Here is a 57,671-nt window from a genome sequence, read left to right as displayed (position 1 = left end):
TGCTGCTGGGTGTAACCCACAAAGTCATCCACCTTATTTTCGGTGTACTGATAACGTACCCCGCCGCTTAAGGTGATCGCCTCAATGTCATAACTTGCCTGCAGGAACGGCGCCAGGTTGGTAATGCTGTAATCCGGATAGCGCCCTACGTTATAAGCATTGTCCAGCTTCATGCCGCCGCTGGCAGCCGCTTTGTTCAGATCAAAAAACTGCTGGTTGGCATTAAAGGTTTCATGCTCGGCATCAACGCCATACGTGAGTGATAGTGCATCGAGCGGTTTGCTGTTTACGGTCAGTTTGCCGCCCCAAAAATCCGTTTTCTGCTGCGAGGCGCCAATACTGGTCACCCGCGTTTTATCACCGTTAAGCGTCGGGAACGGATAGTAGGTGAGGCTTTCATCACGGTAATAAATTTGTGCGACCAGGTCCTGTCCCCATGCATCAGTATTGGAGTACTGAAGGTTAATCAGGTGACGTTCGGTGCCCGGCAGGCGATCGGAATCGAGATTGCCTTTGTTACGAGCAGTGCCGTTGCCTGTAACAGCCGAGAAATTCTCGCCCAGAAACAGGCCGTGCTTACCATCGGCCTGACTCTTGTAGTATTGCGTCGTGAGTTGCAACTGCTGGTGGTCATCAATATTCAGCGTGCCGGTGCCCATAACGTCCAGTCGATCCGAGTACTGCAGACCGGTCTGGGTATTATCAATAATGGCTTCATCGCCGTTACCGTCATACCAGCCGCCATAGCGCTGATACGCAACCGAGAGACGACCAGACGCATTATCGTTACCGCCGCTGACAGCGGCCGCCACATTTTCATCATGATCGTTATGACTGTTGAAGCCACTTTTGGCACCGGTCTGGAATTCTAACTGCGTTTCTGGCTGCCCTTTTTTGGTCACGATATTGATCAAGCCGCCAGTACTGCCGCCGCCGTAAAGCGACGTCGCGCCGGAAATCACTTCGATGCGCTCAATGTTAAACGGATCGATGGAGTCCAGCTGGCGGCTGTCGCTGCGTGAGGAGTTCATTCTCACACCGTCGACCATCACCATCATGGAGCGGCCGCGCATATTCATGCCGTAATTGGTACGGCCCTGGCTGCTGACGTCCATGCCAGGAATGAGCTGCGCCAGGACTTCTTTTAACTCTTTACCGCCCTGAACCTGCTGTTCAATCTCAGCCTGTTCGATAACCCATGTGGTCTGTGCCATATCCGCAGCACTGTGTCCGGTACGGCTGGCGGCAACCACCAGCGTCTCTTCTTTCTGCGGCGCCCCCCAGGCAGAGGCGGAAAGCATGGCAAGCAAACAAGGATTCAATACCCAAAGATAAGGACGCTTCATTGTTATGGTATTCCTGAGAGTGTGTTAGTAGTCAGTGCTTTTTACGGGTTGATAAACCTGACGCGGTTCCTTGTCTGACCGGGAACGCCAGTGGATCACGCCGGGTGTGGTGCCCAGGTCAAACGGCTCATCCGGGTGCGCGACATTAAGAATACGCGCCGCCCGCCAGGCCATCAGGCTGAGCTGAGGTTCCGCAATACCAAGGCTTCGCATCCCGGCATTGACGGCAAAAAGATGGTTCGTGGCTGGGCCATTCCACTCCAGCGTGAAATCGGTATTGACCCTGAAGCCTTCGTGCTCGTCCAGCGTCAGGCGCTGCGCCAGCGGCGCGAGAAACGCCGGCTGGGCAGGGCGGTAGCCGGTGGCGAAAATCACCACATCGGTCTCCAGAGTTTCTTCACCGTTATCGAGGTGATGACGTAACGTCAGACGCTGGCCCTGCGGCTGAGTGGCCACGCGAGTCACCGAGCGCGAGGGCAGCAGGTGTGCCCACGGTTTTTCACGCAGGACTTCAAAGCGGTGATACATCGCGCGGTAAATCGCGAGCAGCGATTCGGCCGTGACGCCGTCAGAGGTCATCTTCTGCTCGGCGAGTAGTGCACAGCGTGTTTGTTCATCAAGCTGCGCGAAGCTTTCCAGATATTCCGGCGTGAAATACTCGTTCGCGAACGCGGCTTCATCGAGTGCGTTGTAGTTGTTACGGCGCGAAACCCAGTTCAGCGCAGCAGGCTGGCCCCACTCCCCGCGGAAAATATTCAGGAACAGATCGGCCCCGCTCTGACCACCGCCCACGACAGCGACGCGCTTGCCGGCAAGCGTCGGCGTGCGGAGCATCATTTCGCTGGCGTGGAAGCAATTGTCGTTTTGCGCAGGCACGCAGTCGGGCAGGTTGACTTGCTTACCGATGCCCATGCAGACATGACGCGCCTGGAAGCGATCGCGCGGGGTCTCAATTTCAAACAGGCCGCTGGTCTCGTCGAATCGCACCTGCTGCACGTGCTGACTGAACGCCAGGTTGCTCAGGTTGTCCGCCGCCCAGCACAGGTAATCGGCGAACTCTTCGCGGGATACGGTGCGCTGCTCAGTCGTCAGGAAGCGGTAGAATTTTTTCCGCTGCACCAGATAATTCAGGAAGCTGTAGCGATTGGTCGGCTCCACGGCGCTGACCAGATCTTTCAGGAAACTGGTCTGCATATGGCAGTCCGGCACCATCATGCCCGGATGCCAGGAGAAGTGCGGTTTTCGTTCAAGGAACAGCGAGCTGAAGCCGTCAAGCCCTTCGGCGAGCGCGGCGATGCTGAGATTAAACGGGCCGATGCCAATGCCGATGAAATCATACGTTTTCATGATGCGGTCCCTCTGGTGACCAGATACAGCGGGTTATCAAGATCGGTGAGATAGTGGGGCAACATGCGGCTGCCGCCGTCATGCTCAGAGAACGTCAGTTTGACGGGGTTTAGCACCACGCGGATGATTTGCGGTTTAAACAAATCAAATTGCGCGAATCGCGCCGCCATCGCCGGATGCGCGGCCATATAGTTTTGCAGTACATCCGCCAGCAGCTGATAGAACCGGGTTTCACTGACGCCGCACTGTACCGTCAGGCGCGAGACGAAACGCAGCACCGTTACAAAATGCCCCGTCTGTAAATCATGAATAATGTAGTCGGCGCCAAGACGCGCGGTCACCGCTTTCACCGGCTCCGGCAGGCTCTCCATCTCCGGGAATGCCTCGTCTACGAGACGCATGTCGCCCTGGAAATCCTTCAGTAAAATGCGCTGCGGCACATGGTCTTTCATGACCAGCGTGACGTTCTGGCCATGGGCGATAAGCGCTACGCCGTAACGGCACAGCAGGTGATAGAACGGGATGACGACAGCGCTGAACATTTGCGTCAGCCAGGCCTCGGCGCTTAAGCCTGAGCGTGAGATCCAGGCATCAATGAGCGGGCGACCCGCGTTATCGGTTTCCATCAGTGCTGCCATCAGCACAGCCTGTTCACCTTGCTGCAACCAGCAGGACGGATTTTCACGCCAGATGACGCCAAACATCTCCTGGTAGCGGTAGGGCGCGGTTTTCAGCGCCGCGTAACCGGTGTGCGAGACATAACCCGCGGCTGGCTCGCCGAGGATCTGCGCGCCAGAGGCAATCAGGGTTTCATCGCGCGCAAACTGTTGCTGCAACCAGCGGGAGGCCAGCGGCCCGGCGGCGATGTATTTCCCCGGAATGCCGCGATAACAGGACGTGTTATAAATCGTCAGCGGCAGTTTGATATCAAACGGCGAGCGGCGGCTCACGTTGGTGAGCGTTCGCAGCGACTGCTGCGCAATATACGCATCGCCGAATTCGCCGAGATCGAGAATGTCGCCGCGTGCCAGCTGCGGCAGAAAATGCAGCGCTATCTTCTGCTGCCACTGCCACGGATGCAGCGGCACCGGAAGCCAGTTTTCATCAAGATGCAGCGCCTGCCAGTAGCGGGTGAAGCGCAGACGTTCCGTCTCGTCCATGGCGCTTGCCAGCAGATTGTTAATATCGCAGTCCGCGTCACTGCTCCAGACCATCAGGTCGCGACGCACGGCGACCCAGTGCAGCTGAAAACGGCCACGATATTCCGGCGCGTAAGCTTTCAGCGCAGTGAGGCCCCAGCCGCGGCGGCCTTTATTGAAAATAAACTTCGGATGGCCGGACATCAGGCACTGCAACTCATCCGGGTCCATATCGATAAGTGCGTCGGCGCTTAAATCCTCACGCGCTTCCAGCAATTGCAGATCGCCGCGCAGCGTGGCGTAGAGATCTTCAAGATGTTCTGCCGTTTGCGCATCCGTCATCTTCAGCACCGCTGCCAGTTGACGCAGGGCGCTTTCCGCTTCCACCGCGCCGCTGTGCTGGTTTTCAAGCGTCGCCGGGTCGATATGCAGCCAGCCCCAGATGCCGCGCGTCGCACTGAATGTCCAGGTGTCCTCGCCAAGCATGAGAGTCCAGCGGCCTGCGCCAGTTTCGTTTGCCGCAAGCGTGCGTTCATACTCCAGTTCGGCGAGTATTTTCGCCACCATCTCGCGATTGACGCGCTCCCACCATTGCAGCGTCATAACCCCACCTCGCGGAAAAAGTGGTCGCGCTGGCTCATCACCAGACGCGAGCGTTTATGCGGGAAATCAAACTCCTTTACTGTCCCGAAGCCCGCTACCGGCAGATGACGGAACAGGCGTTGATTGTCAAAGCGCGGTTCGGCGACGAGGCGCTGCGTCCGCGGTTCATCCAGCCACAGATAGTGGCTCAGGCCGCGCAGCCAGCTGCGGATATAAGGCGCGCCCCGCCACTGCTCTTCGCCCACCAGCATATGCAGGCCGCGGTCGAAGGGTTGCCAGCGGTAGTGACGGCCGATGCGGTCTTCCGCCGCCCAGTAGATTTCGAAATAGCCGAACGGCGCATCATCAAAGCAGCCAATAAGCGGGTAGCAGTACGAGGAATCGAGCTGTTTACGCAAATAGGCTTCCTGTTCCGCCTGCGGGCCAGCCATTTCCCAGAAGGCGTTGACGCGCGGCGCGTTCATCCAGCGGGTGAAGTGCTCCGCATCCTGCGCCACGTCTGCTACCCGGAAACTGAGCGTACGTTTGATTTGGGGATCATAGCGGCGATAAACCTCACCGTGAGGACGTGGCGCACGCACCGGAAACGCGAGCTGTCGCGTCTCGTCATACTGCATAACGCCGCGGGCAGGCGTACGCTCGCCGCGCAGCCACAGCGGCAGTTGCCAGAACGTGTCACGGGCAAGATAGTCGCACTGCACGCGTTCAAACAGCGCCTGCGCCTGCGGCTCATCGCGCCACTGCGCCCATGGCAGCGTAATGCCAGTCAGCGCCGGCGCGGCGATAAACAACTGATCGAGTGCGCTAACCAGCCAGCCTTGCGGCAAAGCACCCGGATAATTCAGCACGCCGCTGCCATCCAGGCCGAGCGCCAGCGGCAGGGTGAGGTTGAGCTGCGCGCAGCGAAAACCATACCCGTCATGAATAATGCTGGCTTCAGGCATCATGCGCGCTCCCTGTAAACGGATTATCGAAGTCGAAGTAAATGACCGCCGGATCGGCAATGGTGTTTTCGTTGTGGTCGTGCAGATAGCAGAAGAAGTTACCTTTGCAGTTCCAGTGGCGGCTCTCCAGCACGTAATCGAGACAGCGGGTATCACGCGCCGTGGCGCGCAGCCCGACGAGGGCTTCGCGCACGATGGCCATCAGGTTTTCTTCGCTGTCGAACCCGGCGGCGCCGAGCGCGGCGGTGACGGCAAGCGTTGAATTCACCAGCAGGTAATACGGGAAGTAGCGCAGGAGCTGGGCTTCGCTGAAGCGGTTTTCCGCCTGTGGCTCGCCGGCTTCTGCAAGCCACAGCAGCGCGCCGTCGGTAAACCCGCTGCCCTGGCAGTCACGGTAAATCAGGCCCACCGGCAGATCCTGCTGCATCTCCACCAGAATATTTTGCTGATGCGCAAGCAGCACCAGGCCGTAGTCGGCTTCGGCGCTAAAGAGCGGCAGCAGAACGCGATCGCAATACGCTTTCACCCAGCAGCGTGCGGCCTGCGGCGGCGGAAGCGCCAGGCGTTCGCCAAGACGACGTACCGCTGAGGCGAGCAGGCTGTCGCCGCCGTCCGGAGCGGCCTGCGTCAGGCTCACCAGCACGTTAGTCTGCGTCTGCGGCGTGGCGAACAACAGATTAACGCGCAGCGCCATCAGGCTCTCTTCCTGAATTTCTCCGGCCACGTCGCGCAGCCCTACCCAGCCATCTTCCTGCATCACGCGCATGGTCGGGTAACGTGCCTGCAGCGCCTGCCAGCGGCTGGTCTGTGCCATGCGTGCCAGACGCATACCGCGTTTAACTTCCTTGACCGACAGCGTGCGTACAGAGTTCGTGAGCCGCACGCTGAGGGAGAATTTGATCATGTCATTATTGGTTTCGCTGTAGAGCGAGCGTGATGAACTGGTCGGCAGCCATGGCGCGCCCGCCTCGCCCAGATCGATGAGCTCGCCCTTTTCCACCAGCGCCTGACACCACGGCTGCGCCAGCAGATAGGCTGCCTGCCACGGATGCATCGGCACCAGCCAGCGCGTGTCAGTAAAGTGCGAGAGCAACCCTGGCACACTCTGAGCCGCAAAACGCAGCAAACGCGTGCGCAAATTAAGCCCCAGACTTTCCCCAGCTACGTGCGATTTATCTACCGCAAACCAACGCAGCGGAAACCGGGGCGCGAAATCCGGCAGATAGCGGCGTGCTTCGGTTTCGTTAAAAGGCTCATGTGATTTCGGGGCCGGGTGAAACGCATGTCCGACCAGCAGCGCCTGTTCGGCCTGTGCAAAATTAAGCGGCTGCGCGCGCAGCGTATTCCAGTCATGGCGCAGTTCAATCGCCTGCCAGGTGTGACGATGGCTCTCCTGCACGCGGCGTGCAAAGCGCACCAGGACATCGTCGGCAAGCTCGCCTTTCACGGAGGGTTTGGTCAGAATGAGATCAACAAGTGTTGCAAAATCAATCGGTTCGCCGCGGTCTTCATCGTTCATGATCCGCAGCGCCGGGAACCTGTACTGATGGTGTTGCGTGGGAGAGAAATAACGCAGCGGAATGCGAATGGCCTGCGTGTCAGAAAGGGGGACGTGGATCTGCGCCGGTGCCTGCGGCGATGGGCCGGGAAGATGTTGCCAGTCCCGGGTTTCACGCAGCAGAGCGTTGAGAAAACACTGAGCCGCAACGTCGGTAGCGGCGGGGCGGGGCAGAGAAACCATAACAAACACATCCTTTGTTGATAATGATTATCGTTATGATAGGGATTCTATTTACACTGGCAACTATTTTTGCAATATTTGTTTTCAATAATTTCATAAATATCTCACATTTGTTGACATTACATTTACCCGCTTATGGATGCTTCTTCTCATGCCGTACCCGCCCGCCGCACAGGTAAGTCACTCTGGCCGCTGGCGCTGTGCGCGGGACTGCTCGGGATCGGGCAAAATGGTTTGCTGGTGGTGCTGCCCCAGCTGGTGCAGATGACGGGGTTATCGCTCTCTGTCTGGGCCGGTTTGTTGATGTTCGGTTCAATGCTGTTTTTACCAGGCTCCCCCTGGTGGGGACGGCAAACAGAAATCCGGGGCTGTAAATTTGTGGTGGTGGCCGCGCTCGGCGGTTATCTCGCAAGTTTCGGCGTCATGGCGCTGGTCGTCTGGGGAATGGCGCGCGGTATCGTTGGCGTTTCATGGGGGCTTACGGGGCTTATCGTCTCACGCGCGCTTTATGGCATGACGGTTTCCGGCATGGTGCCCGCCGCCCAGACCTGGGCGATGCAGCGCGCCGGTATGGAAAACCGGCTCATGGCGCTGGCCTCTGTCAGTTCCGGCCTGAGCTGCGGGCGTCTTATCGGTCCACCGCTTGCGGCCGCCGCGCTCAGTCTTCATCCGCAAATGCCGCTCTGGCTGATGGCGCTCGCACCGTTTATCGCGCTGCTGCTGGTGGCGCGCCAGCATAACGATCCGCCGCTTGCGCCGGTCGCGCACCAGTCGGCGCGGCTGCGCCTTAATATGCTGCCGTATCTGGCACTGGCGCTGCTGCTGGCTGCCTGTATCAGCCTGATGCAGCTCGGTCTGTCGCCGCATCTGCGCCCGTTGTTTCAGGGCGATCTCGCAACAGTCAGTCATCACGTCGCGCTGCTGTTAAGTCTGGCGGCGGCAAGCACGCTGCTGGCGCAATTTCTGGTGGTAAGGCCACAGCGCCTTGCGCCGCGCGCGCTGTTGTTAAGTGCGGCGGGGCTGATGACCGCCGGCCTGCTTTTGATGATCCTGCCGGGGTTAATATCCTTTTATGCGGGGATTGCGGTGACCTCGTTTGGCGCCGCGATGGCCACGCCGGGCTATCAGGTGCTACTGAATGACAGGCTCACCACCGGCAAAGGCGCAGGCGTTATCGCGACCAGCCACACGCTTGGCTACGGTGCCAGCGCGCTGCTGGTGCCCGTCATTTCGCTCTGGTTTGGCGAACATGCCCTTATTGTCGCTGCCTTTATTATTGCTGCGCTGTTTTTACTCTTCAGCATCGGCGTATGGCGTACCGCCGCGCCGCAGGAGCCCCGCTTATGACCGCCAGTTACCGTATTTTTAATGTGACGCTGCGCCGCCGCGTTGCCGTGACGCCCTCACTGTTGCGCTGCGTGTTTACCGGCCCGGAAATTGCGCATATGAAGCATGAAGCGCCCGATCAGCGGATCAAACTGCTGTTTGCGCGCCCGGATGGCGACACGGCGCAGTTACCGGTGAGCGACAGCTGGTATCAGGATTATCTGGCGCTGCCCCGTGAGCAGCGGCCACTGATGCGCACCTACACCTTGCGCGCGCTGCGCGCAGCCGAATGCGAACTGGATGTGGAGTTTGTTCTGCATGGTGATACCGGCCCCGCTTCGCGCTGGGCCAGCCACGCGAAACCTGGCGATGCGCTGCAAATCGTTGCACCGGATGGCGAGTTCCCGGGCGACAGCGGCGGTTACGAATGGATGGCCGATGATGCGCTCCGCCAGGCCTTGCTGATAGCCGATGAAACGGCGCTGCCCGCCGCGCTCGGCATCCTTGAACAGCTCGCCCGTAAGCCTTCTCCGCCCCGCGTACAGGCCTTTCTGGAAGTGCCGCTGGCGCAGGATGTTCAGCCTCTGCGCTACCCGTTTGCCGATATCCACTGGCTTGCGCGTGAAGACCGCGCCTTACACGGCGAGCGGCTGCTGGAGGCCGTGAAAACGGCTGCCACGCTGCCGGCCTCTGCACTCTCCGCAGTGGATATTACCCAGCCAGAAACCACTGACGACGCGCTTATCTGGCAACGCGCCGGTGGGGCAGGGGCATTTCGCGCCTGGGTCGCGGCTGAGTCTGGTGCCGTGAAACGCCTGCGACATTACCTGACGCGCGAGCGTCAGCTTGATCCGTCCCGCGCCTGTTTTATGGCGTACTGGGCGCGCGGTAAAAGCCACGCGGAATAGGTTTCCTTCAACGCAGAGCGACTCTTTTAACACCTTTTACGCTGTATTTGCCAGTTACAGCCTGGAAGGTGTAAAATAGGGAATACAGCTTATCGTTTGTAACTGAAGATGCGGGTAATAACATGACTACCGTCTATCCACTGAAAACGCTCAGCCAGCTGCGCCCGCTGCTGGTGGGCTTTCGCAAAAACCAGGGACTGACGCAACGCGAAGTGTCCGAACGACTTGGGGTTACGCAGCAAACGTATGCCCGGCTTGAGGCCAACCCTGCCTCGGCAAGCATTGAACGTTTGTTCCGCGTATTTAACGTGCTCGGTATTGAGATGACGCTTAGCGAAATGCAGAAGGATCCCTCCTCTGATATCGCTGCAAGTGACACCTCGCCCGCCCGTCGTGAGGCGTGGTGACGATGCGCCGCACGCCGCGTTTAGCTATCTGGATGAACGGGATCCCGGTCGGCTACTGGGATAAACACCTCGGGGACGATCGGCTGGAATACCTGCCGGAATGGACTGAGGACGCGCAGGGCCGACCGCTGTCTTTGTCGCTGCCGTTCACCCCGGGCAACCAGCCGTATCGCGGCACGCGGGTGCGGGATTACTTCGATAACCTGTTGCCGGACAGCGAAGGCATCCGTCGCCGCCTGGCGATGCGTTACCAGGCGCACAGCCTCGACCCGTTCGATTTGCTGGCGGAACTGGGACGCGACTGCGTTGGCGCCATCCAGCTGCTGCGCGCTGATGAACAGCCGGAAAGCCTGTTTGCCATTCGCGCTCGCCCGCTCTCCACAGTGGATATTGCCGCGATGCTGCGCCATACCGCCCAGGCGTTTCCCGGCCAGCAGGGTGAAGAGGAGACGCTGCGGCTCTCTATCGCAGGCGCACAGGAGAAAACCGCGCTGCTGTGGCACAACGGTCAGTGGTGTCTGCCGGAGGGCAACACGCCCACAACGCATATCTTCAAACTTCCGCTGGGACTGGTGGGCAATATGCAGGCGGATATGCGCACGTCGATTGAAAACGAATGGCTCTGTTCGCAGTTACTGGCCGCGTATGACATTCCCGTCGCACGTACGCAGATGGCGCAGTTTGAAGAGCAAAAAGTGTTGATCGTCGAGCGCTTCGACCGCCGGTTATCGCGTGATAAACAGTGGTGGCTGCGCTTGCCGCAGGAGGATATGTGCCAGGCGCTCGGCGTGTCGCCGCTGCGAAAATACCAGTCTGATGGCGGGCCGGGTATCGGCGATATCATGACTATCCTGAGTCGTTCAGAGCAGGCGCGGGCCGATCGTGCCACTTTCTTCCGCGCGCAGATCGTTTTCTGGATCCTCGCCGCAACAGACGGCCACGCCAAGAACTTCAGCATCGCGCATCTGCCCGGCAATCGTTATCACCTGACGCCGCTTTATGATGTGTTGTCCGCCTGGCCGGTGATTGGGCCGGGGAATAACCAGATTGCATGGCAGAAATGTAAGCTCGCGATGGCGGTGCGGGGCAGCAGCAATTATTACCATCTGAGCCAGATCCGCCGACGCCACTGGCTGCGCCAGGGCGAGCTTGCGGGGCTGTCGCACGCGCAGGTCACCGCGATGGTAGACGCGCTTATCGCCGCGACACCCGATGTTATCGACCGCGTGGCCGCTGCGCTTCCGGCTGGCTTCCCCTTAGCGCTGGCGGAGCAGATTTTTGAGGGCATGCGCCAGCAGTGCGCGCGTCTGGCGAACGCCTGACCTTTCATTCTGTGCCGCGCTGCCCGCGGCATCGTCTCTTCTTTCCCTTCGCGCCTCACCCAGCCTTCCCGGCACTTCTCCGGTAATGGTCTATGATTGTTCACGTATGCCGCCAGGGCCGGGACACTCAGACCATCGTGACATCCCCAGGCAGGAAACCGCCATTCACCGTGGCGGCCTGCACGCGACCGACCCGCTGCGGCACCCGGATCATGCTTACACGTTAACGCTCCTGAGGCGCGCCGCAGGAGCGGAAATTGCGCGATCGCGCCACTGCTCACTTCTGGATTAGACGAGGTAACAGAATGGAATCAACATTCCTGAAAAGTTGGGGTAGCGAATATCTGGCGAACGGCGCCGTTCGCTTTCGTCTCTGGGCGACCGGGCAGCAGAGCGTGACGCTCCGGCTTGCGGGCCAGGAGACTGCAATGACGCCGACAGCCGATGGCTGGTTTGAACTGGAAATGCCAGGCGTTACGCCCGGAACAGAATACAGCTTTGTACTGGCCGACGGGATGACGGTGCCGGATCCGGCATCGCGCGCCCAGAAGGCGGACGTCAACGGCCCGTCGCTGGTCGTTGATCCCACCGCCTATGACTGGAAGAACACGGACTGGCAGGGCCGCCCGTGGGAAGAGACCGTCGTGTATGAGATGCACATTGGCACTTTCACACCGGAAGGCACCTTCCGCGCGGCTATCGACAAGCTGCCGTACCTGGCGCAGCTTGGCGTTACGATGCTGGAAGTGCTGCCGGTGTCGCAGTTTGGCGGCAATCGCGGCTGGGGATACGACGGCGTGTTGCTTTACGCACCGCACTCCGCCTACGGCACGCCGGATGATTTCAAAGCATTTATCGATGCCGCCCACGGGCATGGGCTTTCTGTCGTGCTGGATATTGTGCTCAACCATTTTGGCCCGGAGGGCAACTATCTGCCGCTGCTGGCCCCGGATTTCTTCCACAAAGAACGGATGACACCGTGGGGCAACGGCATCGCCTATGATATCGACGCCGCGCGCCGCTATATCGTGGAAGCGCCGCTCTACTGGCTGAAAGAGTACCGCCTCGACGGGCTGCGCTTTGACGCAATCGATCAGATTGAAGACACGTCGCCAAAACATGCGCTGATTGAGATTGCCGAGCGCATCCGCGCGGAAATCACCGACCGACCGGCACATCTCACCACGGAGGACAGCCGCAACGTTATCTTCCTGCATCCGCGTAACCCGGACGGCAGCGCACCGCTGTTCACCGGCGAGTGGAACGACGATTTTCATAATGCGGTACATGTGTTTGCTACTGGCGAAACGCAGGCGTATTACCAGGATTTTGCCGACGCGCCGGAAAAACGCGTCGCTCGCGTGCTGGCGGAAGGCTTCGCCTATCAGGGCGAAGTGTCGCCCCAGAGCGGCAAGCCGCGCGGGGTGGACAGCACCTGTCAGCCGCCCGTCGCCTTCGTCGATTTTATCCAGAATCACGATCAGGTTGGTAACCGCGCCTGGGGCGAGCGGCTGATCGAGCTTGCAGGCGGCAATCGCACAAAGGCATTGCTGGCGACGCTCTTGCTTTCGCCGCATATCCCGCTGCTTTTTATGGGCGAGGAGTACGGCGAAACCAACCCGTTCCTGTTCTTTACCGACTTCCACGGTGATCTTGCCAAAGCCGTGCGGGAAGGGCGTGCGCGTGAATTTGAAGGCCACGGCGACTATGAAGGCGAGGGCGTACCGGACCCGAATTCGCAACAGACCTTCGAGATGTCGAAGCTCGACTGGCAGAAGCCTGAAAGCGAAGAGGGGAGGGTGTGGCTGAGCCTCACCCGCGAACTACTGACGCTGCGCCGTGAACATCTCGTCCCGCTGCTCGCGACCGCGGGCGGCCATAGCGGCCGGGTGGTGGAAACCGCGCCGGGTTTTGTGGCAGTAAGCTGGACATTCCCGAAAGGCACGCTGTCGCTCGCGCTAAATATTAGCGCGCGCGCGCATGCGCTGCCTGAACTGCCGGGTGAAACTCTGTTCGCGTGGCCGCAGGCCAGCGCCGATGTGCCGCCAGACGGCATTCACGTTCGCCTGGCAAAAGGAGACGCGTCATGAGCATTCCAGCCTCCACCTACCGTATTCAGTTTCGCAACGGCATGACCTTCGACCGCGCGGCTGGTCTGGTGCCTTATCTGAAACGGCTCGGCATCAGCCATCTTTACGCCTCGCCGGTGTTTACCGCGACCACTGGCTCGACCCATGGCTATGACGTGACCGACGCTAATGAGATTGAACCCACGATTGGCGGGCGCGAGGGCTTTGACCGTATGGTGAAAGCCCTCAAAGACGCCGGGCTGGGGCTGATTCTCGATATTGTGCCGAACCACATGGCGGCGTCGCTGGAAAACCCGTGGTGGCGCGATGTCATTGAACACGGCGCAAACAGCCGCTACGCGCGCCATTTCGATATCGACTGGACGCGCCGCCTGACGCTGCCGTTCCTCGGCGACACGTTCGAAACGGTACTGGAAAACGGCGAGATAACCGTTAAGCCGGACCCGGGCACCGGCAAACCGGCGCTGGCGTATTACGACAGTTATTACCCGCTTAACCCGGAAACCTGGCAGGGGCGCGAGGCGCAGGTGCTGGCCGTTACCGATAAACAGGCCATCGCTGCGCTGCATGACCGCCAGCCGTACCAGTTGATTTCCTGGCGCGACGCGCCGCGCTCGCTCTCGTATCGCCGCTTTTTTGAAATCACCGGCCTTGCGGGCGTGCGCGTCGAAGATGACGCCGTGTTTGATGACAGCCACCGGCTGATCCTCGACCTGGTGCATTCCGGCGCGGTGGACGGGCTGCGGGTGGATCACGTGGACGGGCTCGCCGATCCGAAAGCGTATCTGGAGCGGCTGCGCGAAAAAGCCGGGCCGGATTGCTATATCACCGTCGAGAAAATCCTCGGCAAAGGCGAGCAGATCCCGCAGGACTGGCCGATTTCCGGCACGACCGGCTATGAGTTTATCGCCGCGCTTTCGGATGTGCTGGTGGATGACGCGAAGCTCGACGATCTCAGCAAGGCGTATCACGACGTGGTTGGCCAGGAAGTGGATATGCGCGCCGAGTTGCGCGACGCCAAGCTGCTGATGGCTGACCGTAATTTTGAAGGCGAATTCACCACGCTGCTGCGGCTCGCCACGGGCATCGCGCAGGCCGAAGGCGTCACGCTGGAGGAGCCGCTGCTGCGCGGCGCGCTGCGCGAGTTGCTGGTGGCTTTCCCGGTTTATCGCACCTACGGCACCGCGCAGGGACTGACGCCTGCCGACAGCGCGCTGCTGCAGAAAATCGTGGCGAAAGTGCAGGCAAGCGATCACGCGCCGGATCCGGCCGCGCTCGGGTTCCTCGCCGATGTGCTCGCGGGCACGCTTTCGTCGGCCTCGCAGGATGATGCCGCCACCTTCCGCACCCGTTTTCAGCAGCTGACTGGCCCGCTGATGGCAAAATCGGTGGAAGACACGCTGTTTTTCCGCCAGAACATGCAGCTCGCGCTGAACGAAGTGGGCGCCGAGCCGCTGCCGCGCACCTACTCGGCGGATCGCTTTCATAAAGAGATGAAACTGCGCCTGCAACATCAGCCGGACGCGCTTACCAGCACGTCAACCCATGACACCAAACGTGGCGAAGACGCCCGCGCGCGGCTCTATGCGCTGACCGAAGCGCCGCTGTTTTATGCAGAATGCGTCGCCCGCTGGCGTCAGCTCAACCAGACCAAAGTGGTGTTCCTGAACGACGGCACTGCGCCGAAGGGCGTCGATACCTGGATGCTCTATCAGGCGCTGGCGGGCGTCTGGCCCGCGACGCTGAAGCCGGATGATGAAGCCGGGCTGAAAGCGCTGGAAACGCGCTTCCTGGGGTTCGTGGAAAAAGCGCTGCGCGAAGCGAAACTGCGCACCGACTGGGCAGACACCAACGACGCCTATGAAAAAGCGGTGCTGGATTACGCCAGCCATATGCTGTCGCCCGACAATCACGATTTCCTGCACGATTTCCACGACGCGCTGCAACCGTTTATCCGCGCGGGCCTGGTCAACAGCCTCACCCAGACGGCGCTCAAGCTGACCGCGCCGGGCGTGCCGGACATCTACCAGGGTAGCGAAGCGCTCAACTTCAGCCTGGTCGACCCGGATAACCGCCGCGAGCCGGATTTTATCGCGCTCGACAGCATGCTGGCTCCGCAGGCGAATCTCGCTGCCACGTCGCAGGACTGGCTCAGCGGACGGCTGAAACAGCATCTTATCGCCCGCGTGCTGCGCCTGCGCCAGCAGAACCCGGCGCTGTTCCGCCACGGCGACTATCTGCCGCTGCACGCCGAAGGCGAGTTCGACAGTAATGTGATTGCCTATGCCCGTACCCACGGCGGCGACGCGCTCATCGTCATCGCTCCGCGCCTGATGTTCACGGCGCTGTATGAAAGCGCGTCGCTGCCGGCCAGCGCTCGCTGGCACGACACGCATATCGCACTGCCGCCGGCGCTGGCTCAGCGTCGCTGGCGTAACGTACTGACCGGCGAGACGATAGCGCTGACCGATCAGATAAACCTGGAGACCGCCGACGGCTGTTCGTCCGTGATCCTGATAACCGACTGATTCCATGCAAATAAACATCATGAATCGTGGTAGTCCTGAAAATTTACTGCCTGGATGGAGAGGGAAATATGTCAAACGGTAAGGCTTTTGAAATCACGGCGGGATGCAGTTATCCCCTCGGCGCAAACTATGACGGCGAGGGGGTGAACTTCGCGATTTTCTCGGCGCATGCGGAGCGCGTCGAACTCTGCCTTTACGATCCGAGCGGCAAAAATGAAATCGCCCGCCTGACGCTGCCGGAGTATACGCATGAAGTCTGGCACGGCTACGTGCCGGGCCTGCAACCGGGGGCGCTGTACGGCTATCGCGTACACGGGCCTTACGATCCGCAGAACGGTCATCGTTTTAACCCGAACAAGCTGCTGGTGGACCCGTATGCACGCGAGCTTGCCGGAAATATCGAATGGAACGAGGCGCATTTTGCCTACGACCTGCTGCATGAAGATAAAGACCTGACGTTTGACGAGCGCGACAGCGCGCCCTATATGCCAAAGTGCCGCGTTATCGATCCGAATGAATTCGACTGGCATGATCAGAACCGGCCTTCCATCGTCTGGCCGCACGCGGTGGTCTATGAGACGCATGTGAAAGGCTTCACCCAGCTTAACCCGGCCGTACCGCCGGAGATGCGCGGCACCTATGACGGCATGGCGCACAAGGCGTCGGTGGATTACATAAAGAGCCTCGGCATCACCTCCGTCGAACTGCTGCCGGTACACTGGTTCCCGGACGATCAGCATCTGCTCGACAAGGGCCTGAAAAATTTCTGGGGCTATAACTCGCTGGGTTTCTTCGCGCCCGCGTCGCGCTATTTCGGCCCGCGCGGCATTCAGGGGTTCCGCGATATGGTGCGCGCCTACCATGACGCTGGCATCGAGGTGATTCTGGATGTGGTCTATAACCACACCGCCGAAGGGAACGAGCTTGGCCCGACGCTCTCGTTTAAAGGCATCGACAACTTCTCTTACTACCGCACCATGCCGGATCAGCACCGTTACTACATCAACGATACCGGTACCGGCAACACGGTAAATACCTCGCATCCGCGCGTGTTGCAGATGGTAATGGATTCTCTGCGTTACTGGGCAGAATCGATGCATATAGACGGTTTTCGCTTCGATCTCGGCACTATCCTCGGGCGCGAGCCGGAGGGCTTCGACCAGCGCGGCGGCTTCTTTGACGCCATCATGCAGGATCCGGTGCTCTCGAAGGTGAAGCTTATCGGCGAGCCGTGGGACATCGGCCCCGGCGGCTATCAGGTGGGCGGCTTCCCGCCGGGCTGGGCGGAGTGGAACGACAAATACCGCGATACGGTGCGCGAATACTGGAAGGGCGATAACGTCTCGACCGATTTCGCCGCGCGCCTGCTCGGCTCCGGCGACCTCTACGATCAACGCGGGCGCAGGCCGTGGGCGAGCGTGAACTTTATCACCGCGCACGACGGCTTCACGCTGAACGATCTGGTTTCTTACAACGACAAACACAACGAGGACAACGGCGAGGACAACAACGACGGCCATAACGATAACCGTTCGTACAATTACGGCGCGGAAGGGCCGACCGACGATGAAGGCATCAACGCGGTGCGCGAACGTCAGAAGCGCAACTTCCTCGCCACGCTCCTGTTCTCTCACGGTACGCCGATGCTGCTGGCGGGCGACGAGTTTGGCCGCAGCCAGATGGGCAATAATAACGGCTACTGTCAGGACAGCGAGATCTCCTGGGTACACTGGGAAAATCTGCCGGAAAGCGCCGAAGCGCTGCGCGAATTTACCCGCCGGGTGATTGCGCTGCGCGCGCAACAGCCGCTGCTGCGCCGGGAAAACTGGCGCGACGGCATGGTTATCGAGTGGTTCAACGCAGGCGGCGGCTATCAGCAGCCGGAGCAGTGGGACGAGGGCTCGACGCTCGGCGTCTATATCGGCAGGCCGGATCTGGAAACCGAAGAGGGGATCTGGCACGACGTGCTGATGCTGTTCAACCCGTTTGAAGGCAACGTGCCGTTCCGCATTCCGCAATTTGGCGAAGGCGGCTGGGTGCTGGAGCTGACGACCTCTGAGACCGCGAACGAAGGGATTGTTATCACCAAAGAGAAGGATTTCGAACTGGAAGGGCGCAGCATCGCGCTGTTCCGCCGTCCGTAACGCGTGCCATCACACGCATCAGCGGCGCAGGGCTCGGGCTCTGCGCCGTTTTTTATGGCGCGTTAAAACGCGACGTTCATACGCGCCATGATGGTCTGGGCGCGTGAGCCCCGGTCATCCAGCCCCAGCGTGCCCTGATAGGCGATGCCCGGCGTGACGCCGTTCGGCAGTTGCACATCAAGCCCGGCGCCCAGCGACAGCGACTGACGGTTTTGTTCATACAGCGACATACGCCAGGTGTCGTTGCCGACATCCGCGTAACCGACCCGCGCGCTGCCGGTGTCATTCATCAGACGCGAATACTCCACGCGGCTTTGCAGGCGTACCGCGCCCCAGGTCACCGGTACGCGGCGTTCAGCGCGCAGGCCCGCGCTGCCTGTGACTTGCGAAAAGCGCTGCGGCGCGAAGGCGAGGTTATACATGCCCGCGTCCGATTCGGTGTAGCCCTCAAGGCGGGTCTGCGACACCTGCACACGGCCATACGGCGAGACGAGACTCTGCGGCGAGCGGAATTCGTAGCCGGAGGCCAGCGCGCCGAAGAACTGGCGTCCGCCGCGGCTGCCGCGCGCGACGGCATCCGTTTCGCTCACGTCGCGTTTGCTGTCGAAATCAAGACGACTGTAGCCCAGCAACCCGTCGACGAACACGGCGTTCGGATGATAGCTCGCGTACAGCGCCGTGCTCATCGACTGACCATTGCTGCGGGTGCCGGTATCGCCGATATCGCTGACGTCGCGCCCGAAACCGAGGCCGACGCCAGCGGTAAAGCCCGGCGTGAAACGGTAATCCACGCCGGTGCTGACGCCCACCAGCGTATGGCTTAAGCGCATCGTGCTGTCTTTATCACGTCCGAAATCGACATAGCCGCCGGTCCACCAGGAGAGGCGCTGGCCCGGCGTCGGTGTGCCGAACGGCAGTGCGGGCGGCAGTCTGTCCTGCGCGTCCTGCTGCGCCTGCTGTTGCAGCGCCGCGTTCCAGAGATCGGTATCCAGCCCGCGTTCCGCGCGCGATGTCGGCAGCGCGAAGTGGACGCCGTTAAGGCTTGCGGGCACATCCTCGCTGCTGTGCAGCTGCTCCAGACGATCGCTGAAGTTGCGGATCTGCGCGCGGGCGAAGTTTTGCGCGGCCTGGTACTGCGCGCTGACGGTGCCCGCGACGTTAACGTCTTTCGAGGGATCGGGACGGGAGGCGATGGTAAGCGTAATGGTGGCAGGCGACGTGACGCCTGCGGCGCTTAACAGCACATAGCGCAGCGCGACCGTTCCGCTCGCCTGCGGCGCGGCGTTAAAGGTGAGCTGGTAATCTTCGCCGACCGCGTCAATGGCGGCGGTGCCCTGGCGTTTATCCGGCTGCGCCAGCAGACGCGCGCCGGTGAACGGGCCGCCGGAAGCGCCGCGCGTGAGCGAGACGCGGGTCACGCGCCCGGCAGAGAGCGACGCGCTCTGATCCGCCGCCTGCGCGGCGGCGGCCTTGACCTGTAACGTGTAGGCGGCCTGTACCGCGACGCCGTTCGCGTCGGTGGCGGTTAACGTGAACGCGCTGCTGCCCGCCGTCGTCGGCGTACCCTTCAGGCTGCCGTCTGAGAAGGTCAGCCCGGCCGGAAGCGCGCCGCTCAGCTGCCAGCGGTACGGCGCCGTGCCGCCGCTCACCGCGAACGTCTGCGACCAGGCGCTGCCGGTGGTGCCAGCCGGGAGCGCGCCCGCGGCAGGGGTGACGGTGAGCGTCACGCCCGGCGTCACGGCTCCCACCACCAGCGTATAGCTGGCGGTCGCGGAAACGTTGCCTGCCTCCTTCACGGTGACGGAAAACGTAAAGCTGCCCGCGGTAGTCGGCGTGCCGGAAAGCGCGCCGGTGGCGGCGTTAAGCGAAATGCCCGCAGGCAGGCCGTGCGCGGTCCAGGTGTAAGGGGCGCTGCCGCCCGTGGCTGACAGCGTCTGCGACCAGGCACTGCCCATTGTGGCGGGCGGGAGCGCGCCGCTGGCGGGTGCGATAGTCAGCGTCGTCGGTGCGAGGATGGAGAGCGAGACCGTGGCATCCGCCGAGTCGCCCGCGCTGTTGCTGGCGTGGTAAACAAAGGTGTCGCTGCCGGTATATCCCGAGAGCGGCGTATAGGTGACGGACAGGCCGGAGACCGCAACGACGCCATGCGAGGGCGGGGTGACAAGACTGACTGAGGTCGCGGCTCCGCCGGAGAGCGCAAGCGTCACCGGGTTCGCGTTGCTGTTGGCCGCCACCTGCGCGGTGACATTGCCAGCCACCGGACGCTGTTCGTTGCGCTGGACGATGACATTATAGGTTTTCGGCGTGCCATCTTCGGCGGTGACGATGATCCCGATGTTATTGGCCCCCACGCTCAGGGTAATCGCCTGCGAGGCGGAGCCTGACGCGACCGGGCTGCCGTTGACGGTCACGGTGGCGGCGGCGTGGGCGGTGACGGGCGTCAGCGTGACGGAGGAAACCGCATAATCGACCGTGGCGTGGTAACTGGTGGCCGCCGCGCTAAAGGTCGGGGAGAGCGCGCCGCCGGAAAAAGAGAGCCCGCTGAGGGTGGCATCGGAAGAGCGCGTGACGGCGGCGCTACAGGAGACAGTGACCGGGCTGATAAAGCCGTTTGCGGTCTTCACCGACATATAAAGCCCGCTGGCGGTGAGCTGCGCGCCCGTAAGCGAGGTGCTGAAGCTGCCGGCGTTGCCGTCTGAGCTGTAATGCACAAGATAATGCTGTGAAAAGTCGCGGGAGTGCAGAAGGACCACATCGGCGGTCATCGGCGTGCCGCCCGCGCCCGCGCCGCTGTCGGTAAACGAAACGGTCACGCTCTCATCGGCGTTAAACGCGCTGGCGTTGTAACTGCTGGTGCCCGCGCTCACCGGGCTTGCGGCATTCAGCGCCGTACAGGCGGTGGAGAGCGCGCGGGCGGGAGAAACCGTCATCATGAACAGCACGACGAGAACAAAGCAAAAACATACGGCCTTAAGCAGCCCTGAAACGCGACGCGCCATCATTCACCCGGTCTAAAATTAGGACAGTATCTGGATTGTTACGCAGCGTAACATTCTGCGGGTAACGCTGATGGGCCGATATAAGCGGGTTTTCGGGGATAATTAGCGGCGTAGCGGCGACGCGATTACTCCGCCGGGGTGTCTTTGGTCTTCTTCATGCGCGGATCGTCCGAGGGCACCGTAAACAGCGGCTGGTATTTCAGCCCGGTGATCGTGTTCTTTTCCTGAGTGGGGGTGCGGCTGAACGGCCAGTAGATCAGCAGATCGGAAATCAGCTCGAGCAGATAATGCATACACCCTCCGGCGGTGAATGTTTGCTTCATCATACCGCAATATGGCGTTCACAGGTAATGCGCCACCGCGCTTGACCCATGACAAGGCGGCACGGCGGCGAGCTTTCTTATAATCACGCCCTCAATCCTTCACTGGTGTGATGACATGGCGTACCAACTTAATCTGAACTGGCCGGCGTTCTTAGAAACATACTGGCAGAAAAAACCTGTGGTGCTGAAGCAGGCGTTTGCGAATTTTATCGACCCGATAACGCCGGACGAACTGGCGGGGATCGCGATGGAGCCGGAAGTGGACAGCCGCCTCGTGAGCCACAGCAACGGCAAGTGGCACGCCAGCAATGGCCCGTTTGAACATTTCGACGGGCTCGGCGAGACCGGCTGGTCGCTGCTGGCGCAGGCGGTGAACCACTGGCATATGCCGTCCGCTGAGCTGGTGCGTCCCTTCCGCGTGCTGCCGGACTGGCGGCTGGACGATTTAATGATTTCGTTTTCCGTGCCGGGCGGCGGCGTGGGGCCGCATATCGATCAGTATGACGTGTTTATTATTCAGGGGATGGGCCGACGCCGCTGGCGCGTGGGCAATAAGCTGCCGATGCGTCAGTTCTGCCCGCATCCGGCGTTGCTGCATGTCGATCCGTTCGAGCCGATTATCGATGAAGACCTGGCGCCGGGCGATATTCTCTACATCCCGCCCGGTTTCCCGCACGACGGTTTTACCCATGAGACGGCGCTGAACTACTCCGTCGGCTTTCGCGGGCCGAATGGCCGCGATTTGATCAGCAGCTTTGCGGATTATGCGCTGGAAAACGATCTGGGCGGCGAGCACTACAGCGACCCGGATCTCACCTGTCGCGAGCATCCGGGCCGCGTGGAGACGCACGAGCTCGACCGCCTGCGCGACATGATGCTGTCCATGATTAATCAGCCGGAGGATTTCAGGCAGTGGTTCGGTTCGTTTGTCACCACGCCGCGCCACGAGCTGGACATCGCAGCCGCCGAGCCGCCCTATACCGCGCAGGAAGTGCGCGACGCCCTGAAAGGCGGCGAAACGCTGTCGCGCCTGAGCGGGCTGCGGGCGCTGAACGTCGGCGGAAGTTTCTTCATTAACAGCGAACGGCTGGAAACTGTCGATCCGCGCGCGGCGGATGCGCTGTGCCGTTTTACCGAACTCGGCCAGCGTGAGCTTGGCGATGCGCTGGATAACCCGGCGTTTGTTGAAGAACTCACCGGGCTTGTGAATCAGGGCTACTGGTATTTCGACGAGTAATAACAATGACGGCTTTCGCCGCTGACGAAAGCCGTTTTTAGCTATTAACGTCGCGTTGATTAATGACATTATCCCGCCAGCGATTACCGCGCCCGGGCTTATTCTGGCGCGTCTTAAGCACCGTTTTTTAATGCGGGTGGCCGAGGCTAAACGCACTGTCAACCGCCGGGCGTAAAGCGTTTACTTTGCCATGCCCGGCATTATACTGCGGGAAAATTCCAGAGGAGATCTCACCCTGAACAGCGACACGCGATTTTATTAACCGGCAAACCCGCGACGACGCTCTCGCTGTTTGCCTGTCACGGCGGGCAGCAACGCACTTTTCTTCTGATTGCACCCCGAGCTTTTATTCCTGTTGTTATTAAGGAGTGCTTACCCATGTTTTTCTTTCACACCGCCCTGTTCCCTCCGCCTTTACAGTAATTCCTTTTTTTAATTAACACCGTTTAAGTACGCCTTTTTCTTTTTAAAGGTGAAATGGCGTGCGCCTTTGAAATTATGGTGGTGAGATGCGCCCGCGTTTCGTCACGCCTGAAATACAGGTGCCGGTATGGCAAAGCTCAATCAAAAAAAACGTAACCAGGCCGCGAAAAATAAAGCGGACGTTTTCTGCATCGAAACGGCGTCAGCAGAATGTGCGGAACAGACATTAGCGCGGCTGCAGAGCGACGCGAGAGGATTAACTGCGCAGGAGGCCTGCGCGCGTCTTAAAACCTGCGGCCCCAACGAGGTGGCGCATGACAACGCGCCGCCCGCGCTGGTGCAGTTGCTCCAGGCGTTTAACAATCCGTTTATTTATGTACTGATGGCGCTGGCGCTCATCAGTTTTGTCACCGACTACGTGTATCCGCTGCGGGCCGGGCAGGAAACCGACCTGACCGGCGTGACTATCATCGTGACGATGGTGCTCCTGAGCGGCCTGCTGCGTTTCTGGCAGGAGTTTCGCACCAACAAGGCGGCGCAGACGCTGAAAGCGATGGTGCGTACCACCGCGACCGTGTTACGCCGTCCAGGCCATGATGAGGAGAGCGAAAAACAGGTGATTGCGGTCGAGGCGCTGGTGCCGGGCGATATCGTACTGCTCTCGGCAGGGGATCGGGTTCCGGCGGATCTGCGGCTGCTGGCATCGCGCGATCTCTTTATCAGTCAGGCGATACTGAGCGGCGAATCCCTGCCGGTGGAGAAATATGACATCACCGCTGACGTACAGGGCAAAGGCGCGTCGTCTGCGCAGCGCCCGGCGGCGGACGTGAATCTTCCCGACCGTAGCAATATCTGCCTCATGGGCACCAGCGTGGCGAGCGGCACTGCGCGCGGCGTCGTGGTGGCGACCGGCCCGCAAACCTGGCTGGGCTCCCTTGCCCGATCCCTTGAGGGCCGCCCGCAGACGGCGTTTGATAAAGGCGTAAATAGCGTCAGCGGGCTGCTGATCCGCTTTATGCTGGTGATGGTGCCGGTGGTACTGCTGATTAATGGCTTCACCAAAGGCGACTGGACAGACGCGACGTTTTTCGCGCTGGCGGTCGCCGTCGGGCTGACGCCGGAAATGCTGCCGATGATTGTCAGCTCGAACCTGGCGAAAGGCGCGATTGTGATGGCGCGTCGCAAGGTCATTGTGAAGCGCATTAACGCCATTCAGAACGTCGGGGCGATGGATGTCCTGTGTACCGATAAAACCGGCACGCTCACCCAGGATACTATCGCGCTCGAAGGGTATCTGGACGCTGAGGGCCGGGAGAGTCTCGCGGTGCTCTCGCTTGCCTGGCTTAACAGCGCCAGTCTGAGCGGCACAACCAACCTGATGGACAGGGCGGTGCTGGCGTGCGGGCAGGAAAAACTGCCAGCCGCCGGGCGCGCTGACGCTTTCAACATTGACGAGCTGCCCTTTGATTTCGCGCGCCGTCGCGTCTCTGTGGTGGTGGAGCGCTATGGAGAGCGTCAGCAAACGCTTATCTGCAAAGGCGCGGTGGAGGAGATGCTCTCGGTCTCGACGCATATCCGCAAAAGCGACGCTGTGTATGCGCTTGATGAGGCGCGCCGCGACGCGTTTGTGCGCTTAACCCGCGACTACCATGCCCGGGGCCTGCGGGTGCTGGTGGTGGCGACGCGGGTGCTCCCGGAAGCGGGCCTGGGCCAGCCGCTGAGTGAGGCTGACGAAAACGGGCTCATTATCGAAGGCGTACTGACGTTTCTCGATCCGCCAAAAGAGAGCGCCGCGCACGCCATCGCCGCGCTTCAGGAGCATGGCGTAACGGTAAAAGTGCTGACCGGCGATCATCCACTCGTGGCCGCCCGCATCTGCGAGCAGGTCGGCATCGATAATCGCGTCATGCTGACCGGCAATGAGATTGCGGCGATGGACGATGCGCGGCTCGCTGACGCGGTGCAGACGTGCGCAATCTTCGCGAAGCTGACGCCGCTGCAAAAGTCGCGCATTCTGAAGGCGCTTCAGCGCAACGGGCACACGGTGGGGTTTCTCGGCGACGGCATTAACGATGCGCCGGCGCTGCACGACGCGGATGTGGGCATCTCCGTCGACAGCGCGGCGGATATCGCGAAGGAAGCATCGGACATTATCCTGCTGGAAAAAGATCTGCGGGTACTGGAGGAGGGCGTCATCACCGGGCGCGAGACGTTCGGCAATATCCTCAAATACCTGAACATGACCGCCAGCTCCAACTTCGGCAATGTCTTTTCAGTGCTGGTGGCAAGCGCGTTTTTGCCGTTCCTGCCGATGCTCGCTATTCATCTGCTGGTGCAGAATCTGATGTACGACATCTCGCAGCTCTCTCTGCCGTGGGATCGCATGGATAACGCGTTTTTGCGGCAGCCGCGTAAATGGGACGCGCCCAATATCCGGTGCTTTATGCTGTGGATTGGCCCCACGTCGTCGCTGTTTGATATCGCGACCTTTGCGGTGATGTGGTTTGTCTTCGCAGCCAATACGCCCGCGATGCAGTCGCTGTTTCATTCCGGCTGGTTCGTCGAAGGGCTGCTGTCACAGACGCTGGTGGTGCATATGCTGCGCACCCGCAACATCCCGTTTATCCAGAGCCGCGCCGCGTTACCGGTGCTGGTGACGACGTTTATCGTGATGGCGGTGGGTGTGGCGATCCCGTTTTCGCCGCTCGGGCACTGGATTGGCCTGGTACCGCTGCCGCTGGCCTATTTTCCGTGGCTGGCCGGTATTCTGTTGGCCTATTGTGTGGTCACACAGCTGATGAAACGGTTTTATATCCGCCGGTTCGGCCAGTGGTTCTGAGCGAAAATCTCTGCTGCAAAACAAAGGGGCCGTCGCCCCTTTTTGACTTCCGTGCGCCGAGTCGCTGCGTTTATTTACGGTTTTTTCCCCGCCGGCTTCGAATTTAACGCCCGATTTCTATATGATGCGGCCCCTGTTGCGGCGCGGATCTCGCGCGTTGTTAACCGTCAGGGCCTGACAGACGGGCATGACGTGTTCTTTAATTCACCAACCTTAAGTATAAAAAAATGACGATATCAACCACCACGGACAGCGGCCTGCCAGCTCGTACCGGCTGGACATTCAGAGACACGCTCTGGATGCTGGGCGTGTACGGCGCCACGGTTGGCGCAGGAACCCTCTTTCTTCCTGTCGAAATCGGCACGCGCGGCCCGCTGGTTTTTCTTCTTCTGCTGGTGCTGAGTTTGCCGCTCTCGCTGGTGCCGCATGTGCTTATCTGCCGCGTCTTTATGCGCGATAACCGCACCGATGACGATGCGCTGCCGCTGTTTGGCGCGTTTTTCGGCGCGAAGGGGCGCGACGCCATCCGGATTTTCTTCTGCGTCGCGCACTTCCCGGTGACGCTGGTTTACGCCATCTCGCTGGTTAACGCGCTGACGGATTATCTTGTGAACCGTTTGCAGGTGGCCCACGTTAACCGGGCGCTGCTGGCGTTTATCGTGGTGGCGGCGCTCTTTCTGGTGCTGAGTAAAGGGCGCGATAAAGTGGTCAGCGCGATGGGCGCGCTGGCGCTGCCGTTTGCGCTGTCGCTGTTGCTGATAGCCATCATTCAGATTCCTGCATGGCGCCTTTCGAACGTCACGATGCCGCTGATTCCTGCCGGAGAGCCCGCGGGCGAGGCGTTTAAAAATATCTGGCTGACGCTGCCGCTTATCTCATTTGCGCTTTGTTCCGCCCCGCTGATTGCGCCGCTGGCGTCGTACTATCGCGAAGAGGGCCACGGCGGCGAAGCGAAGTCGGTACGGGTGGTGCGCGTGGCCTATGCGCTGATTATCTTCAGCATTATTTTCTTCGTGCTGAGCTGCCTGCTGGCGAACCCGCCTGCGACGTTCATGCGAGCGAAAGCGGAAAACCTCAACATGCTTTCGGTGATGCAGAGCCAGGGTGGGCTGGATCTGCTGTTTACCCTCGCGCCGTTTATCGCGATGGTAGGGATGACCAAATCATTCCTGGGGGTGTGCCTGCCGGTCGCGGAAACCATGACCACGCTGGCTGCCGGGCGCGGTGCACGCAAACAGGCGAAAACCGTCGCGTTTCTGGCGATGTTCGCGGTGACGTTCGCCGTGGTCTACGTCAATCCGGACGTCATCACGCTGATTGAAACTGTCTGCGGCCCGCTGACCGCCATCTTCCTGTTTTTGATACCCGCGTACCTGATTTACACCCGTGACGCGCTGCGCGCCCTGCGCGGCCCTACGGCTATCATCGTGGCAACCGGCGGTGCGCTGACCGTTTCTGCGCTGCTGTACAGTCTGTTCTGAGCATGACACGGGTTTAACACCCACCCCGCTCCGGCGGGGTTTTTACTGCCTGCGATCCACCGCCTTGCATTTAACGCATGTCCGCATTCATGGGTTGCTGTGCCCTGTCGCAGGAAAGGCATAACCTACAGCGCCTGAAAAAATAACCGGACAACTTACCTCTTTACCCACGCAATTAATACTCAGGAAAATCTTAATTCAGCACCTGGCCAGAAACGGAATAACTTATTTATCGATAAATATTTCGGCAGTTGACGCCTTTAAGATTTTTGCCTATCTTCACGCTTAAACAAATGTTAGCAGTGCTTAACTTTCAATTCCGCCCGGCGCTGCAGGTGCCGCTCTCCTGCCAGGATTTAAACGCCTGCCAGGATATTCAGAAATAAAACGGGGTTTTAACAAGAAGCTATCAAAAACGTAACGCTCAGAAACTACGCGGAAAAGGCCGGGATGAAATAGAGCCCCGGCTTCTGGTGCGGCGCGCCCGTAAACTGACGCCATTATTATTTTGTTGCCCCTTAAACTGCAGCGGATTAACGCCTTATTCAGCGATGAATGAGGGCGGAATTATTACATTCGTAATTAAACGCTATAGGAAAATAACATGACACAACCCACCCATCTGTTCACGATTGAAAACCATCAGGACAGAAAAGCGTTCTATTCTCAGTTAAAAGAGCACGGCATTCATGCGAGCGATCTGATGAACATGCTCGCGGCAGGAAACATTCCTGACGTGCTCTACCGGGAATCAGAAATTTTATCTGCACTGGCGATTTTATCGTGCCGGAATACCAATAGCCTGGTGGTGTCCGGAAACGAAGGCGTCGGGAAATCCTGTTTTGTCCGTAATCTTTCCCGTTATCTGTTACAGGTTCAGCCAGACTGTCATCTGGCCGAAATAAATCTGGTGTCGTTGTCAGCAGGTAATACCAGTGCAGCGGAAATGGAAAAGAAACTGGCGCTGGCGACGGAGCTGGCCGCCAGGCATAAAGTGATCCTTTATCTGGACGGCACGCACGCTTTTGCCCATGAAAATGGCCAGCCGTCGCCCGGTATGCAGGTGCTGACGGCGCTTAAGCCGTATCTGATGACGCCGTTCCGCTGCATTATTTCCGCCCCCTGCGAGGCGATGGAACAGCTGAAAAATGACGCCGCGTATAAAAAACGTTTCCGCTTTATGACGCTCTGTTCCCTGAATGACACCCAAAAGAGAAATGTTATTTTAAATCGTTTCGGTAATACGCCTTTCATTGAAGACGCGCTGGCGCAATCCGGCGGTGAATCACGCGAACTGCACCAGTTAATTGAAAACATTGATTATCTGCAGGCACTTGAGCGCGTTAAATCAAGGCTCGCGTTCACTGAATCCTGATCCGTTCCTGTGCGCAATACCGGCAAATTTTATGGCGTAACGTTACCCGTATCACATTACGCCTTAAGATTTAACTTACGCCTTAAGTTTGCCTTAAGGTTGTGTCGGTAAGATAGCGGTAACAGGAAAAAGGCGCTTGTTGTCTGATATTCTGCTTACGGGCTGCCACGATGTCGGGCAGCCCGCTTTTTTTCCGTTCTGCGTAATATTCCCTTCCTGTTGATCTCACTCGATAAATCCGTCTCGTTAATCCTGTCCTGCCGTTGATGAAAAAAATTTAATTAAGGGAATGCATAAGACTTCCTGATGCGTTGCCGATAGTGAGCAAAGATATCCTGCGTATTTGACGTAGTAGGGGAGAAGATAATGACGAGTAAGCTCTCTGCCGGAAGAAAGCTTAAAACCAAGACCCTGATGCTGTTATCCATTTTTGTGACGATAACCGCCGGGTTTAGCATTACGATGGGTTTATTGCTGTGGCAATCGATGTCGCAGCAGGAATATGTCGCGAAAAAACACCTTCAGCAGATAGCGCAGACGGAAGCCTTACAGGTGAGCCGTCGGCTGGACGCCGCGTTAACCGCTGCGCGTGATGTCGGTATCAGCGCCTGGGCGTTGCATGAATCCGGTCTTAAAGAGCGCAAAGGACTGGAGCAGTTGCTGGTCAGCTTCCTGCGCGCCCATGACGATTTCTTATCGATGTCGCTCACCTTTGAGCCTGACGCGTTCGATGGGAACGACGCCGCTTACGCAGGCCAGGCGGGGCAGGATCCGCACGGGCGCTACGCGCGGTATGTGGATCGCGACAGCGCGGGCACCCCGGCACTGCATAACCTGGTGGATTATGAAACGCCGGGCAGCGGCGATTATTACGTCCTGCCGCGCCAGCGCCAGAAAGATGTCATCATCGAACCCTATATCTATCCGTATAACGGCGTGGATGTGATGCTGACCTCGATTGCCGCGCCCATCGTGCGCGACAGGAAATTCCAGGGCTCGGTCACCGCCGATTTCTCGCTGGAAACCCTGCAGAAATTGGTGGGTGCTATCAAACCCTGGGATGGCGTCGGTTATGCGCTGTTGCTTTCAGCAGACAATAAAGTGATCTCCGCGCCGGATAAATCAACGGTCGGCAAGCCGTATAAGGGCACCGTGACGGGCCGCGACGTGATTCGCTACGACGATCCGGTGCTCGGCGAACCGGCGTTTATCACCTGGAACACCATTAGCGTTGGCAACAGTGGCACGCCGTGGAAGCTCGCGGTGATAACGCCCGTGAGCGTGGTGATGGCCGAAGCCTGGCAGGGGCTGATTAACGCCATCATTCTGATGGTGCTGAGCATCGCGGTCGTGAGTCTGGTGGTGGCGCTGGTCTTTACCCGCAAGGTAGCGCGTCCGGTCGGCGGCGAACCGCTGGAAGCCTCAGAAATCGCGCTCTCCGTGGCGCACGGTAATCTCAGCAACGCGATCCCGGTACAGCGCGGCGATACCAGCAGTATTTTCTATGCGCTCAGCACCATGCAGTCGCAGCTGCGCGACATCGTGGGCGATATCAGCGACGCCAGCCACTCCGTGCGTGCCGGCAGCAGTGAAATCGCGAGCGGCAACACCGATCTGGCGTCGCGCACCGAAGAGCAGGCGGCGGCGATTGTTGAGACCGCGGCCAGCATGGAAGAGATTTCCGCGACCGTGAAAAACAACGCCGAAAGCGCCTCCCGTGCGATTGTGCTGACGGAAAAAGCGAAAGATATCGCAGGCCAGGGCGAAGCGCTGGTTGATAAAGTGGTGCGTGTAATGTCGCAGGTGGACGAGAGCTCGCAGAAAATCAGCGATATTACCAGCATTATCGACAGCATTGCCTTCCAGACTAACATTCTGGCGCTGAACGCCGCGGTCGAAGCCGCGCGCGCCGGTGAACAGGGGCGCGGCTTTGCGGTGGTGGCCGGTGAAGTGCGCACGCTTGCGAGCCGCAGCGCCAATGCGGCGAAGGAGATTTCGCAGCTGATTACGGAATCGACCGGGCGCGTGGGGCAGGGCGTCTCGCTGGTGAATGAAACCGGCACCACGATGAAAGAGATCATCGAGGCGGTGACGAGCGTGCATCTGGCGATCAACGAGATCGTCCGGGCGCTCGACGAACAGACCCGAGGCGTGGATCAGATAAGCGTGGCGGTAAACCAGATGGACAGCGTCACCCAGCAGAACGCCTCGCTGGTGCAGGAGGTTTCTGCGGCGGCGATGTCGCTGGAAGAACAGGCGAAGGCGCTGGAGACCGCGCTGGCGTTTTTCAGTACGCGCCAGCAGCCCGGCTGATACTCGACGCCGTTCATAGAGAGCCGCATAAGGGCTGCCTTATGCGGTTTTTTTATGCGCTTTTCTTCGCGATGCACGGCTGCGAAGGGCCCGCAATCCCCTTATATGGTATGTATTAACCCTTTGTTCTTCGGGGTAATATCCCTGTGCCTGAGACGCCGCGGTGCGCGGACCTGGCAAGTGCTGTCCGAATTCGGGTAGCACATCATCATTTTCAGGGAGAATGCGCGATGCGATACACCATCATGGCCGTGACGGCAGCGGTGCTACTGGCGGGATGTGCGACCAGAACGTCGCCGGAAATACATGCGAGGCACTATGTTCTGCAGGGCATGGAATCGCACGATGCGAATTTACGCGTCGATAAAGCGGGCAGCATCGCGGCGTTCCTGCCCGCGTTTACCCAAGTCTATCAGCAGGGCAAAACCGATAAAGCGCAGGGGCGCGACATTGCTTTTGCAGAGCGTCAGGCGAAAGCGTATCGCGATGATGCCTGCGGCATAAAAACCACCAGCGAATTCGCTAACCATCGCGGTCAGTTCTCGGATGACAACGCCAGCCCGCGCGAAAAGCGCATGCTCGCCGACGATCTGGCGCAGACGTATCTGGACGGGTATTACGGGCGGTAAGCCAGCTGCCGAGGGGGATGTCGACAGGCCGGTTGCCCGGCCTGTTTTAACCGTGCTAACGATCAGTAAGCGGTCACCGAGATCATACAGCCGAAATCCTGAGTGATACGGTTGATGGTGCCGTCGATTTTCAGGCGCTGCCCATTATTCAGGGAATTCATATCCGGATAACCCCGGACCGAGACGGTATTGCTGCCGACTTTCAGCAGGAACAAATCTTCGCTGATGTAATTATTGTCATGCAGAGACACGATCCCTTCGGTAGTCATGCCCAGTCCGTTAAAGGTCTGGTTCGCGCGACCGGGGTTTTTACTGGCTTCGGCGCAAATCTGGCTGACAGTTTTATCCGTCTTCTGCATCGGCGTTTTCAGCCCTTTATTAAGGCTGGCAAGGCCAGAGTTTAAGGAGCTGAGTCCGTCATTCACCTGGGCGCAGCCAGAGAGAAGCAGGGCAGAAAGCAGTACGGCGTATCCAGTTTTCATATTTGTCACTCTTCGAAACTATATTCCATAAATATCAACCGGATGATAACAGATTCATTACGTTTATGGGGCGGAGTGCCTTTTTTGGTAGGGAACGCGGGTTTTTTGAAGAACCTGACGCGCCGGTGGGCTGGCGCGCCGGGACAACATTACTGATTATTACGCTGTTGCGCGCGCAGAAAGGCGGGACGGGCAAACGCGCGGTTGAGATAATCTTCACGCTGCTCACCGAGCGCGATACCGCAGAGCTTCGCCCACAGCAGGGTGTGCGTCATGAAAATATCCGCCAGCGTAAATTCCTCGCCCGCGATCCATGGCGTGTGGTGCTCCGGCGTCGCCATCGCGACGGCCTGGGTCGCCCCGGCCCGGAAATAATCCAGCAGCGGCGCGGCGCGCCGGTCTTCCGGTACAAAAACAAGCTGCCTGAGTAAATTCCAGACCGGCGATTCCAGATCCGTTAAGGCGAAACTTATCCAGGAATTCACGACCGCACGGTACGCCGGATCCACCGGATACAGCGACGTGCCCGTGTATTTCTCACAAAGATAGGTACAGATAGCCAGCGTTTCGCAGATGGCGACCTCGCCATCTACCAGGAACGGCACTTTACCGCGCGGGTGCGGCGACATGACCGTCGGCGTCTCGCACAGAATATCGGCTTTAATGGAGTCGTAATCGACGCCCAGTTCTTCTAACGTCCACAGCACTCTGAGCGAGCGACTTTTCGGGTAAGTGTAAACCAGCACGGGAGCATCTCCTGTTGGTATGGAAGGGGAAATAATGATGTGCCAGCCGCAGTATGCCCGAACCCGTGCGGGCATTCGACAGGGCGATGACGCGTTGTGTTTTACGGGAGTGTACTAGTTACAACATACATACATACATACAGATAAAACCTGATCGCCCCGGCAAGCTTCACGCCGTTCTGCAGCGCGGGAGCCCCTTCCGGCCTTAATGGCGGCGTCGGTTTTATTCCTGAACTTACAGAGCGCGCAACCACCCATTGCCAGGCCGCACGCGCCCGCCCGTAGGGCGGGTAAACCTGATTCGTTTTTATGTATGTTGTAACTACACCGCCAGTGCGACCCTTTCAGGCCCGCAGGCCGGAGATACGGTCAGACTGCGTCTGCCCCACTCCGAAGGTGTAGAGAAACGCCGCTGTCGCTTCAGGGCTGGCTTAGCAGGGTAAATGGCCCGTGATTTCCGGACGCGCCCTGCGCTTTTTGCCTGAGCGGCACCGTCTCCCGGCGCAGCGGTAGCGCCACTTCAGAGAGATGCGGTTTACACCGTTATGGCCCTTGTCCATTTGCACATAAAAGGTAGGTCTTTACATAAAAATCTTTAATGTTTTTGGAATCAGCGGCATACGAAAAACTGCGTGGTGCGGGCTAATTTTTGATAAGAAACCTGCCGATATCCGTTGTGCTGGTTTGCGTTAAGCGCTGGCTTGATTCGGTTACAGGATGCATTAGAGGAAACTATCCATGTCCATTACACAACGGCTTATGCTGACGTTTTCATTACTTTCAGCTGCTTTGATAACAATGGTGATTGTGGCGGTTGTGGTGGTCAGCAACTTCCAGTCCCGCTTCCAGTACGTGCAGGAAAATACGCTCCCGTCGGTGCTCGATATCGGCAAGATGGTCGACGGCAGTAATACCCTGATTATCTGGCTCTATCGCCACCAGACCGCCACCGACGCGGCGCGTCAGGCGGAGGTCGAAAAAGAGATTGATGCGGTGATTAACCGTATCAATACGCAGAACCAGTACTATCTGCAAAACGAAATCACTAATGATGAAGATCGTCGCATCAATGAAAATGCCGCATCGGCCATCCAGATGATTCAGGCCCGGTTACCGGCTTTCCTTGAAAGCTCACGCACCCATAACGATGCAGCTGCGCTCGCGGCCTTACGTGATGAAAGCGGCATCGGTGGCGCGGCGCGTCAACTGATCGCGGTGTATCAGAAGCAGCTTGAACTAAATGTAAATGTCGGTAAAACGCTGCGCCAGGAGAACGACCACTCTTACAGCCTGACGCTATGGGGACTGATTAGCTCTTCCATTGTAGTTATCGCTATCCTGGGCTTTTTTACCCTCAAAACCATTTTCTCGATTCGTAACCAGCTGAACGGCATGCGCCATACGCTGGAAACCGCAAGCGAACGTCTGGATCTGACGCTGCGCGCCGACGATTCACGCAATGATGAAATCGGGCTGACGGCCAAAGCATATAACGCACTGGCGGCGAATGTCGCCTCGTCACTTGCCGCGGTGGAAGCTTCGGCGCAGTCGGTGAGTTCGGCGTCCGGGCAGATTTCAGCCGGTAACGAAGATCTCTCTTCCCGCACGGAAGAACAGGCCGCTTCGCTGGAGCAGACCGCGGCCAGCATGTCTGAGCTGAGCGAAACCGTGCGCCAGACAGCGGAAAACACCCAGCTTGCAAGCCAGCTCGCGAAAAACGCCCGCGATATCTCTGAAGACAGCCAGTCGCGCGTCAACACCATGCTGAACACGATGGGCAGCATTCGTGAAAGCTCGGCGAAAATTACTGACATTATCGCGCTTATCGAAGGCATCGCCTTCCAGACCAACATCCTTGCGCTTAACGCGGCGGTAGAAGCGGCGCGCGCGGGTGAGCAGGGCAGAGGCTTTGCGGTCGTGGCAGGTGAGGTGAGAACGCTGGCGCAGCGCTCATCATCGTCCGCACGCGAAATCAAAGAGCTTATTGAGAACTCGATGCAGTTCGTCGAGGCGGGCTCGACCCAGGCGGAAGGCGTTGGCCAGAATATTGGCAAAATGACCGATGCCGTGCGGCAGGTAACTGACATCGTCGATGAAATCTCGGTGGCCGCCCAGGAGCAGGCGCAGGGTATTAATCAGGTGCATCTGGCGGTCAACCAGATGGACGATGTGACCCAGCAGAACGCCGCGCTGGTTCAGCAGGCGTCGGCGGCCTCGCAATCTCTGATGGAGCAGGCCGCGTCGCTGAATCAGCTGGTGGGCGCGTTTACTATCGCGGCGAATGGCAAAAGCACCGCGCGCAATACGGCCGCCCCGGTGACCCCTATCAAAACGCTGCGTCCGGTGCCTGCCGCCGCGGCCGTTTCAGAAAACGACTGGCAAAGCTTCTGATGCCGGTGCAGGCGCGCAAGCGTAAAGCGCCTGCGCCGCCTTCACCGTTAACGCCACGCCCGCTGCGCGCCATCCTGCCGCATCGGGCGTTTTTACTGGCGTGCGGTCAACGCGTTACCGGTCATCGAGCGTATGATCGACCACAATCCCCAGCGTCCTGCGGATCACCTCTCCCGTCACCACATCTTTCGTGCCATCGAGTTCGACAATCAGTTGCTGAATGATGGTTTTATGCGTCAGCACAGCCCCGTCCGTCGACATACTTTTGACGATCCGTCCCAGCAGCGCGGCCTCCTGCGCCAGTCTTTCGCCGGCACGGAGAAAATAGTCGCTGAGCGCGGCATCAGGCAACGCGACCGGAATTGCAGTTTCAGATCTAATCGGGCTCATGGATAGTGCCTTCATGGTTAACAAACATGCTGTGTGGCATCAGTTCGCTACCGATGCGTGAAGGTTGTGCGTCAAAAGAAACCGCTGACTGCTGCACCGCCATTCGTGAGGTCAGAACACCGGAGCAGTAAGACGCTCCGTACCTCAATAATGTGAAGTGATGAAATCTGTAATGAATAATTATGCGCTGCCAGACGTATACCAGGTATATCTGTCGGGAATGCTCCATCATGAATCGTCTTACGCTCGCTGTCACGCTGACTTTGCTGTTTTTTTCATCATATATCTTTGCCACCCCGGTGTCGTACACCATCCTGTCGTCGCGTACCACCGTCGCGCTCTCGTGGCAGGCTTTTGGCGGACTGTCGCAGGCGCAGATCCACGGTGCCAGCGGCAAAGTCACGCTTGATAGCGACAACCCTAAAAACAGTTATGTGAACGTCGTTATCCCGGTGTCATCGCTCACCGCGTCGAACGACTTACTAACGTATCAGATGAAAGGCCCGCTGTTCTTCGAGGCGTCCCGCTTTCGTGAAATTACGTTCCACAGCGACGGCGTGACCGATGCCGGCGGCGGGCATCTTCGCGTGTCGGGTACGCTGGTGGTGAAAGGTATCCGCCACCCGGTGACGCTGGATGTCGATACCGGCAGGGCGGCCTTCTTGCCGGTCACCCGCGCGCCGTTAGCATTACACGCCTCTACGGCCATTTCCCGCTCCGCCTTTGATATGGGCGGCTTCACGGCGTTTGTCGATGACCGTGTGCAAATTGACATCGCCATCGCGGCGACGCCCTGAGAAGCCGACTCAGCGCGGCGGCGCGAGCAGATGGGTTAACTGACGCGCCGTTTTCACCAGCAGCGCGGCCGGGTTCCGCCCGATCATGACGAACTGATAACCGTGGCGACGCCACCACACCAGATTCATGCCGTGACGCCGCTCTGACGCGAGCGCCGTCACGCCCGGTTTGTCTTCACGGGAGATACAGAGCGCCATCGGGCCATATTGCGCATGCAGCCAGGCTATCTGGGCGATGGGCTGGGCGTCGTAGCGCAACATGCGCACCATTTTAAGTTCGGCGTCCTGCAGCATCAGCTGCGCTTCCTCGACAGGCAGTCTGAGATCCTGCGAGGCGCGTTGCAGACCCCGCACCAGCGCGGCGGGCGACGTGTCGGCATCCAGTAGCGTTTCGGCGCTATAGAGCGACATATACTGCGCCTCGAGGTCACGGATTTTCTCACTGCCGTCAGGCAGCGTCGCGGCAGGGCCGAGCCAATAGCCGAACCCGACACCGAGCGTCAGAAACCCCACCGAGGCGGCAGTCAGCGCGCGACGGCTGACGCCCGAATCGCTAGGTTGCCGGGGCGTTGGGGCGGTCACCGCCTCCAGACGTTGCTGCATGCGTGAGAGCGGCGCGTCATCCAGCAGCGGCGCGAACGCCTGGCGGATGGCGTCGGTGTTGACCGACAGTTCCGCGACGCGCCCTGCAAGCGCGGCGTCCTGCGCCATCTGCGCCTGAAAGCGCTGCGCGTCAGCGTCGTTCATTTCGCCGTCGAGCCAGGCGACAATCGCCTCATCGCTCCAGGGCGGGGTAAAAGTTGCGGATTTCACACTCGTTTCTCCTGCGCGACAGCGGGCGCGGCCAGCATCCGGGACAGGCTGGCACGCGCCGTCGCCAGCCGGCTCAGCACGGTGCCGACGGGCACGGACAGCGTCTGCGCAGCCTCCTGACAGGTAAACCCTTCGACATACACCAGAAATACGGTATTGCGCTGCGCCTCCGGCAGCGCGCTGACGTGGCGCATCACTTTCTGAAAGTGCAGGCGCGTCTCATCCTGAGACTGCGTATCGGGCGCGGTAAGTTCATCGCTGTCGATAAACCCCTGTCCCTGACGCACACGGCGCGCGCGCAAATCCGACACCCACAGGGAGTGCAGGATAGCGAACAGCCAGCTGTCGATACGGGTACCGGGCAGGTACTGCGCGCTTTTTTCGAGCGCGCGCAAACAGGTCGCCTGCACCAGCTCCTCCGCGACATCGCGGTTACGTGAAAGCACCAGCCCATAACGCCACAGACGGCTCAGATGGGCGGCGAGTTGCTGGTGTACGTCACTGGTGGTGATTTTTTCTTTCCTCGGCGCAAACGATCATTTTCTCTGCCCGCCGGTGGTGGCGCGGCCCGGCATCATACGCCGTAAGGTATCGTCTTTCAGCAGGTAATGGTGCACGAGGGCGGCAAGCGCATGGACGAAAACCAGCGCGATAATGGCCCAGGCGACCGCGTTATGCCACTCGCCAAAGTCATGCCGCAGCGCAGGGCTTACCTCGACCCAGCCGGAGAGATCCACCAGACCAAAAAAGGTAAAGGGCTCGTGCTGGGCCCAGCGGAACAGAAAGCCCAGCACGATTTGCGCGGCTAACAGCCCGTACAGCGCGGCATGAACGCTACCGGCGAGAAGCCGCGTCGCAGGCGAGCCCGCCGGTGCGGGCATCGCGCGCGAGGGCGAGCGTCTGCCGGTGAAGCGCCACGCCACCCGTACCACGACGATAAGCGTCAGTAAAATCCCGCAGGAAATATGCACGGCCTGCAGGCCTTTGCGCAGCGGCGTGCCGCGTTCAAGCCATTCCCAGACGTGCGCGCTGGCAAAAAGAAAAATAACGCAGGCCGCCGTAAGCCAGTGCAGCGAGAGCGTCAAACTATCGTAACGTTTACGCGTTACAGGAAGGTGCAGTTCAGCCATGATTCGTTCCGTCATTCAGTGATTGACGGGTTAACGCGGCAACTGTGGTTTCTATTCGAAAAAAAATTATTTTTTTCACCCCACGCGATGGCGCGGGGTGCGGCAGGCTCAGAGATGTTGGTTCAGCAGCGCCAGCGCCTCGTCATAACGCCCCTGCGCCTCGGCAAACCGGATCCACTTCACTGCCTCCACGAGGAGTTCCGGCGGGGTCGGCTGCTGCGACAGCAGCGACATCACTTCATCGGCGAACGCATCAAGCGGCTGATAGCCGTCGCTCTGCTCCTGGCCGGGCGTTAACCCGGTCTGCACGCCGGGCGGAATGATTTCAATCACTTCGACCTTGCCCCTGAGCCGTTCCCGCAGCGAGACGGTCAGGGAGTGCAGCGCGGCTTTAGTGGCGCAGTAGGTCGGTGCGGCCGGCAAAGGAACAAAAGCGAGGCCTGAGGAGACGTTGATAATGGCGCTGTCCGGACGGCCGCACAGATGGGCGGTAAAGGCATCGATAAGCCGCAGCGGGGCCAGCAGGTTGGTCGCAATCGTCTCTTCGGCATCGCGGAGATCGCGCGGCCCGGTCAGCGTCTCAAACCGCATGATCCCGGCATTATTGATAAGCACGTTGAGCGCAGGAAAGCGCGTTTGCACCGCCTCAGCAAAGCTCGCGACGCCCTGCGGGGCGCTCAGGTCGGCCTGAATGATATGCAGATGCTCGCGGCCCTCGGCTGCGCGCTCAAGCTCCGCCACCCGGCGGCCTGCGATAATCACCGTATTGCCCGCGTCATGAAGACGGTGTGCCAGCGCTTTGCCGATGCCTGTTCCGCCGCCGGTGATCAGTATGGTATTGCCTGTCTGTTGCATGATTGCCTCGCAGATTTTACGACCGCAAAAGGTGTAGCCCCGTAAACGAATTCCTGTATCAGACAGGCTCCGCTCCGGTATTCAGGTATAGCGCGTTAGCATGACAGCAGCCACCACGATCTCGTTTGTTTTTATACAAAAGACGCGCTGCGACGGCAGTAAACCGAAAAGCGATGAAGAGCCCTGAGAAGCGAGCGGCGGGCAAACAAGATGATGCCTCACGGGAAACAAGGCGAGCGTTGATAATGAACGTAAAAAAAGCCGCATACGCGGCTTTTTTAGGGTGTCCAGAACCTCGCTTATTTAAGCGGGTTTCCAAACGCCTTAAGGTAAATCTCACCAAAACGGTATGAAGCATAATCCGTCAGATGCCCGGCATCGCGATAAATCGTCACGCCGTCGATATTGGTGACGCAGGTGCCGCTGATGCACTGCGCGGATTTCGCGTCGATGAACGTCAGTGAAGGAAATTCTGCCTTCATTTTTTTCATTAATGCTAACGTCCACGGAATTTCCATGCTCTTCGGATTCTGCGCATCGCATTCGTTGATATCAAACGGATAACGATGGATGACGTGCTGTTTGATGCAGGTTTCATAATGCTCAGGCATCTCCGTGATGGTATACATCACCACCGGTTTTGCGCCCGACGCCGTGATGATTTTCAGCGCGTTACGCAACGCGGTTTCATAGCGTTCACGGGATAAGGTTTCGCTTCGCTCATCACCCTCGGCATTAATGAGATGTGGGCCCTCCGCGTACCGGGACCAGACCTGACCGAGGATAACGTAGTCATAATGATTTTTGCGAATGTACTCATAGTACTTTTCCGTATTCTCATGACATTTCTCATACGTTATCCCTTTGTATTTCCACCAGTCATACTGAAAAAGACCCGGCAGCGCCAGACAGGAAGAGGTCGTCAGTGAATACATTTTGACGCCCGCCTCTTTCGCGAGCACATCAAAGAAGCCCCAGAAATGATTAGCGTGGGAATCCCCAATAAGAAACGCCGTCTTTTTACTGTCAGGGGCACCGAAATGACACACGGAAAGGTTCTGTTTCCCGCTGTGGCAGTCTTCACGACGAGACGCGTGCAGATAAGCGTCTTGTTGCAGCGTAAAGGCCCGGTTGTATTGCGCATCAAAGCGCTGCGGCAGCCCCTCATACTTATCAGAAAGCGTATATAACGTCATTGTCAGCGCAATCGGAGCGACAACGAGAATGGCCACGCTTTTCCACACCGGAAGATGAACGCGTCTGAACCGGTTTTCGATGCCGTGATAACAGAGAATGGCGAGACCCAGCGTTAAGGCCAGCGCCAGAATGAGGATATTTCCCGTCAGGGTATAGCCAAGATAATGCAGCGTGCCAAAAACCGGCCAGTGCCACAAATAAAGCGAGTAAGAGATTTTCCCGAGATAATTGACCGGCGCAAAAGCCAGCGCGTTATTGACCAGGGCGCCACGGCACAAAAACAGCGCCGCGGTGGCAAGGCAAACCAGCAACGTATATTCATTGGGATAGAAATCGACCGACAGGGTTTTTGTGGCAACCCACACGAGTACGACAATGGCGCACGTAGCCAGAAGGTTCGCCTGTATTTTATTCGTCTTTTTCAGTTTCGGCTGGAGTAACGCAGCACTACCGCCGATAAGGAATTCAAACGCACGCATACCGAGAGAGTAATAATACTGACCGTGCGTTAACAGGTTGGAAAGCAGCATCGCCAGCGAGGCTATCACCGTCAATGCCAGCCAGGACCAGAGCACCGTTTTTGCGGTCTTGCCCGGGTCCGTTTTACGGGTGAGCAGCATGACCGCCGCGGCAAGCAGGGCAAAGAAAAAATACCACTGCCACTCAATCGCTAATGACCAGGTATGGATCAACAGAAAAGAATCCGCATCCGGCGAGGCATAGGTGGCGCTCTGTTTATCAAAAAACTGGTTAGATAAAAACAGCGAGGTGTATTTCGCGCTCTTAGTGAAGATCTGGTAATCCGCCGGTATATAACAATATGACGCAATAACGATCGTCGCTAACAGGATGGTAATGAGAGCTGGCTGTAATCGCCATAATCTTCCGCTAATAAATTTTGGCAACGAAAACTTTTTTGCCTCAATATCGCGAATAACTTTCCCGGTTATTAAATACCCGGAAATCGTAAAGAAAATATCAACACCAATAAACCCCGAAGGAAATAATGAAATACCAGCATGAAAAATAATGACGAGCACAACGGCAACGGCTCGCAGCCCGTCTATGTCCCCTCGATACGCATCCTGATATGAGAGGCTCCTGGACAGGTTGGTCAACGATAATTCCATAGAAAAGAAGCGCCTTACTTTTAATTTAGGTCTTTATTTACAAGAAGAAAAAATGCAAGAGTCTTTGATATCTTACAACATTATACCTTTAAGTCACTTCTTAGATTCAGGGGTTTATCGTTTCAGCCATGTACGTTAAGGTGACTTAAGTAAGAACTTAACCGCATGAGGGTCGTATATTGCCCTTGAATCGACAGGGAAAATAGCCAGATGAAGATAATCCTGATGCGCCATGGCAGGCCTTTGTTATCCCAAACGGGCGCGCTAAGGGCGTCTGATATGCGCGGCTGGATCGCAGATTACGATCGTGCGGATATTGGCCGCGATGCCCCGCCAGCGGCAAGTCGTGAGCTGGCGGAACGGGCTAATGTGGTTATCAGTAGCGACTTACCCAGAGCCCTCTCCTCCCTGGCGGCGCTCGGTCGTGAACCTGCGCAAACTGATGCGTTATACCGGGAGGCGCATTTACCGGTCTTTCGTCTGGGCGGCCTGCGGTTGTCCCCGTTCACCTGGGCTGCGATTTTTCGTGGGTTATGGCTGTGCGGAATAGCGGGCGAGGTGGAACCGTTGCGTGAGGCAAAGCGGCGCGCCATGGACGCCGCGGACAGCCTGATCAGGCTCTCATCAACAGCTGACGATACGGTATTGCTGATGGGGCATGGCATTATGAACCGGCTTATTGCCGGCGCGCTGCAGGAAAAAGGCTGGCGGGAAACAGACAAACCCGGCAAGGGTTACTGGAGCGCGGGCGTATATCAGTCGCCCGGCTGACTGCGTGTCAGTAAGGGCTCATCACCTGGAAACGTTTATAAGAGCTGTACATCGCATAGCGACCGATGCCGGGCACAGGAAAATGGCCATACCAGGGGCTCAGCTGCCACTGCGCGGTGAAATCACTGGTTTGCGCGACAGCATCAAGATAAATGGCGGAGACAAGCCCTGTGCGATTAGCGCCGTGATCGCAGTGGATCAGAATCGGCCGCGGCAGGCTCTTCATCAGGTCGGCCAGTTTTTCCGCTTCTTTAACGCTGATTTCCCGGCCTGAACTTAATGGATAGTCCACCAGCCTGATGCCATGCGCCAGCGCGGCGGCTTTTTCCTGCTGATACCAGTCGCCGCGCGCTTCATCGCGCAGGTTCAGAATGGTGCGGATATGGTAACGGTCGCTATAATTCGCAATGTCCTGCGCATCCGGCTGCGCTGAGCGATAGAGTTCACCGTCAATGACCTCATGAAAATTACCGGTCAGCTGCCCGTAGCCTGCATGCAGCCCCGTCAGCGCCAGCAGCCCTACGGCCAGCAGACCGAGTCGCTTGCCGGTACGACGCAGCGCGGCAGGCCAGCCTCTTTTCCCCCGCGACACGCCTTTTGCCCCATCAGTGGAAAAGAGACGGGCGATTTTCTCTATGGCGATGCTGGTTTCATTAACGATATTTTTGCGCAGCCGCATAAAGGGATGCACAAACACCAGCCATAACTGATACCGCGCGTAGTCACGTTCGCTTAACGTCACCACCGGCGTCTTCAGGCGCGCATACGCGCTTTTTTTAAACCGCTTAAGGACTTTACTGTCCACACCACAATACTTAAGGCCGACGGTACGGTGATTCTGCACATAATAAATACCGTCGCCGGGCGGAACGCGGCTGATGGCAAGCGTAAACGGGATAGGCCCGGTGGTGCTCAGCACGCCTTTCATACCGATGCCATATCTGGCGGGCTGGTAATTTCTGATGCGCTCAGTGACTTCGTCGATCACCGCGCGCAGCCAGGGCGAACGCGGTGCGGCAATGACGTTCCACTGCTGAAACTCGCCATGCGGCAGCGCGGCCAGTTCTTTATGTAGCCCTTTTTTATGATCCTGGCCGCCAGGACCGTTGTCCCAGTGGCAAAGCATCAGTTCACAGTCAGGGGGGATGACATCATCAAGGGGGCGGGAGCAGAAGCTTTTCACATCGAGATAGACGCCGCCTTCCTGGTAGATAACCAGATAGCGGAATAGATCGGCACGCGCCGCGCCATACTCCGGGTTAATACGCTGGTAAAGCTCAAGCATATCGCGGCCAAAATGCCTCTCAATCCAGGCGATGATGGCGGGCTCATCATAAAAGCGATACTCATAATCCGGGTTCATTTTTTGCAACCCGGCGATCAGCGCCCGGATCTCTTCCGGCAGACGCTGCCAGCCGGCGGTATAAACCTGATGGATCACGCGCGGTACTTTTCTCATCTCTCGCCCTTTATGCTCCGTTGAGACCGTAACGGCTGAATTGATGCCAAATTGTGAACAATAATTAGTAAATTTGACATAATGGTTTCTGGCAAGTTTCACCCTGATAAAAATTTAGACGAGCCGCGGTAAGAGGGAATGAGAAAAGGGATGAAAAACGTCGTCCTTTAGCTAAGGTACCGACCACGCAGAAAGATCGATTCAGAGGTTTTTGCTGTATTTTTTGCGTTCAAAAGGGAATCAGTACGAGCACCACCTACAAAAAGGCTTTTAACATGCGTTTCCGGCTTCGTAAGACGGTCATCATCATTAGTGTTTTGATTCTGCTGGTAACCCTGTGGGTAATGAGCCGCCTTGCGATTTTTGATGCGCAGAGCCTGCCGCAAGCTCATACGGTGACTTTTATTCATAATGGAAATCCCTTACAGGGGACACTGACGCTTCCGGATAGTGTGCAACATCCCCCCGTAGCGCTTCTGGTGCATGGTGACGGCGCCCAGGATCGCTGGTCGCAAGGCGGCTATCTCCCCCTTGTAAATACGCTGCTGGAAAACGGTATTGCCGTATTTTCATGGGATAAACCTGGCGTAGGGGAGAGTGGTGGAAACTGGCTGGCGCAAACGATGCGCGATCGTAGTGACGAAGCGGTACAGGCGATGACAACGCTTAGAAAAATACCCGCGCTCTCGCACAGCCGATTCGGTTTTTTGGGTTTTTTTCAAGCAGGATGGGTAGTGCCGAAGGCTGCCGCGCTGGCGCATGCTGACTTTGCCGTCATTGTTGGCGGTGCGATTAACTGGCGCGATCAGGGAAGCTATTTTCTTGAAACAAGGCTTGCGCTTTCAGGGCACACGCCTTCAGAGATAGCGCAGGCAATACAAAATGACAGACTGGATTTTGCCAGGCGTTATTCCGCACCAACCGTCTCGCGGCCCTGTGCAGGGCGCTGTACCCGTGATGATTTTGAACGGCGCAATGCGCTTGCCGATGCCCGTGCGGATATCACGCAAATGAAGATTCCCGTAATGGTGTTAATGGGCGCCAATGACCGCAACGTCAGGCCTGGCGAAACGCTGACTGTGTGGGCCGCCACGTTGCCTCCAGCGACACCGCGTTGCCTGCGGATGATGGATGGCGCAACGCACGGCTTGCTGAAAAGCCGTTGGTACGATTACCAGCTTCCCTCTCAGTGGCCATGGTGGGCGCAGGCGCTGTTTCTGCTTTCCGGTGAGCACGCATATGCGCCCGGCGCACCTGAGGCGATCGCCACCTGGATCCATACCCAACAATGCGCGCCATACTGATACCATGACAAACGTTAACGGGACAGAGGTAACACTATGACAATAAAACATGTTTTGATTATCGGGGCATCGCGCGGCATTGGTCGTGGGCTTGCCGAGACATTCGCACGCGATGGCGTCGACGTGATCGCGACGGTGCGTAGCGAGAAAAGCCATGGCGAGGCGTTTGCTGGCATAACGACCCAACTCGTTGATATGACGGACGCTGCCAGCTGCGCGCAGCTTCAGGAAACGCTGAGCGCAGTAAAATTTGACGCGCTCATTGTTAACGCAGGCATCTATGGGCCGGATCATCAGAGCCCTGCCAGGGTTACGCAAGACGAAGCCGCATCGTTGTTTATGACGAACGCGATTGCGCCGGTGCGCCTCGCCGAAGCGATGCTCCCTCAGGTACGTGAAGGCGGCGTTATCGCGTTTATGTCGTCACGCACCGCGAGCTTTACGTATAACGACACCGGCGACATGGCGCTCTATCGCGCCAGCAAAAGCGCGCTGAATTCACTGGCTCGCTCGTTCGCGGTGACTAAAGCCTTGCCAGGGAAACGCGCCGTCTTACTGCTGCACCCCGGCTGGGTCCAGACCGACATGGGCGGCTCACGCGCACCGGTAACGGTCGAGGAGAGCGCCGCGGGCCTGAAAGCGGTTATCACGGCCGCGCTGGATAATCCCTCATGCCGGTTTGTCGATTACCAGGGCGAAGAGATAGCGCCATAGCGGCGTCAGGCGAGGCGAAAATGATAAGGCGCGTCAGGCGCGCCTTTTTACATCGTGCAGGCATGGTTAAACAGGCGGGTGCGATATCAACACCGTTGGGCAACGAGGATTGTCATCAAAACCAAAGGTACAGGCCCAACGGTGTATTCGGGCCGTCTGGCAAACGGAATACATCCTGTTATGCCTGTTTCTTAAGCGGGTCTGCCTGGCAGGTTTGAGCGAGAAGCGGATGGTTTACCCAAAGCGTAGTGGCTTTTCTTAATTGTCAGTGTCGCCGTCGGTAATAGACTTACTCATATTAAAACCCGTAACACCGAATCCGCTCGCTTCATAGACATGCCGGGCGCGATCATTATCACCGGCAACACGCAGTCTGATCTCTTTAAAATTCTGTGCATGCAGATAATTTTCAAAAACACGTAGAGATTGTTTACCAAGCCCCTGTCCCTGGCTGGCGTTGAAAATATGAAAATCGTAGATAAAAACCGTGCGCATAGTCGTATCGGGTTTATACCAGAGATAACCCACGTGATTGTGAGTATTGTCCGAATGCATAACAATACTCAATAAAACATGCCCTAGGGTATTAACCCCCCCGGGAAGTAAGTCCGATATTTCCTGCTTCGCCCTTGCCAGCGCATCACGCTGGGAGAGCCGATAGTTTGTTTCGAGTTCACAGGCATAATCATGAACAAAATAGTCGAGGTAAGCAGGGTACTCATCATTTGTCATCGCACGGAAAGAAATCACACCTGAATCCTCAATCTAAACGCAGTTATCATTATGAATATACTGATAGCAATGCGGTTACCTGTCGTCAATACAATTCACTTATCAACATACACATTGATCCGAATTGATGAACATAAAACGCGTAGTGATGCCCGCGTTTGGCTGTGCGTTCAACGGGCCGATGCAACGCTCTCTTTAATGAAGGGGATGCCGCCATGAAATGAAGGCCGAGAATTAACTTAACACCAGAACAGAAAGGGATTATCGGGGGCAGATATAAACCACCTCATTCCCGGCATGATTGCGACAGAAATCATTTTTCTTTCACGCCTACAATTTACCAGATGGGTAGCTTCCTGTTATCGCCTTTTCCCGTTGCGTCGACGATAGCGCCCTGGAGAAACCCCGTAATAAAGCGTGAACGCGCGGGTGAAGGTCTGGTGCGAACCATAACCATTTTTCAGCGCTATGGTAATGATAGCGTCATCGCCATTAGCCAATTCAACTAATGCCTTCTCCATTCGCTTCTTTACGATAAAAAACCCCACCGTCATGCCGGTATGCATCTTGAATCCGCGTTGCAGATGCCATTTCGAATAGCCCGCTTTTGAAGCGAGCCTGTCTATTGTCAAATTCTCCTCAAGGTTATTTTCAATCCAGGCAATTAATGTTTCAAAAAATAAGGCGTCCATAAAAGCTCATCTCGGTCGGCCACAAGCACATAACAGCACGGCATTATCAGGAAGAAATTTTTAAGCGTGTAATCATCGGGGGTCCCTCCCCGACATTGTGTCAGAAACTATAAGAAAAACCTGTCCATAACCCCAGGAGTGTGCCTTTCGCAACCATTGGGCTATTTTTTATCTCACTGGCAAGCACGGTATATCGGGCACCGCCATAAATATCAAGGCTGGTTGTTAGCGAATAATCTAGCGTCAGCTCAGCAAAAGAAGACCAGCTGTCATCCGGGTTATAAGCAGAAAGACCGCTTCTTCTTGATTCCGATCCGCTTACGCCGTAGTAATACTGGTTGAATTTTTTGCTGCTCCAGTTAACACCCAGTGCGGGGATGATATTCAGCGCACCGGTTTGCACCGGATAACTCCACGAAGTGTCGAGATTTAATCCGTTACCGCTATGAATGGCATCTGCTGCCAGTATGGCTTTAAACGCACCCCAGCTCTCCGTCTGGTGTTCATAACTTAACCCCGTCATTAATGTACTGCGTCTTTTATTTAACTGCCGCATAGCCCATGAAGAGCTATCTTTAGGCTTGAAAGAGAGCGGCAGGTAATATCCCAGGACTGAAAGTCGGTCTTGCGGCGTTCTGTATAGATCAGCACCTGCACTTAACCCGTGAAGCCAAAATGCGCCAGTTTCATAATCAACGGTAGGGAAAAGCAGATCGCTTTTATTATTACCAACACCGTTATATAGCTTTGTTGACCACCCGGAGGTTATACCCAACGATAAATCACCAGCATATGCACAGGTATTTATCCCGCCCAAAACCAACATTGCGGAAAAAGCGGTCCCTAAGGGATTATTCATCCCTTTCATTAAATTACTGATAGCCATGTAACACAACTCCCTGATTCATCAAAGACAAAAAAACCCATAATAATGCCTGCATGGAATCCAGACATTATTACGGTTACTGCGCTAATGACTCATTTTTAATCAGTCATTGAGAGATTCGTTTTAATAAAATCATCCATATAACGTAAGTAGTTATTTTCGCTAAATTCCTGCAACTGCAGATCATAAATACCATCCATGCCACAAGAAAATACCAGCAGGCGCCATGAAACGTCTTTTATATTGTCTTTGCAGGTAAACTCCGCACTTTCCACACCATTAACGATGATAGATTCAATGGTTTTATGCCATTCAACGGTCGCAGCCTGCACTGAGGCCAGCATGATCTCATCCTGATGAGACATGACCTCGGCCTCTTTCCATAAACGCTTGTACTGTCGCCCCTCATTGCTGGTTTCTGCTACCAGGCACCATCTGAGCATTTCAGACCAGCTCGCATTCTCTTGTTTGCCTGATTCCAGCACCAGTGCCAGTGCCTGTTTAACGGAAAGCAGAAACGCCTCGGCTTTAAGCTCCGAAGAGGACGCAAACAGGCGATGGATCTGCCCCGCCGCCGTTTGCGCTTCTTGCGCCACGCGACGAACAGTCATCGCACCCAGTCCATCCGATAGCGCTATTTTCACGGCCGCTTCGAGCAGCTCTTGCCGCCTTTCATCACGATGAAGGTATGTCATAACCACCTTTTTATAGATTCGCACACAAAGATGGACAAGCGTCCATCTTCACTATAGGCTTGTTGTGGACGCGTGTCCATGTTTAATCTTTTCGCGAGCGCAACAGTATGTCAACGAAATGGCTGACGCTATTTATCATCATCATGCTTTACCTGCCGGTCACGATCGACGCCACAATTCTATACGTGGTGGCGCCTGTTCTCAGCATGGAAATGAAAACCACGACGGATCAACTGCTGTGGATAATGGATATCTATCCGCTCGTTATGGCAGGTCTGATGCTTCCTATGGGGGTACTCGGCGATCGTATTGGTTTCAGAAAACTGGCCATGCTGGGAAGCACCTTATTTGGTCTGGCATCGGCAGGGGCGGCGTTTGCTTCAACCCCTCTCGCTCTGATTATGGCGCGCGCCTTACTGGCCGTCGGGGCGTCAATGATCGTTCCGGCAACGCTTGCAGGCGTTCGCCGCACATTTCCGGAAGAAAAAGAGCGCAATTTGGCGCTTGGTATCTGGACGACAGTGGGTACGTGTGGCGCATTAATTGGGCCACTCGCAGGTGGCGTCATACTGAGTCATTTTTCCTGGGGAACCGTTTTCTTTATTAACGTTCCCCTCGTTATTGCCGTGCTGTTTATGCTCTGTTTCTTTGTTCCTGCTGCAGAGAAAAAGACTTCACAAGCGGTGAATACGGCTCAGGCCCTCACGTTAACAACCGCCTTGCTGTTGATGATTTATTCGCTGAAAAAAGTCTTTAGTCCTGATTTTTCACTGCCAATATTTCTTGCTTTATTCAGTTGCGGCTGCGTGTTAATGGGGATTTTTATTCGTAGCCAGTTGCGCTCGCGTCTGCCATTGCTCGACCTTCGCCTTTTTGCACAACATCGTATCGCTGCGGGCGTGATGATGGCGTTGACGGCAATGATAGTCTTAGTGGGTTTTGAACTGGTGTTATCGCAGGAACTGCAGTTGGTTCACCGACTTTCTCCGCTTGAGGCGGGGCTTTACCTGTTACCGCTGATGGTCGCCAGTGGTCTGACAGGCCCTGTCGCCGGATGGTTAATTTCGCGTTATGGTCTGCGAATAGTCGCCTTATCCGGGCTCGCCACCTCGGCGCTCAGCTTATATCGGCTTGCGGGCACAGACTTTTCTGCACCGGATATCATCGCCTGGTTCTGGATGTGCGCGCTGGGCTGCGGTGCCACGGTTGCATTAATGGCGTCCTCGTCAGCCATTATGAGTGCCGCACCGGTTGAAAAAGCGAATGCAGCAGGCTCCATTGAAGGTGTTTCCTATGAGCTAGGGACGGGCCTTGGGATTGCTATATTTGGATCGATACTCGCCAATATTTATACCGCGTCGGTTAAATTACCGGCGGGATTGCCCGCAAGCGTCAATCAACAGGCAAGCCTCTCATTTAATGACGCGCTCGCAGCGAGTATCCATTTGAATGAAGACCTTCGTGAGCAAGTGATTTCCGCCGCAACATCCGCTTTTATGCACTCTCATGCTGCCACGCTACAGACAGGGGCATTCATGTTGCTGGCGCTGACCATCATTACCGGTTTTATTTTGAAAAAACGGCACGAGTAATATTCAAAGCCAGGAACGTATCTGGAGACCACCACCTGTAAATATCAAGCGATATTCATATTCCGGATTGATTATAATGAAACTAAAAGTAATTACTGCATCTATGCTGGCAGCATCGTTAATGCTGTCTGGTTGCGACACATCGCAAGAAGAAACATCGGCCCCGGCGCCGAAAATGAAAGTCGTAACAAAAGAAGTTACGGCAGAAGATATTTTTATTGAAAAGGTTTTTCCTGCCAGGGTCACTGCTATCAGAAGTGCACAAATCAGACCACAGGTAGGAGGGATAATTAAAAACCGTATGTTTCTGCAAGGATCAGAAGTGCAAGCCGGGCAAGCGCTGTTCCAGATCGATGCCGCACCTTTTAAGGCAGATGTTGAGATGGCTGCGGCAGCACTGGCTAAAGCAAACGCAACTGCGCTTCAGATGAGCCAGCGGGCGCGACGCCTGGCATTACTACAAAAGAATGGCGCTGTCAGCGCTCAGGATTATGATGATGTGCGCGCTAACAGTGCGCAGGCCGCCGCGGATGTCGCCGAGGCGCAGGCGTCCCTTAACAGGAAAAAACTTGATCTCGAATACGCTACCGTTCGGGCACCTATTGATGGTCGTATCGATCAGGAATTTGTGACTGAAGGCGCGCTCGTCGGGTCAGGCGATTCGCAAGCGATGGCGACTATCCAGCAGATTGATCATGTTTATATTGACGCTCGGGTACCTGCACATGAACTGCGCGCGCTGTATGCGCAAAACGATAAAGATAATGCGATGCATATTTCTGTGCAGGATGAGAATAATAAGCCCTATGCGGTTACACCATTTTTGCTGTTTTCAGGTATTAGCGTAAATGATGAAACGGGCGATGTGGTACTACGTACGCAGGCACCCAACCCGCAGCGGATATTACTGCCGGGCATGTTTGTCAAATTAAAGGTATCTCAGCGCATTGCACGTAACGGGATTATTGTTCCTGAACAGGCAATCACCCGTAGCAATAATGAGGCAATGGTCTGGATAGTTAACGCTTCCGGCAAAGCACAGCGCGTAAAGGTGCAGACTGATGGACAAAACCTAAAAGGGATCGCGGTCAAAGCGGGGCTTAAAACAGGCGACCGTTTAATTATTGAAGGCCAGGACAAAGTGAAAGATGGTCAGTCCGTGGTTTCTGTCAATACAGAATCGCAGGTTTAAGCGCGCCACTCATAAATACAGGATTTTTTGATGTCACAGTTTTTTATTCGCCGACCGATTTTTGCCTGGGTTATCGCGCTCTTTATTATCCTTTTTGGATGTATCGCCATCCCTCAGCTACCGGTTGCTCAATATCCTTCCGTTGCGCCGCCCAGCCTGACCATTACCGCAACGTACCCTGGCGCGACCCCGCAAATCATGAATGATTCGGTCATCTCGCTCATTGAACGGGAATTATCGGGCGTTAATGATTTACTTTATTACGAGTCAGCCAGTGATACCTCGGGCATGGCGACAATTACGGTGACGTTTAAACCTGGAACCGACATCCGTCTTGCTCAGGTGGATGTACAAAACCAGATTAAAGCCGTTGAGCCACGCTTACCCCAGTCGGTACGCCAGAATGGCCTCAATGTGGAAGCGGCATCTTCAGGCTTTCTGATGATGGTGGGCTTAAATGCCTCTGACGGAAAATTCACCGAGGCCGATCTGAGTGACTATTTTGCTCGCAATATCACCGATGAGCTTCGTCGTGTTGATGGCGTAGGTAAAATTCAGGCATTCGGGTCTGAAAAAGCGATGCGGATCTGGGTAGACCCGGCGAAGCTCATTGCTTACAAGCTAACGGCCAGTGATGTCACGACAGCTATCAGCGAGCAAAACGCCCAGGTATCCCCTGGCCGTCTGGGTGATGCCCCCACCATTCCGGACCAGGGCACCGCTTATCCCTTGAATATTAGCGGACAGCTCAGCACACCGGAGGCATTCAGCCAGATAGTGCTCAGAGCCAATCCCGACGGTTCACGCGTTGTGTTAGGTGACGTTGCAAGAGTAGAGCTTGGCCTACAGTCATACGCTTTTTCCACCCGCGAGAATGGACACGGTTCGACAGCGGCAGCGATACAGCTCTCACCAGGCGCCAATGCGGTTCGGACTTCTGAAGCGGTAAAAGCGCGGATGGCTGAATTATCCAAGACCTTTCCTTCCGGGATGACATATTCCATTCCGTTTGATACTTCACCCTTCGTTAAAATCTCCATCGAAAAAGTATTGCACACTTTTTTTGAAGCGATGGTACTGGTGTTCCTCGTGATGTTTCTGTTTTTGCAAAACATCCGTTACACCTTTATCCCGGCGATTGTGGCACCCGTCGCTTTGCTGGGCACGTTCACCGTTATGATGCTGGCAGGCTTCTCTATTAACGTCCTGACGATGTATGGCATGGTGCTGGCCATCGGGATCATCGTTGACGATGCCATTGTGGTTGTTGAGAACGTAGAGCGTCTGATGGCAGAAGAGGGGCTTTCGCCAAAAGAAGCCACCATCAAAGCCATGAAGGAGATCACCGGCGCGGTGGTAGGGATCACGCTGGTCTTAACCGCCGTATTTATTCCTATGGGTCTGGCATCAGGGTCAGTGGGGGTTATTTATCGTCAGTTTACGCTGTCGATGGCGGTGTCTATTCTCTTTTCCGCGTTCCTGGCGCTGACCTTAACCCCGGCATTGTGCGCCACCTTACTCAAACCGGTAACGGCTGACTCCCATAAAAAAGGGCGCTTTTTTGGCTGGTTTAACCGGACGTTTGATCGCGTCACGGGCCGTTATGAAAATGGCGTGACTCGCGTCGTTAAAAAGACCGGCAGGATGACCCTTATTTATCTCGTTCTGTGCGGCGTCCTGTATGCCGCCTTTACATTCTTGCCTTCCTCCTTCCTGCCGGATGAAGACCAGGGCTATTTTATGACATCCATTCAGTTACCTTCTGAAGCAACGATGTCTCGCACCGAAAAGGTCGTGAAGGAGTATGAGAAACTCGTCATGAGCCGCCCTGGCATAGAGCGTAATATCTCAGTGCTTGGCTTTAGCTTCTCAGGATCTGGCACCAACGCCGCATTGGCCTTTACGACGCTCAAAGACTGGGATCATCGTGACGGCGCCACAGCGCAAAATGAAGTGTCCTATATTCAGGAAAAAATGGGCGATATTCCTGAAGGCACCGTCATGAGCATTATGCCGCCGGCCATTTCGGAACTCAGCACGTCATCCGGGTTTACACTGCGCCTCGAGGACAGAGGCAATCATACCGACAAAGAACGTATGGAAGCGCTGAATACCTTGCTGGAAAAGGCCGCACAGAGCCAGGTTTTATATGGCGTCAATATGGATGGTCTCCCGGACGGGCTGGGGGTCAATCTTGAAATTGACCGTCAGAAAGCGGAAGCCATGGGGGTTTCCTTTAACGACATCAACCAGACTATTTCGGCGTCCATGGGCTCTGCTTACGTCAATGACTTTCCGAATAATGGACATATGCAGCAGGTGATTGTCCAGGCGGATGCCGAATCGCGTATGCAGCTGGATAAAGCGCTGTCTCTTTATGTTCGCAATAAAACAGGGGGAATGGTGCCGCTCTCTGAGTTTATTCAGCCGCAGTGGGAGCCAACGCCACAGCAGTTGATCCGCTATCAGGGCTATCCGGCGTTCAGGGTGACGGGCTGGCCAAACTGGGGTTATTCGAGCGGTGAAGCGATGGCTGAAATGGAAAGCATCGCGGCAACCTTGCCTGCGGGTTTCGCCATCGAATGGACAGGCCAGTCATTGCAGGAACAGCAGTCCGCTTCAGAAGCGCCCATGTTGATGGTGCTTTCCATGCTGGTGGTCTTTCTGGTACTGGCGGCGCTGTATGAAAGCTGGTCCGTTCCTTTATCCGTGATGCTCGTCGTACCGCTAGGACTCATTGGCGCAATGGTAGCCGTCTACCTGAAAGGCATGCCAAATGATGCCTTTTTTAAAGTGGGCATGATAACCATCATCGGTCTGTCGGCCAAAAACGCCATCCTGATAGTAGAGTTTGCCCGCCAGTTGCAGCATGAGGGCGAAAGCCTGATAAACGCGACGGTCAAAGCAGCGCGGATGCGTCTTCGCCCCATCATGATGACCTCACTGGCGTTTACGCTTGGCGTTATTCCGCTCATGCTGGCTTCTGGGGCAAGTGCCACGACCCAACAAGCGATAGGCACGGGGGTATTTGGCGGAATGATCAGTGGCACCTTACTGGCAATATTTTTTGTGCCGGTGTTCTTTGTAACGGTGCTGACGGTTATCGACCGTGTAAAACAACGTTTAATAAAAAGAAAAACCGCTTAAAAATAAAGAAGCCCGGCGTTCATCTTTAAACCCGGGCCTATAACCTCCCTTTTAAAACAGTAGCAATGCTACGGAGCATGCCTGAAATGCTATTAAAACCTTCCCTGGCGGGCTGGGAACCGTCTGACTTTCATATATATAAAGAAACCTACCGCCAGTACGGTGGCAGTGTAAATACTCATCCGGATGCCGTAGAATTCTTCATGCAACACAAAGATATGCGGTTCACTTTCTGGCATTTTTTTAATGTCGCATTAAATAAAATAACAGCCGCTTATTTTACGGTAAATGACCAGGATTTTGGTCTTAACGTCTGGCGCGAATACCCTTTGTCTTATGACGAAGTCATGATGCCGATTGCCGAAAATGCACGCGTGCTTTTGCCCATTAAAACGAACCGGCTATCATTCAGGCATCGAAACAGCGTGTTAAATTCCAGTTTTCTTTTCAGGACAAAGCGTAAGGTTTGTCTGGTGAAAGATCAGTTTTCCACGAAAACCATAAAAAAAAGAAACAGCGAACTGCGAAAATTCCTCGCCTCAGGCGGAGAAAGCCATCAACTTTCCGCACTTGAGGTTGGTGATATCGCTGATTTCTATATTTATCTTTTTAATAAACGATTCTCTGACACCGTAAGATGCTATGGAAAACTTAATCTCATTGAGATGTTAACCCCATTAAAACATATGATAGCAGGGAGCCTGTTTTTTTATAAAGGGGCGCCCTGTGCAATAGATATGGTTTTGAAAGCGGAAAGTGACAACCTTATTTATTTTGATGTGCCCAATGGCGGCCTTGACCCCGTATTCAACCCACTTAGCCCAGGCAGCTTACTCATGTGGAATAATATTAATGAGGCCAGATCACTGTGTCACTCTGGAAATAAAGCGATGATATTTTGCATCGGGCTTTATGACAAAAACTGGGATTACAAACTGAGATGGGCGAATGCACAACGCACGGGTAAGACTCTTGTCATCTAAGATAGCGTGACCGCCATCAATATAAAGGTCATCAGACCATTCCTTTTTGCCGTCACAAGGACTGTGCGGCAACCCGCTCGCTTTCACAGCCGAATCTTATTCGCTGCACGTCTAAGACGGGCATCGCCGCGGCGGTCATATTTTTGCGTGGTGGTCACGCTGGCGTGGCCCATCGCGTCGCGCACGGTAAGCAGATCTTCGCCGTTATCCAGCATCATGGAGGCGAACGTGCGGCGAAGATCGTGCGGCGCGCATGCCCCGATGCCACTTTCCCTATGGCGTTGATGCAGAATGTGATACACCGCCTGCGGCGTCAGGCGCTCAGACGTGACATCGTCACCGGCGCGGATTCGTGTAAACAGCGCGCCGGGGTTTTCACCGCGCACATTTTCAATCCAGTCCTGAAGCCGCTGCCAGACGGCGTCCGGCATAAACGCCAGCCGTTCTTTATTGCCTTTGCCGAGCACGCGTAACGCCTGGTCCGCCGCAAGAATACTCTCGTAATCGAGCCCGACCACTTCCGAGCGTCGCAGTCCGCAACCGAGCATGACCGCCAGCATGGCGGCATCACGCGGGCCTTTGCAGCTTTTATCCTGTTTACAGTGCGTGAAGAGGGCGCGTACCTCATCAGCAGAAAGCGCCCGGCCTCGCGTGAGGCGGCTGCCGCGCACGGCGCGCACGGCCAGGATCTGCTGGTAGCTGTCGGTATCCATCAGCTTCATCATCCAGGCTTCGCGCGCGGTGCCTTTCAGTGCCGAGAGATAAGTGTTGATGGTCGCGGGCGCACGCCCCGATGCCGAGAGCATCTCCAGCAACCCCTGTATATGATGACGCCGCAGACTGCCCCACGGGCAGTGCTGCAACGTCTTTGCGCCGAGCATTCCGGCGACAATCTGTAAAAACGAGCGCATCGTCTGACGACTGGCTGCCGAAGGCAGGCTGATGAGGTAGGCCATCGCCGGATTGAGCGCGCGCGCCTGCCCGCCGATAGAAAGAGCGTCGCCGGTCTCCCGTGCCAGCGGGCCAGGCAACAGTTTGTCGTCAGGCAGTTCGGTCATGCGCACCCCAGAATGAAAGCGAAAAAAGTGATAGCGTCTCGTAAAAAGTAGCGGGATTATCCCCTGTACGTTGCGCAGCGGTAAAGCTACTTTTTCAAAGGTACATTTTAATAAGTAGCATGACTTTGGCAGCGCAGCGGAGGAAGAAGAGGCGCAACCGACAAAACAGCCGACATCGGTTTTTACTATGACGTGCGGGCGCAGCGCGTGTGGTAGCGTGTAACGGCAGGCGGATTTTTCACCGCTGCGGCACGCCCCTTCTTAATGACGTTTTGATTCGCCCGGCGCGGGTAACGCGCGATGGAACACTTTTCGCGGCGTAAAATATTATTAAACGCAGGCTAAACAACGCGGCGTTTAATAAAGATGCATCTGTAATATATTTTCATGTATGATATACAGTCAGAATTAAAATAGTCATATCATCAGGAAGGTTATAGTCAAAATGACCGTAGCATTGATCGTCTTTTTAGTCGTTATTATCGCCTATGCATTTTATAAGCATACCGCGATGGTAAAATCACGCACGCTGCCATCGCGCGGCGGAAAGCGTCGATAAGCATTCCCTGCTCACACTCTCCGGAAGCGTTCTCAGGGCTGAGAACGCTTCCGCTCTCATGAAAAACCCCTTTTTATTTCAAACCGTTAAGCGAACAAAATTTAGCCGAATTGTCTAAATAGCTAACCGCTTTTATCTGCATCACTTTTATTCCCGTTATTTAAAACGCAGTTTTATCCTTTATTGAAATGGATATTTGGCCCTCGTATTTAAGCAAATATGGAGATATTGTCAGGAAAGTATCAATAAATGTAAGCGCTTTGACGGTGACTAAAATAATGAAAAAAGACGCATTAAAGTATGAGACCGGTTACAGAAACCAAGAAAATTCTTAAGCGCTGCTTATATTGTTTTTGTGTTTTTTGGCGCGACGGATAAAAAACACCCTGGCCATGACGAAAAAACGGCGGCAGGCTGATGAGCCCGACGCCGTCAATGTGCTTTAGCGGAGGGATGCGCCATTGCTGGCGATCACTTCTTTATACCAGGCAA

44 protein-coding genes (2 of these 44 cut by a window edge) are annotated in these 57,671 nt (G+C 56.7%); 22 read left to right on the top strand and 22 right to left on the bottom strand.

Features of this window, described 5'->3' with window-relative positions:
• The 5 genes in view from AFK67_RS20995 to AFK67_RS20975 are tightly spaced (at most 24 nt apart) and all read right to left on the bottom strand, a layout consistent with a single transcriptional unit that may run on beyond the window.
• Positions 1–1,346 carry the 5' portion of a TonB-dependent siderophore receptor gene (locus AFK67_RS20995; RefSeq protein ID WP_007733229.1) on the bottom strand. 850 nt of this gene lie to the left of the window's left edge, so 1,346 of the gene's 2,196 nt are visible here — the first part of the coding sequence; its start codon is at positions 1,344–1,346; the stop codon falls past the left edge of the window.
• Positions 1,347–1,370: 24 nt separating this feature from the next.
• Positions 1,371–2,693, bottom strand: coding sequence for a lysine N(6)-hydroxylase/L-ornithine N(5)-oxygenase family protein (locus AFK67_RS20990; protein WP_007733227.1), 1,323 nt, complete (start codon positions 2,691–2,693; stop codon positions 1,371–1,373).
• Positions 2,690–4,435: an IucA/IucC family protein gene (gene iucC, locus AFK67_RS20985; RefSeq protein WP_007733225.1), complete on the bottom strand. Its 1,746-nt coding sequence runs from the start codon at positions 4,433–4,435 to the stop codon at positions 2,690–2,692. The genes AFK67_RS20990 and iucC overlap by 4 nt, the downstream gene beginning before the upstream one ends.
• A complete protein-coding gene (locus AFK67_RS20980; protein ID WP_007669608.1) occupies positions 4,432–5,379 on the bottom strand; it encodes a GNAT family N-acetyltransferase in 948 nt (315 codons plus the stop codon). The genes iucC and AFK67_RS20980 overlap by 4 nt, the downstream gene beginning before the upstream one ends.
• Positions 5,372–7,120 (bottom strand): IucA/IucC family protein, encoded by a 1,749-nt coding sequence (locus tag AFK67_RS20975; RefSeq protein WP_007669604.1) that lies wholly within the window; start codon positions 7,118–7,120, stop codon positions 5,372–5,374. Before AFK67_RS20975 ends, AFK67_RS20980 begins: the two co-directional genes overlap by 8 nt.
• Before the next feature lie 135 nt (positions 7,121–7,255).
• Between AFK67_RS20975 and AFK67_RS20970 the strand changes: the two genes are divergently transcribed.
• The 7 genes from AFK67_RS20970 to glgX all read left to right on the top strand — a co-directional run bounded on the left by AFK67_RS20970 (position 7,256) and on the right by glgX (position 17,845).
• A complete protein-coding gene (locus AFK67_RS20970) occupies positions 7,256–8,467 on the top strand; it encodes an MFS transporter (protein ID WP_007669601.1) in 1,212 nt (403 codons plus the stop codon).
• A complete protein-coding gene (locus AFK67_RS20965) occupies positions 8,464–9,354 on the top strand; it encodes a siderophore-interacting protein (RefSeq protein WP_007733221.1) in 891 nt (296 codons plus the stop codon). Before AFK67_RS20970 ends, AFK67_RS20965 begins: the two co-directional genes overlap by 4 nt.
• A gap of 122 nt (positions 9,355–9,476) precedes the next feature.
• Positions 9,477–9,761, top strand: coding sequence for a helix-turn-helix domain-containing protein (locus AFK67_RS20960; protein WP_007669594.1), 285 nt, complete (start codon positions 9,477–9,479; stop codon positions 9,759–9,761).
• A 2-nt stretch (positions 9,762–9,763) separates the two neighbouring features.
• Positions 9,764–11,083 (top strand): type II toxin-antitoxin system HipA family toxin, encoded by a 1,320-nt coding sequence (locus tag AFK67_RS20955; RefSeq protein ID WP_007733218.1) that lies wholly within the window; start codon positions 9,764–9,766, stop codon positions 11,081–11,083.
• Positions 11,084–11,388: 305 nt separating this feature from the next.
• The gene (gene treZ, locus AFK67_RS20950) at positions 11,389–13,173 is read left to right on the top strand and encodes a malto-oligosyltrehalose trehalohydrolase (RefSeq protein ID WP_007733217.1); all 1,785 of its coding nucleotides are present in this window, start codon (positions 11,389–11,391) and stop codon (positions 13,171–13,173) included.
• Complete coding sequence (gene treY, locus AFK67_RS20945; protein WP_038885052.1) at positions 13,170–15,701, top strand: malto-oligosyltrehalose synthase; 2,532 nt, start codon at positions 13,170–13,172, stop codon at positions 15,699–15,701. The genes treZ and treY overlap by 4 nt, the downstream gene beginning before the upstream one ends.
• A gap of 68 nt (positions 15,702–15,769) precedes the next feature.
• Entirely contained in the window at positions 15,770–17,845 is a 2,076-nt protein-coding gene (glgX, locus tag AFK67_RS20940) for a glycogen debranching protein GlgX (protein WP_007733215.1), read from the top strand.
• A 62-nt stretch (positions 17,846–17,907) separates the two neighbouring features.
• On the opposite strand, the gene AFK67_RS20935 is transcribed toward glgX, so the two are convergent.
• Together AFK67_RS20935 and AFK67_RS23260 are read right to left on the bottom strand one after the other, a co-directional pair.
• Positions 17,908–20,844: an autotransporter domain-containing protein gene (locus AFK67_RS20935; RefSeq protein ID WP_007733213.1), complete on the bottom strand. Its 2,937-nt coding sequence runs from the start codon at positions 20,842–20,844 to the stop codon at positions 17,908–17,910.
• Between the two features lie 125 nt (positions 20,845–20,969).
• On the bottom strand, positions 20,970–21,137 hold the full coding sequence (locus AFK67_RS23260) for a hypothetical protein (RefSeq protein ID WP_007733211.1): 168 nt from the start codon (positions 21,135–21,137) through the stop codon (positions 20,970–20,972).
• A 145-nt stretch (positions 21,138–21,282) separates the two neighbouring features.
• Here AFK67_RS23260 and AFK67_RS20930 point away from each other — a divergent pair, with 145 nt between their 5' ends.
• The 6 genes from AFK67_RS20930 to AFK67_RS20905 all read left to right on the top strand — a co-directional run bounded on the left by AFK67_RS20930 (position 21,283) and on the right by AFK67_RS20905 (position 31,464).
• A complete protein-coding gene (locus AFK67_RS20930; protein WP_007733206.1) occupies positions 21,283–22,404 on the top strand; it encodes a ribosomal protein uL16 3-hydroxylase in 1,122 nt (373 codons plus the stop codon).
• A 550-nt stretch (positions 22,405–22,954) separates the two neighbouring features.
• A complete protein-coding gene (mgtA, locus tag AFK67_RS20925; RefSeq protein ID WP_007733202.1) occupies positions 22,955–25,666 on the top strand; it encodes a magnesium-translocating P-type ATPase in 2,712 nt (903 codons plus the stop codon).
• 227 nt (positions 25,667–25,893) lie between these two features.
• Complete coding sequence (locus tag AFK67_RS20920; protein ID WP_197336868.1) at positions 25,894–27,147, top strand: SLC5/6 family protein; 1,254 nt, start codon at positions 25,894–25,896, stop codon at positions 27,145–27,147.
• A 604-nt stretch (positions 27,148–27,751) separates the two neighbouring features.
• Positions 27,752–28,522: an AAA family ATPase gene (locus tag AFK67_RS20915; RefSeq protein ID WP_007733195.1), complete on the top strand. Its 771-nt coding sequence runs from the start codon at positions 27,752–27,754 to the stop codon at positions 28,520–28,522.
• 366 nt (positions 28,523–28,888) lie between these two features.
• Entirely contained in the window at positions 28,889–30,835 is a 1,947-nt protein-coding gene (locus tag AFK67_RS20910) for a methyl-accepting chemotaxis protein (RefSeq protein ID WP_007733193.1), read from the top strand.
• A 230-nt stretch (positions 30,836–31,065) separates the two neighbouring features.
• On the top strand, positions 31,066–31,464 hold the full coding sequence (locus AFK67_RS20905) for an Exc2 family lipoprotein (protein ID WP_007733190.1): 399 nt from the start codon (positions 31,066–31,068) through the stop codon (positions 31,462–31,464).
• A gap of 62 nt (positions 31,465–31,526) precedes the next feature.
• Here AFK67_RS20905 and AFK67_RS20900 read toward each other — a convergent pair whose 3' ends face one another.
• Both AFK67_RS20900 and AFK67_RS20895 read right to left on the bottom strand, forming a co-directional pair.
• Entirely contained in the window at positions 31,527–31,946 is a 420-nt protein-coding gene (locus tag AFK67_RS20900) for a hypothetical protein (protein WP_007733187.1), read from the bottom strand.
• A 149-nt stretch (positions 31,947–32,095) separates the two neighbouring features.
• A complete protein-coding gene (locus tag AFK67_RS20895) occupies positions 32,096–32,692 on the bottom strand; it encodes a glutathione S-transferase family protein (protein ID WP_007733179.1) in 597 nt (198 codons plus the stop codon).
• Between the two features lie 738 nt (positions 32,693–33,430).
• Here AFK67_RS20895 and AFK67_RS20890 point away from each other — a divergent pair.
• Positions 33,431–35,083 (top strand): methyl-accepting chemotaxis protein, encoded by a 1,653-nt coding sequence (locus tag AFK67_RS20890; protein ID WP_007733177.1) that lies wholly within the window; start codon positions 33,431–33,433, stop codon positions 35,081–35,083.
• A 114-nt stretch (positions 35,084–35,197) separates the two neighbouring features.
• Here the strand turns inward: AFK67_RS20890 and AFK67_RS20885 are convergent, their stop codons facing one another.
• Entirely contained in the window at positions 35,198–35,473 is a 276-nt protein-coding gene (locus AFK67_RS20885) for a biofilm development regulator YmgB/AriR family protein (protein WP_007733174.1), read from the bottom strand.
• A gap of 230 nt (positions 35,474–35,703) precedes the next feature.
• On the opposite strand from AFK67_RS20885, the gene AFK67_RS20880 reads away from it, so the two are divergent.
• Positions 35,704–36,270 carry a YceI family protein gene (locus AFK67_RS20880; RefSeq protein ID WP_038885040.1) on the top strand — a complete coding sequence of 189 codons (567 nt, stop codon included), beginning with the start codon at positions 35,704–35,706 and terminating at the stop codon, positions 36,268–36,270.
• 9 nt (positions 36,271–36,279) lie between these two features.
• Here AFK67_RS20880 and AFK67_RS20875 read toward each other — a convergent pair whose 3' ends face one another.
• The 5 genes from AFK67_RS20875 to AFK67_RS20855 form a co-directional block, all read right to left on the bottom strand.
• Positions 36,280–37,083 (bottom strand): anti-sigma factor family protein, encoded by an 804-nt coding sequence (locus AFK67_RS20875; protein WP_007733166.1) that lies wholly within the window; start codon positions 37,081–37,083, stop codon positions 36,280–36,282.
• Positions 37,080–37,556 (bottom strand): RNA polymerase sigma factor, encoded by a 477-nt coding sequence (locus tag AFK67_RS20870; protein WP_231692348.1) that lies wholly within the window; start codon positions 37,554–37,556, stop codon positions 37,080–37,082. The genes AFK67_RS20875 and AFK67_RS20870 overlap by 4 nt, the downstream gene beginning before the upstream one ends.
• Positions 37,557–37,619: 63 nt before the next feature.
• Positions 37,620–38,213: a cytochrome b gene (locus tag AFK67_RS20865; RefSeq protein ID WP_007733164.1), complete on the bottom strand. Its 594-nt coding sequence runs from the start codon at positions 38,211–38,213 to the stop codon at positions 37,620–37,622.
• Between the two features lie 108 nt (positions 38,214–38,321).
• On the bottom strand, positions 38,322–39,068 hold the full coding sequence (locus AFK67_RS20860) for an SDR family oxidoreductase (protein ID WP_007728695.1): 747 nt from the start codon (positions 39,066–39,068) through the stop codon (positions 38,322–38,324).
• 299 nt (positions 39,069–39,367) lie between these two features.
• Positions 39,368–41,395, bottom strand: a complete 2,028-nt coding sequence (locus AFK67_RS20855) for an acyltransferase family protein (RefSeq protein WP_071882618.1) — start codon at positions 41,393–41,395, stop codon at positions 39,368–39,370.
• Positions 41,396–41,605: 210 nt separating this feature from the next.
• Between AFK67_RS20855 and AFK67_RS20850 the strand changes: the two genes are divergently transcribed.
• Positions 41,606–42,166 (top strand): histidine phosphatase family protein, encoded by a 561-nt coding sequence (locus AFK67_RS20850; protein ID WP_032967522.1) that lies wholly within the window; start codon positions 41,606–41,608, stop codon positions 42,164–42,166.
• A gap of 7 nt (positions 42,167–42,173) precedes the next feature.
• Here the strand turns inward: AFK67_RS20850 and AFK67_RS22645 are convergent, their stop codons facing one another.
• Positions 42,174–43,625 (bottom strand): glycosyltransferase, encoded by a 1,452-nt coding sequence (locus AFK67_RS22645; RefSeq protein ID WP_082355750.1) that lies wholly within the window; start codon positions 43,623–43,625, stop codon positions 42,174–42,176.
• Between the two features lie 275 nt (positions 43,626–43,900).
• Here AFK67_RS22645 and AFK67_RS20835 point away from each other — a divergent pair, with 275 nt between their 5' ends.
• Together AFK67_RS20835 and AFK67_RS20830 are read left to right on the top strand one after the other, a co-directional pair.
• Complete coding sequence (locus AFK67_RS20835; protein ID WP_007728681.1) at positions 43,901–44,929, top strand: alpha/beta hydrolase family protein; 1,029 nt, start codon at positions 43,901–43,903, stop codon at positions 44,927–44,929.
• A gap of 36 nt (positions 44,930–44,965) precedes the next feature.
• Positions 44,966–45,643, top strand: a complete 678-nt coding sequence (locus tag AFK67_RS20830; protein ID WP_007728679.1) for an SDR family oxidoreductase — start codon at positions 44,966–44,968, stop codon at positions 45,641–45,643.
• Between the two features lie 258 nt (positions 45,644–45,901).
• Here AFK67_RS20830 and AFK67_RS20825 read toward each other — a convergent pair whose 3' ends face one another.
• The 4 genes from AFK67_RS20825 to AFK67_RS20815 form a co-directional block, all read right to left on the bottom strand.
• A complete protein-coding gene (locus AFK67_RS20825; RefSeq protein ID WP_032967520.1) occupies positions 45,902–46,393 on the bottom strand; it encodes a GNAT family N-acetyltransferase in 492 nt (163 codons plus the stop codon).
• A 341-nt stretch (positions 46,394–46,734) separates the two neighbouring features.
• Positions 46,735–47,067, bottom strand: coding sequence for a helix-turn-helix domain-containing protein (locus AFK67_RS20820; protein ID WP_007728676.1), 333 nt, complete (start codon positions 47,065–47,067; stop codon positions 46,735–46,737).
• 100 nt (positions 47,068–47,167) lie between these two features.
• Positions 47,168–47,953, bottom strand: a complete 786-nt coding sequence (locus tag AFK67_RS22400; protein ID WP_081591118.1) for a MipA/OmpV family protein — start codon at positions 47,951–47,953, stop codon at positions 47,168–47,170.
• Positions 47,954–48,051: 98 nt separating this feature from the next.
• Complete coding sequence (locus AFK67_RS20815) at positions 48,052–48,648, bottom strand: TetR family transcriptional regulator (RefSeq protein WP_032967519.1); 597 nt, start codon at positions 48,646–48,648, stop codon at positions 48,052–48,054.
• Between the two features lie 107 nt (positions 48,649–48,755).
• On the opposite strand from AFK67_RS20815, the gene AFK67_RS20810 reads away from it, so the two are divergent.
• The 4 genes from AFK67_RS20810 (at position 48,756) to AFK67_RS20795 (ending at position 55,562) form a co-directional block, all read left to right on the top strand.
• Entirely contained in the window at positions 48,756–50,240 is a 1,485-nt protein-coding gene (locus AFK67_RS20810) for an MFS transporter (protein WP_007728665.1), read from the top strand.
• A 76-nt stretch (positions 50,241–50,316) separates the two neighbouring features.
• Complete coding sequence (locus tag AFK67_RS20805; protein ID WP_007728662.1) at positions 50,317–51,432, top strand: efflux RND transporter periplasmic adaptor subunit; 1,116 nt, start codon at positions 50,317–50,319, stop codon at positions 51,430–51,432.
• A gap of 30 nt (positions 51,433–51,462) precedes the next feature.
• Positions 51,463–54,579, top strand: coding sequence for a multidrug efflux RND transporter permease subunit (locus AFK67_RS20800; protein ID WP_007728659.1), 3,117 nt, complete (start codon positions 51,463–51,465; stop codon positions 54,577–54,579).
• A 77-nt stretch (positions 54,580–54,656) separates the two neighbouring features.
• The gene (locus tag AFK67_RS20795; RefSeq protein WP_235509002.1) at positions 54,657–55,562 is read left to right on the top strand and encodes a GNAT family protein; all 906 of its coding nucleotides are present in this window, start codon (positions 54,657–54,659) and stop codon (positions 55,560–55,562) included.
• Positions 55,563–55,645: 83 nt separating this feature from the next.
• On the opposite strand, the gene AFK67_RS20790 is transcribed toward AFK67_RS20795, so the two are convergent.
• Positions 55,646–56,620, bottom strand: coding sequence for a tyrosine-type recombinase/integrase (locus AFK67_RS20790; RefSeq protein WP_038885023.1), 975 nt, complete (start codon positions 56,618–56,620; stop codon positions 55,646–55,648).
• A gap of 1,001 nt (positions 56,621–57,621) precedes the next feature.
• Positions 57,622–57,671, bottom strand: the final stretch of a protein-coding gene (locus AFK67_RS20785) for a glycoside hydrolase family 1 protein (RefSeq protein WP_007712584.1). It continues 1,342 nt past the right edge of the window; 50 of the gene's 1,392 nt are visible here — the last part of the coding sequence; its start codon lies beyond the right edge, outside the window; the stop codon is at positions 57,622–57,624.

Source organism: Cronobacter dublinensis subsp. dublinensis LMG 23823 (assembly GCF_001277235.1).
GTDB classification, from domain to species: Bacteria; Pseudomonadota; Gammaproteobacteria; order Enterobacterales; family Enterobacteriaceae; genus Cronobacter; species Cronobacter dublinensis.
Note: the sequence above shows the minus strand (reverse complement) of the source record. Positions and strands in the feature narration are given on the sequence as shown.

Coding starts and splice junctions, on each gene's coding strand:
- AFK67_RS20885 (WP_007733174.1), bottom strand. CDS start 35,473: ATGAGCCCGATTAGATCTGAAACTGCAATTCCGGTCGCGTTGCCTGAT.
- AFK67_RS20810 (WP_007728665.1), top strand. CDS start 48,756: ATGTCAACGAAATGGCTGACGCTATTTATCATCATCATGCTTTACCTG.
- AFK67_RS20980 (WP_007669608.1), bottom strand. CDS start 5,379: ATGCCTGAAGCCAGCATTATTCATGACGGGTATGGTTTTCGCTGCGCG.
- glgX (WP_007733215.1), top strand. CDS start 15,770: ATGTCAAACGGTAAGGCTTTTGAAATCACGGCGGGATGCAGTTATCCC.
- AFK67_RS20850 (WP_032967522.1), top strand. CDS start 41,606: ATGAAGATAATCCTGATGCGCCATGGCAGGCCTTTGTTATCCCAAACG.
- AFK67_RS20790 (WP_038885023.1), bottom strand. CDS start 56,620: ATGACCGAACTGCCTGACGACAAACTGTTGCCTGGCCCGCTGGCACGG.
- AFK67_RS20955 (WP_007733218.1), top strand. CDS start 9,764: ATGCGCCGCACGCCGCGTTTAGCTATCTGGATGAACGGGATCCCGGTC.
- AFK67_RS20930 (WP_007733206.1), top strand. CDS start 21,283: ATGGCGTACCAACTTAATCTGAACTGGCCGGCGTTCTTAGAAACATAC.
- AFK67_RS20835 (WP_007728681.1), top strand. CDS start 43,901: ATGCGTTTCCGGCTTCGTAAGACGGTCATCATCATTAGTGTTTTGATT.
- AFK67_RS20970 (WP_007669601.1), top strand. CDS start 7,256: ATGGATGCTTCTTCTCATGCCGTACCCGCCCGCCGCACAGGTAAGTCA.
- AFK67_RS20900 (WP_007733187.1), bottom strand. CDS start 31,946: ATGAAAACTGGATACGCCGTACTGCTTTCTGCCCTGCTTCTCTCTGGC.
- AFK67_RS20795 (WP_235509002.1), top strand. CDS start 54,657: ATGCCTGAAATGCTATTAAAACCTTCCCTGGCGGGCTGGGAACCGTCT.
- AFK67_RS20860 (WP_007728695.1), bottom strand. CDS start 39,068: ATGCAACAGACAGGCAATACCATACTGATCACCGGCGGCGGAACAGGC.
- AFK67_RS20905 (WP_007733190.1), top strand. CDS start 31,066: ATGCGATACACCATCATGGCCGTGACGGCAGCGGTGCTACTGGCGGGA.
- AFK67_RS20800 (WP_007728659.1), top strand. CDS start 51,463: ATGTCACAGTTTTTTATTCGCCGACCGATTTTTGCCTGGGTTATCGCG.
- AFK67_RS20830 (WP_007728679.1), top strand. CDS start 44,966: ATGACAATAAAACATGTTTTGATTATCGGGGCATCGCGCGGCATTGGT.
- AFK67_RS20805 (WP_007728662.1), top strand. CDS start 50,317: ATGAAACTAAAAGTAATTACTGCATCTATGCTGGCAGCATCGTTAATG.
- AFK67_RS20910 (WP_007733193.1), top strand. CDS start 28,889: ATGACGAGTAAGCTCTCTGCCGGAAGAAAGCTTAAAACCAAGACCCTG.
- AFK67_RS20990 (WP_007733227.1), bottom strand. CDS start 2,693: ATGAAAACGTATGATTTCATCGGCATTGGCATCGGCCCGTTTAATCTC.
- AFK67_RS22400 (WP_081591118.1), bottom strand. CDS start 47,953: ATGGCTATCAGTAATTTAATGAAAGGGATGAATAATCCCTTAGGGACC.
- AFK67_RS20855 (WP_071882618.1), bottom strand. CDS start 41,395: ATGGAATTATCGTTGACCAACCTGTCCAGGAGCCTCTCATATCAGGAT.
- iucC (WP_007733225.1), bottom strand. CDS start 4,435: ATGACGCTGCAATGGTGGGAGCGCGTCAATCGCGAGATGGTGGCGAAA.
- AFK67_RS20960 (WP_007669594.1), top strand. CDS start 9,477: ATGACTACCGTCTATCCACTGAAAACGCTCAGCCAGCTGCGCCCGCTG.
- AFK67_RS20815 (WP_032967519.1), bottom strand. CDS start 48,648: ATGACATACCTTCATCGTGATGAAAGGCGGCAAGAGCTGCTCGAAGCG.
- mgtA (WP_007733202.1), top strand. CDS start 22,955: ATGGCAAAGCTCAATCAAAAAAAACGTAACCAGGCCGCGAAAAATAAA.
- treY (WP_038885052.1), top strand. CDS start 13,170: ATGAGCATTCCAGCCTCCACCTACCGTATTCAGTTTCGCAACGGCATG.
- AFK67_RS20935 (WP_007733213.1), bottom strand. CDS start 20,844: ATGGCGCGTCGCGTTTCAGGGCTGCTTAAGGCCGTATGTTTTTGCTTT.
- AFK67_RS20890 (WP_007733177.1), top strand. CDS start 33,431: ATGTCCATTACACAACGGCTTATGCTGACGTTTTCATTACTTTCAGCT.
- AFK67_RS20880 (WP_038885040.1), top strand. CDS start 35,704: ATGAATCGTCTTACGCTCGCTGTCACGCTGACTTTGCTGTTTTTTTCA.
- AFK67_RS20920 (WP_197336868.1), top strand. CDS start 25,894: ATGACGATATCAACCACCACGGACAGCGGCCTGCCAGCTCGTACCGGC.
- AFK67_RS20965 (WP_007733221.1), top strand. CDS start 8,464: ATGACCGCCAGTTACCGTATTTTTAATGTGACGCTGCGCCGCCGCGTT.
- AFK67_RS20820 (WP_007728676.1), bottom strand. CDS start 47,067: ATGGACGCCTTATTTTTTGAAACATTAATTGCCTGGATTGAAAATAAC.
- AFK67_RS23260 (WP_007733211.1), bottom strand. CDS start 21,137: ATGCATTATCTGCTCGAGCTGATTTCCGATCTGCTGATCTACTGGCCG.
- AFK67_RS20975 (WP_007669604.1), bottom strand. CDS start 7,120: ATGGTTTCTCTGCCCCGCCCCGCCGCTACCGACGTTGCGGCTCAGTGT.
- treZ (WP_007733217.1), top strand. CDS start 11,389: ATGGAATCAACATTCCTGAAAAGTTGGGGTAGCGAATATCTGGCGAAC.
- AFK67_RS20915 (WP_007733195.1), top strand. CDS start 27,752: ATGACACAACCCACCCATCTGTTCACGATTGAAAACCATCAGGACAGA.
- AFK67_RS20865 (WP_007733164.1), bottom strand. CDS start 38,213: ATGGCTGAACTGCACCTTCCTGTAACGCGTAAACGTTACGATAGTTTG.
- AFK67_RS22645 (WP_082355750.1), bottom strand. CDS start 43,625: ATGAGAAAAGTACCGCGCGTGATCCATCAGGTTTATACCGCCGGCTGG.